Origin of the sequence: Virgibacillus profundi (assembly GCF_002287375.1) — a bacterium.
Taxonomy (GTDB): Bacteria; Bacillota; Bacilli; order Bacillales; family Amphibacillaceae; genus Virgibacillus_K; species Virgibacillus_K profundi.
The window spans coordinates 1-57,671 of record NZ_NPOA01000009.1; the positions used below are offsets into that span (position 1 = coordinate 1).

Consider the following 57,671-nt stretch of genomic DNA (forward strand, 5'->3'; position numbering starts at 1 on the left):
TTAAACTGTAACTGGGTCATTATTAATTCCTCCTACATTGTTTATCGTCGTTGAAAAACATTGTATCATAAGGAATTAATGTGACCCTTTTTGTTTATCCTTTTTACACAATTATATGGACTTAATCCATAGAACGCTTCTATATGCCCAAACGAAGTCGAAACAGGTAGAAACGGTCACATAGAACGCTTTCTCTATACACGAATATCGTCTTTTACATCTTTTATGTATCGTTAGTTAACTAAACTGCCTTAAAAATAAGTGCAACTTTATTAAAGCTGTCAATCTCAAAATGGAGAGAAGACGGTTTTTTTATTTTTCATGGGTCAACTTTTATCAATTTCCTGCATATGTTGATATAGAGTAATTAGCCCAGTTTTAAGAAATGAAAGGAGTTTGGTTCGTTTTGAAAATACACATCGTAAAAAAAGGAGATACTTTGTGGGAAATATCTAAAAGCTATGGAGTAGATTTTGAACAGGTTAAGCAGCTTAACTCACATTTAGCAACTCCTGATATGATTATGCCAGGTATGAAAATAAAAATACCCAGTTCTTCAAAAACTGTCAAAAAAGAAAGTATGGCGGTAAAGGAAACAAAGAAAGAAGCAGTAAAACAGCCTTATAAAGACACTTCTCCAAAGCCCTTACCTGTAATTAAGGAAGATGATAAAGAGAAACCTAAACCAGTAAAGCCGGAAATGCCACAAATGCCAGAAATCCATTCACAAGTCCAAATGCCAATAATGGAGCAGGACTTTTATACAACTATAAACTTTCCGGAAATGCCGCAATATTCTCCTGAACCAAAAAAGGAGCAACCAAAAAAAGAGGCAGTGAAACCAATGCCATTACCGCAACCAATGCCGATGCCTGAGGTAAAGCCACAACCAATGCCAATGCCTGAGGCTCAGCCGCAACAGATGCCAATGCAAATGATGGTACCAATGTGCTGCCATATTGTACATCCTTGTTATCCACCAATGGAATTTCCTGTTATGGCACACATGGCAGAGGGCTTCGGGCCACATCATCACATGCCACATCCGCAGTTTATCAGTCCAGGGGAATTTCATGGGCCACCAAATATGCCAATGCCTGGAAACCCTGGACAATTGACTGGCAAAAGTGATTGCGGATGTGGGGGGCAGGCGACAAATATGGAATATCCAACACCACCATTTTTATCTGGTAATCAGGAATTCTCTAGCCAGCAGCCAGCTTTTAATCCACAGCAAACACAGGCAAATAATTTATATCCACCGCAATTTGGGAATACTTCCATGAATAATTATTCATATCCGTCCCCTCCTGCATATCCAGATTTTTCAGGGTATGATAAGCGTGAAAAAGAGGATGATTCAAAAAATGAATAAGCAAGATCAAAGAGACGAAATTTAAAAATCGTCTCTCTTTTTTTGAAAAAATTAAAATCAATGATAATATAATTATAGGAAGTTTTACTTCTTGCAGAAGGAGAGAGAATAATGGACAAACAAATTGATGAAATAGTAAAATGGTTGACCCAACAAGTGAAAAATGCAGGAGTAAAAGGTTTAATGGTCGGTGTAAGTGGTGGACTTGATTCTGCAGTTGTTGCATATCTAATTAAGCGTGCATTTCCGAAAGAATCCTTGGGTGTACTGCTGCCGATTCAAACAAGTTCCTCAAACATGGAGCATGCAAATAATGTAATCCAAAATTCGGGAATAAATGGTATAACAGTTGATTTATCAGAAACCCATAACGAGATGTATTCCCGGATAAAAGCTGAATTGAATAGAAAAAATGAATTCAATGTAGATCATGATCAGATTGCCGGTGCAAATCTAAGAGCAAGGCTTCGTATGAGTACACTTTATGCATTAGCAACAAATTATAATTATTTAGTTGTTGGAACAGATAATGCATCAGAGTGGTATACAGGCTATTTTACGAAATACGGTGATGGTGGAGCAGATATTCTTCCTCTTGTAGATTTTACTAAACAAGAAGTACGGGAAATGGCAACTTATTTAGGTGTCTCTGAAGAAATTGTAAGTAAAAAGCCAAGTGCCGATCTTTGGGAAGATCAAACAGATGAAGATGAAATGGGAACAACCTATGACAAAATAGATGCGTTTATACAAGGGAAAGAAATTCCCGAAAAGGATAAAGAAATTATTGAGAGTATGCATAAACGTACAGCACATAAACGGAATCCACTTCCTCAATTTAAAAGAAGCAAGTAATTACCTAAAATTGACTGTGTAAAATAACCCCTCTTAAACAAACTAAGTGTAAGGGAGGTTATTTTTATGTTTAAAATTATTTCATTCACATTGCTTATTATTTTTACTGTTGGCTGTGCCAATACGGATGAGGATACACAAACAACTCAGGAGAAAATTAATACTTCTCCGATTAATTATGAAACTGAGCAGGAGCGTAAGGAAAGATTAAACATTCGGGATCAAACAATTGGTGAAAAGGGAGGATATCCACAAAGTGATCAAGACGGAGTTAACGCAGGTGATAACAGTGGTGAAAACTCTGATGCGTTTACCAATGAAGAATCAATGAAGATCTCCAAACAATTAAAAGAGAAAAAAGAAATTGTCCAGGCTCAGGTAGCTTCAACAGATGATCGTATCATTGTTGCAGTTATATTAAGTGAACAGACAGACCCTGATATTAAGCAAATGATTGAATCTGAAGTAAGTAAAACAGTGTCGGATAAACAAATTATTGTTTATACTGATGAAGTACACTGGGATCATATGAAAAATCTGGATGCGAGGTTAGGCTCTGAAAAAAGAGAATTTGACATTGAAGACTATATCGATGATTTTATAAAACGGAATGATTAACCTTTGTCTATACAAGGGTTTTTCTTTTCGTTATGCTGTTTTTTTGATACACTCTAATAAAGTATAAATTTTAAATGAGACAGTATAATTGCATAAGGAATGCTTCCTATGTATGAGACGAAAAGTACTTTTCGTTGAACTAAGGCTTTCACCACTTAGGACTTTTAAGATAAGCCTTGGTATTTTAATAGTAATAAGGATATTTCTGGAGAGGAGAATGTCCAGTGGCTGGTCATTCCAAGTGGAAAAATATACAGAGAAGAAAAAATGCGCAAGATGCTAAAAAAGGAAAAATCTTTATGAGACATGCAAAAGAAATTTACACTGTTGCAAAAAGTGGTGGTGGGGACCTTTCAACAAACGCATCACTTCGTTTAGCGGTAGATAAAGCAAAAGCAGATAACATGCCCAACGATAATATCGATCGTGCAATAAAAAAAGCAACAGGGACACTTGATGGGGCGAGTTTCGAAGAGATTACATATGAAGGGTATGGCCCTGGTGGAGTTGCGGTTATTGTACATATTTTAACAGATAATAAAAATCGAACTGCTGCGGAGGTTAGACATGCATTTAAGAAGCATGGTGGCAATCTTGGTGAAAATGGCAGTGTATCTTTTATGTTTGACAGAAAAGGTTATATTGTTATAGCAAATGAAGATGGATCGATTGATGAGGATGAAATAACCCTGGAGGCACTTGAAGCAGGAGCAGAGGATATCACTGCAGAAGATGGTGCATATGAAATTTTTACAACACCTGAAAGCTATCAAAGTGTCACTGATCATTTTACAACGAACGGCTATACCATTGCAGATGGAGAAATAACACTGATCCCGCAAAATTACAGTAAGTTATCAGAAGATGATGAGCATAAAATGTTAAACCTGATTGAAATACTGGAAGAAGACGAAGATGTACAAGACATACATCATAATTTAGAAGTCCCTGAATAGCCAAAATAAACTTCTGTTTCTTGACTAAAGGAATGGAAGTTTATTAATTAATGTATGGATATGGTAAAGTGGGTTAAGGAATACAGGAGGAGAAAGTTGAATGATTGCATATATAAAGGGGATTCTTACATATATTCAGGATGATTCGGTTGTTGTAGATGTCGGCGGTGTTGGATATGAACTAATCTGTGCCAATCCTTTTGGGTTTCAATCCTCATTAAATACAGAGGTAAAGATTAATACATATCATCATGTCAGAGAGGATTTACAGGTATTGTATGGATTTAAAAATCAGGATGAAAAATATCTGTTTACCAAACTGATATCAGTATCCGGTATTGGTCCAAAAGGCGCTTTAGGAATACTTGGATCCGTCGATATCCCCGCTTTTGTAGCTGCTATTGAAAAAGAAGATGATAAATTTTTAACAGGTTTTCCTGGGGTAGGCAAAAAAACAGCAAGACAAATCATTCTTGATTTAAAAGGCAAGCTGACCACGATGCTGCAGGTGTCAGGGACTGAGGATACTGCTACTACGGAAGGTTCACCTGTTTCTACTAAAGGGCTACAGGAAGCTCAGGAGGCATTAAAAGCATTAGGCTATACGGACAGGGAAATAAAAATGGTAGTTCCTAAGCTGCAATTAGAAGACAGTGCGAATACAGATGAAGTTATTCGAAAAGCATTAGCGCTATTAATGAAAAATTGATAAGGGGGGATAATGATGGAAGAACGAATGGTTACAGGTGAGCTTCAAAATGATGAAAATACATTTGAGCTTAGTCTCAGACCTACTACGTTAAATCAGTACATTGGTCAGCAAAAGGTAAAAGAAAATTTAAGTATTTTCATTCAAGCGGCAAAAATGCGGGAAGAACCACTTGATCATGTATTATTATACGGGCCGCCAGGGCTTGGTAAAACAACGTTAGCAGCAATTATAGCTAATGAAATGGGGGTTCAATTTCGTTCGACATCAGGTCCCGCAATTGAAAGAGCTGGTGACTTAGCTGCAATTCTTTCCTCACTTGAACCTGGCGATGTACTTTTTATCGATGAAGTTCATAGGCTGCCACGCTCTGTTGAAGAGATCCTATACCCTGCTATGGAGGATTTTTTTCTTGATATTGTCATTGGTACCGGCCCAAGTGCAAGATCTGTCCGAATTGACTTACCACCATTTACATTAGTTGGTGCTACAACGAGAGCAGGGCTTTTAACTGCCCCGCTCAGGGATCGATTTGGTGTACTAAGCAGGCTGGAGTTTTATGAAACAAAAGATTTATGCTCGATAGTGGAACGAACTGCAGAAATTTTTCAAACATCGATTACAAAAGATGCTGCTTCTGAAGTGGCACGCAGATCCAGAGGTACCCCCCGTATTGCGAATAGGCTGCTAAAGAGAATACGTGATATTTCCCAAGTTAAAGGGGAAAAGGAAATTACGATAGAAACAACAGATATAGCATTAGAAATGCTGCAGGTTGATGATGTTGGCCTGGATCATATTGACCACAAGCTTTTAAAAGGGATTATTGAAGGCTTTCAGGGTGGTCCTGTTGGGCTGGATACAATCGCTGCCACCATTGGGGAAGAATCACAAACGATTGAAGATGTATATGAGCCCTATTTATTACAGATTGGATTTATTCAAAGAACACCAAGGGGAAGAGTGGTTACAGCAAAAGCATACAACCATTTTGGTTTGAAGGCGAATGATGAAGCGTGAATATCGGGAAGCTTTTTATAATACTTGGTATTGCTTTTCTAATCATTGGCATAATCTGGACATTTATCGGGAAATTGCCTGGAGATATTACTTTTAAAAAAGGTAATGTTTCCCTCCACTTTTAAGGTTATGACGTCGATTGTAGTAAGTATCATTTTGACGCTGATCTTTTTCATTTGGAAGATTTCGTTAAGCTATATAGTAAGGAGATTCATCATGAATATAGAAGATTTTGATTTTGATTTACCTGAGGAATTAATTGCACAAACCCCTCTGAAGGATCGAACTGCATCCCGCCTGCTTGTTTTAAAGCGGGATACTAAAGAGGTGCAGCATAAACATTTTACCGATATTAAAGGATACTTTAAAAAAGGTGACTGTCTTGTTTTAAATGATACCCGTGTACTACCAGCAAGGCTGTACGGTGTAAAAAAAGATACGGGCGCAAAAATAGAAGTCTTGTTATTGCATCAACAGGAGAAAGATACCTGGGAAGTGCTGACGAAACCTGCAAAGAAAGTCAAAATAGGTACGGAACTTATTTTTGGTGAAGGTAAGCTAAAAGCAACATGCACAGGGTATAAAGACCATGGTGGACGAATATTGGAATTTTCCTATGTAGGGATTTTTTATGAAGTATTGGATGCGCTTGGAGAAATGCCATTACCACCATATATAAAAGAACAATTGCCTGAGAAGGAACGATATCAAACTGTTTTTGCCAGGGAAGAAGGCTCAGCAGCTGCACCAACAGCCGGTCTGCATTTTACCAATGAATTGCTGGATGAAATAAAAGCTATGGGTGTAACCATTACATTCATCACATTGCATGTTGGTTTAGGAACATTCCGGCCGGTTAGTGTAGATAATATTGATGAGCATAAAATGCATGCAGAGTTTTACCAAATGACAAGAGAAACTGCTGAAACACTTATCGAAGCAAAAAAGTCAGGCGGCAGAATTATCTCTGTTGGAACAACATCTACAAGAACACTCGAAACAATAGCCAGAGATAATAATGGGACATTTGTAGAATCAAGTGGATGGACAGACATCTTTATATATCCACCATATAATTTCAGGGCAATTGATGGATTAATTACTAACTTTCATTTACCAAAGTCGACATTAATTATGCTTGTCAGTGCTTTAGTCAACAAAGAAGCAATACTTGGAGTATACAAAGAAGCTGTAGATGAGCGTTATCGTTTTTTCAGCTTTGGAGATGCCATGCTAATACTTTAAAAAGGAACGAATAATATATGACACCAATAACATATGAATTTATTAAGACATGTAAGCAAACGGGTGCCAGACTTGGACGAGTCCATACACCACACGGTTCGTTTGATACACCAACGTTTATGCCTGTTGGAACATTGGCAACCGTTAAAACAATGAGTCCTGAAGATTTAAAGGAAATGAATGCTAATATTATTCTTTCCAATACGTATCATTTATGGTTGAGACCAGGTGAAGATATTATTAAAGAAGCTGGCGGACTTCATAAATTTATGAATTGGGACAGAACAATTTTAACCGATTCAGGGGGATTTCAAGTATTCAGCTTAAGTGATATGCGTGAAATTAAGGAAGAAGGTGTTCATTTTCGTAATCATCTTAATGGAGCGAAACTATTCCTCTCCCCGGAGAAAGCAATGCAAATTCAAAACGATTTAGGATCGGATATTATGATGGCATTTGATGAATGCCCGCCATATCCAGCAACATATGATTATATGAAATCATCTGTGGAAAGAACGTCACGCTGGGCTGAGCGATGTTTGGAAGCACATGAGCGTAAAGATATTCAAGGGTTATTCGGAATTATTCAAGGTGGGGAATATGAAGCTTTGAGAAAGCAAAGTGCTGAAGATTTAGTTTCTATGAATTTTCCTGGATATGCAATTGGGGGTCTGTCAGTAGGTGAACCTAAGGATATCATGAACCGGGTGCTTGAATTTACAACACCATTGTTGCCATCGGATAAACCTCGCTATTTAATGGGTGTCGGTTCACCAGATTCATTGATAGATGGTGCAATCAGAGGAATTGATATGTTTGATTGTGTATTGCCGACAAGGATTGCCAGAAATGGAACCTGTATGACGTCAAATGGACGATTAGTAGTCAGAAATGCAAAATACGCCCGTGATTTTGGCCCAATTGATGAAAATTGTGATTGCCATGTATGCAAAAATTACTCGCGTGCATATGTCCGTCATTTAATAAAATGTAATGAAACATTCGGATTCAGACTTACTACTTATCATAACTTGCATTTTCTGTTAAAATTAATGGAGCAAGTGCGAACTGCGATAAGCGAAGATCGTCTTGGTGACTTTAAAGAGGCATTCTTTGAACAATATGGATTGAATCAACCGAATGCAAAAAACTTTTAGAGTAATATGAACGAATGAAAGGGGGGAAACGAAATGGAAATGTTAATATCATTATCACCAATTATTTTAATGTTTGTGATTTTTTACTTCTTACTTATTCGTCCGCAACAAAAACGTCAGAAGCAAGTAAAACAAATGCAATCAGATTTACAAAAAGGTGATGCAGTAGTAACAATTGGCGGATTACATGGAGCAATCCACGCAATTGATGAAAATACTATTATTATTCAATCAGGTGACGGTACTAAACTTACATATGACCGTTCTGCAATCAGGGAAAGAGTACAAAATTAATTTGTTATCATAGGTATAAGCAATAGGCTCTAAGGAGTCTGTTGCTTATAGACCTGAGTAAAGATTGTGTAAGTATTAAAAATACATAGGAACATGAAAAAAGAAGTTAATTGTACATACAATTTAACTTCTTTTTTTATGCCTATTCGTTTGTAACTTCCCCGGTAATGTTTACCCCAATTACGCCACCAAACAATGCTGCCAGGATAAATCCAATGTGGTGGATTGATTGCTCCAGAGAAAAAGCCTGCTGATATCCTAAATATTGCACTAAAAATGTAAATAATGTAAATCCTATTCCTGTAATTCCCCCAATAATCCATCCTTTCACTTTACCTTTGACACCTGCAACGACGCCACCAATAAATAAAGATATTAATCCGATAACTAATGCTACCCATGTGAGTGCAGGGTCGCTAAATGTTGTGAAACGGAGTAGAAAAGCTAAAATTACACTTGAAATAAGTATTAAGCCAAGCACTACAATCCATCCATAAAGTAATGCAATGAATTGATTTCCTTTCATGAAAATCTCCCCTTCCATGTTTGTCCATTTACATAATTCTATTCTTACAAAAATAAAATAGAAGAAAAATATTTTATTTATTTTAACATATATTTCTGTAAGGATATTTTTAGGTGGAAGTGGGTGTGAAGTGGATATTATACTTGCAACAACAATTTTTATTATAAGCTATATTTTTATCATGACAGATAAAATAAACCGTGCAGTAGTTGCACTTTCGGGTGGAGTTTTATTATTGCTCACAGGGATTTATTCCACACGGGATGTTTTTATGAACTATATTGATTGGAATACAATTGCACTATTGTTTTCCATGATGATACTTATATCAATAACAGAGAAGACAGGGCTTTTTACTTTTATAGCTATTCGATTTGCTCAGAGTGTTCGTGGTGCACCAATTCCTTTGCTAATAGGAACGAGCATCTTGACTGCAATTGGTTCAGCTTTGCTTGATAATGTCACGACAGTACTTATATTTGTTCCAATCATTTTAAATATAACAAAGCTTTTAAAGCTGCCTGCTTTTCCATATTTATTAGCTATTATATTTAGTTCCAATATTGGAGGGGCAGCTACCTTAATTGGAGATCCCCCAAATATAATGATTGGTCAAGCAGTTGAGCATTTAACATTTCTATCTTTTATTATTCATCTCGCACCTTTGGCATTAATCATATTTTTTGTAATGTTAGCGGTCATCCTGTTAATTTTTCGTCGCCAATTGACAGGTATTAAAACAGATAAAGAAGAATTGCTTAAGATTGATGCAGCCTCCCATTTGAAAAAAACGCCAATGCTTTATAAATCCATAACGGTATTATTAATGACAATAACAGGATTTCTCATGCATGCATTTGTACATATGGAATTAACAGTGATCGCATTATCCGGTGCTATCCTGCTTTTATTGTTAACCGATAAGGAGTTAGCAACAGAGCGGGTTTTCGAAAAAGTGGAGTGGGTAACCTTATTTTTCTTTATTGGACTGTTTACATTAGTAGGGGGACTTCAGGAAGTTGGAATTATTGATGAAATGGCAAGAGCAATTGTTGTGACTACGGATGGTGATTACTTACAAACTACGCTATTAATTTTGTGGGTATCCGGAATTTTTTCAGGGATTGTTGATAACATTCCTTTTGTTGCTGCGATGATTCCGGTGGTTCAGGAATTTGAAAGCTATGGCATGGTATATTTAGATCCAATTTGGTGGTCATTGGCCTTAGGTGCATGTTTAGGAGGTAATGCAACGCTGATAGGCTCATCAGCTAATGTTGTCGTAGCGGGTCTTGCAGAAGGAGCTAAGGAGAAAATTTCGTTTATTCGTTTTATGCTTTATGGTATTCCAATTGTATTATTATCCCTTATAATTTCTACGATCTATATATATTTCCGTTATTTATTGCCATATACCGGACAAGTATAAAAAAAGTGCTTTAGAAGTGATTGATTCTGCAAGGCTGTTTTCGCACAGATTGGGACTGCACACTGCTCTTCCCACTGAAGTAATTTGGAACTGCGATTACTCGCCCCACCAAAAGACTTGTTGCTATCTGCTCCGTACTAGATGTAAAGTGCGACATAACTTTAGTGTGATTTCCTCTCACCCTTTAGAAGATGAGTGTTAATTCAGCGCTACGGAAATACACTACGCTTTCCGTGGGCGGCTGGTGAGCCTCCTCGTGCTACGCACTCGGGGGTCTCACCTATGCCTTTCCTCCCACAGGAGTCTCCGTGTATTTCCTTCGCTGGTGTGTGCATTGTATCTCTTATGCTTTATTCGAGCATAGCCATATACTTTTAAGATGGTTGATTGGAGTGTAGGGCAGTCGACTCCTGCGGGAAAAGCACGAGTCTGAAGACCCCGCAGCGGAGGTCTTCCGCGAGGAGGCTGAAGCCGTGCCCGCGGAAAGCGACTGCCCGGAGCGGAAATCAACTTAGCGGTTACTTCGCAGTATATGGAAACTGCGAAGGTTTAAAAGCAACAAATGGTTTCGATGGGGCGAGCAGTGCGTAGCCCCAGTATTTTGGTGGGGAGAACGAAATGCAGTCGCATAGTTTAGAAAAGATCCTTCTGCGATTAAATTATACACAAATCCTAAATTTTATAGTAAGCTAAACAATGAAAAAGGCTATCAATACTGATAGCCTTTTTTTAAAGCCATTTTTGAATAACTGGAATTTGTTTTAATTCCTCTTTGGTTATAAACTTTAGTAAGAAAAGCAATAGACCATAGATAATTGTTAAAATAACTAATAGAAATAGAAAAAGGAAAATATTTTGATTCATCGTTTCATAAATGTTTTTCAGAAAACTCCCGGCACCCCAGGTAAGGATAAGGAGAGCAATCATTTTACTTAAATCCTTGATGGGAATCCAAAATCGAATTGCTTTTCTAAGTGTTGCCAGATGTAGTAAAGTAACCAAGACAACGCCAACGGACATAGCAATTGCTACACCCATAATTCCAAAATTGGGATTTGAAGCCAATAGGATAAGGACGGTAAATTTAAATGCTGCACCAATTAAACTATTCCACATGGCAGGCTTGGCCAAATCAAGTGCTTGTAAAGTTGCTTGTAATGGAGCCTGAATATACAGTAGAATAAAAAAGGGTGCCATTAGAATTAAAAATTTGCTCGCACCTGCTGTACCATACATATAAGATAAAATCGGTACTGAAAAGAGAGTCAATACAATTGTTGCGATTGCTCCCGATGCAAAGGAAATACGAATGGACTGATGAATGCGATAATGAATTAATTTTTTATTTAGATTAGCCTCTGCCTCTGATATGGAAGGAACTAATGCGATGGACAGTGACTGGGTAATGAATGTAGGTAAAAATAATAGTGGCATTACAAATCCGGTTAATTCTCCGTACTGCTTTGTTGCCAGCTGACTTGAGATACCGGCAATTGCCAGGCTGTTTGCTACCAATATCGGTTCGAGGAAATATGAAAAGGAACCAATCATCTTACTTCCTGTACTGGGAATGGCAATCGAAAATAATTCTTTTAGTGTATCTTTACTGGATTTTAAATAGGTGAAAAATCTGGTGCGTATTTTTACCTTTTTCTTTCGCTTAAACATGTGAATCATATATAATAATGATACAAATTCACCGAGAATAACACTAAACATCGCACCGGCTGCTGCAAATTCAACACCATATGGAAGCAGTAGTTTAACAAACAGTGCCACACAGGTAATCCGAACGATTTGTTCAATTACCTGAGAATAGCTTTGCGGCTTCATATTTTGTTTTCCTTGAAAATAGCCCCTAAGGACAGATGAAATTGCAACAATGGGAACAATAGGGCTTATTGCGAGTAATGGGTAGATCGTACGGTCATCTGTCAGTAATGTAGTAGCTATAAAAGGAGCTGCACTAATCATCCCAATTGTAAAAACAATGCTGGAGATAGCAGTAACAATTAATGACACGATAAGAATTTGCTTGATTTTTTGCTGATCATTCCTTGCTTCAGCCTCAGCAACTCGTTTGGATATGGCAACAGGCAGGCCAAGCTGGGTCATTGTAATAACAAGGAAAAGGGTAGGAAGGGCCATCATGTAAAGCCCAATACCATCTTCACCCATCATTCTTGCTACAACCAAGCGATTGATAAAGCCAAGAAATCTTGTAATCATCCCTGCCAGAATTAAAATTAACGTCCCTTGTAAAAATGTTTGTTTGGACATTATCGTAAACCTACCTTCTCAAAAAATAAAATTTCATATACAATGATATATATGCTTAAGAGTGGTCCAAGCATGACAAACGATATTTTATACTCCGGAATAGGAGGAGGAACCGTGGAAACAGTACATACAGTAAGTGAATGGAAAGAAATGATTAAACCAGCTTTGGATAGTAAAGTAGAAGAATTTCAACTCATGGGATATTCGCAGGCGACAGTGGATGATATTTGGAATTGTCTCACGCAAAAAGTATGGAAAGGTGATCCGGATAAACGTTTATATGAAGTGGTACAAGATGTCTTCCATCTTGGATCAACTATTTATATGAGCTATTTAACTGTAAAAGCATATCAAAGTGATGACTTAATGGCTTCGATTGCTGCATTAACAGGTGGTAATAGAGAAGAAGCTTAGGTGTAGTACATAATGTAGTACCCCGGATAGTTAAAAGGGAGGACGTTTGAAAATGAAAAACAGGGGCAAGATTGTTGCCTTTTTTCTGATCGTAATCTTATTTGCTACAACGATTGGAACAACGGTTACAGGAATTACAAAAGATATAAAATTAGGGTTGGATCTGCAGGGTGGATTTGAAGTCCTATATGAAGTTGAACCTGTTGATGAAAATCAGGAAGTTACCAGGAGCCTGTTGGAAGGTACGGTACAGACACTTAATGATCGTGTGAATCGACTTGGTATTAGCGAGGCGGTTATCAATATTGAAGGAGAAGACAGAATACGTGTCCAGCTGGCAGGAGTTGATAACCAGGCAGAAGCACGTGAAATGCTTGCGACTTCAGCAAGATTGTCTTTCCGTGATGTAAATGATAATGAATTATTAGATGGTTCAGACGTAAAAGAAGGTAGTGCAAAACAGGACTTTGATCCAAATACGAATGCCCCGATTGTTACCTTGCAATTAAAGGATGCTTCTAGATTTAATGAGGTAACAACACAGATAAGTCAAATGGGTTCACCTGATAATCTTTTAGTTATTTGGATGGATTATCAAGAAGGGGATTCATTTGAAGCAGAATCAGTGAAAGAAGATCCAAAATATATCTCTGCACCAAGAGTTAAGGATCCGTTAAATACTTCAGATGTAATGATTAGCGGTAATTTTACAGTAGAATCGGCACAGCAATTAGCAGATATTATCAATTCCGGTTCATTACCGGTAAATATGGAAGAAATATATTCCACCTCGGTTGGAGCTCAATTTGGGGAGCAGGCACTAAATAAAACGGTCTTTGCAGCTTTTGTTGGAATTGGCTTAATCTTTTTATTCATGCTTGCATTTTACCGTTTTCCTGGAATGATAGCAGCTGTTAATTTAAGTATTTATATTTATTTAATTTTGCTGGTATTTGAACTATTAAATGGTGTTTTAACATTACCAGGTATAGCAGCATTAATTCTTGGTGTTGGTATGGCTGTGGATGCAAACATAATTACTTTTGAGAGAATAAAAGAGGAACTGCGAGCCGGTAAATCAGTAATAGCTGCTTTCAAGGCAGGGTCGAAAAACTCGCTTACGACTATCATAGATGCTAATATCACAACATTACTAGCTGCGTCTGTTCTCTTTATATTTGGGACAAGCTCAGTAAAAGGGTTTGCGACAATGCTGATAATCAGTATCCTGGTGAGTTTTCTAACAGCAGTTTTTGGTACCAGGTTACTTCTGGGACTATGGGTGAAAAGCCGGGTTCTAAACAATCGAAAAAGCTGGTTCGGGGTTAAGAAAGACGAGATTAAAGATATTGCTGCAAAAGAAGAAGAACCGAAATTATTTAATCGTCATATTAGCTTTGTTCAACATCGCAAAAAGTATTTTATCTTTACGATTTTAATGATATTAGTAGGTACAGCTTCCCTATTGATATTTAAATTAAATCCAGGAATTGATTTTACGAATGGTTCACGAATTGAAATTGTCAGTGAAAGCAGTCTGACTGAAGAAGAAATTAATGAGGGACTGGATGAACTTGGATTGGAAGCTAAATCAATTGTTCTATCAGGTACAGATAATGAAATAGCCGTTACAAGATATGACACGGAATTATCTGAAGATAGAGTAGCGGAAGTACAAGCATTCTTCAATGAAAAATATGGGATTCAGCCAAGCGTCAGTGTTGTTTCGCCAATTGTTGGTCAGGAACTGGTAAAAAATGCAATCTATGCAGTTTCTATTGCTGCCATTGGAATGATTATTTATGTAACATTGCGATTTGAGTTTTTCTTTGGTGTAACAGCAATAATTGCATTACTGCATGATGCATTCATCTTGTTAGCTGTATTTAGTATTACCAGGATGGAATTTGATATAAATATAGTTGCTGCTATATTAACAATAATCGGTTATTCGATAAATAATACGATTGTAGTGTTTGATCGAATCAGGGAAGATATAGGTAAGCGAAAGAAACGGGTGAAATCATTTACAGAGCTTGCAAAAATTGTTAACGGCTCCTTAGTAAGAACGTTCACTCGAAGTATGAATACAACCATATCAACTATGATTGCAGTACTGGCATTTCTGTTTTTAGGTGCTCAGTCTATTGGTGGGTTCGCTATTGCATTAGCAATTGGGTTAATTGCTGGTACGTATTCTTCATTGTTACTTGCCAGTCAGTTGTGGATGGTATGGCGCGGGAGAATGATCAAGAAAAAACCTGTGGACTTTACAAAGAAAAAACGAGTGGAAGGCCCACAAGTATAATAATTAATTATTTTATGAACCCTTGTTGCTTATTGGTAACAAGGGTTTGTGCTTAAATAAATTGAAAAAAGGGTAGTTTAATTATTAGAAGCATACACATACTGCCAGGAAATTTTAATCTGAGGAGGAACTTTAATGAAAGGTCAAACATATGTAATTTCGGCCATAATATTTATTATTATTGTTGCAGTATTTGCCGTAACAAATGTGGAAACGGTAGAAGTGAATTATTTATTCTGGAGCGGGGAGTCACCACTAATATTAATTATTCTGTTTTCTGTATTAATGGGAGGAATTATTACAGCTGCTGTTGGTGCGGTCAAAATGTTCCGTCTCCAAAAGGAAATGAAAAAACTTAAAGCTGACAATAATGAAATGAGTAAAACACTCAAAAAAAATGGGCTTATTTTAAATAAACATTCAGATGAGACTAAAAAGAAATCAGATAAAAATAATCATACAAATAAATAAAATAATATTATTCTAATTGCTACCCTTGACTCTCTTTAGTATAATTGATTAGTCAGGGGTGAAATTATGTTAGAGAGTAAGGCAAATTGGAAATATACGAAGCAACAGGATAATACAGTACAATGGATGGATGATTCAATTGATTTGTCCCCTGTTATAAAAGAGCTTTTGCTTCAAAGAGGAATTACAACAGAAGGTGCGGTTTCTGAATTTCTGGCACCTGATATAAATAAACTTCATAACCCTAAAGAACTTGACTCTATTGATATAGCTACAGAACGTGTACATAAGGCAATTGAGAAACAGGAGAAAATTCTTATCTATGGGGACTATGATGCGGATGGTGTCAGTTCTACAACAGTTATGCTCAAGACAATATTAGAGCTTGGCGCCGATTGTGATTTTTATATACCAAACCGATTTACAGAAGGCTATGGTCCTAATGAAGAAGCATTCAGACAAGCCTTTGAAAATGGATTTCGGTTAATTATAACAGTAGATACCGGGATTGCTTCAGTTCATGAGGCTGAAGTGGCAAAACAACTTGGCATTGATTTAATTATTACTGACCATCATGAACCACAGGAAAGCTTACCTGATGCATATGCAATCCTTCATCCAAAGTGTTCTGTGAATTATCCATTCCGGGAGCTTGCAGGAGTGGGTGTTGCATTCAAGTTTGCAGAGAGTCTATTAGGTTATTTTCCGAAGCATCTGCTGGAGTTTGCAGCTATTGGTACAATTGCTGACTTGGTGCCACTGGTAAATGAGAATAGAATATTAGCATTCTATGGATTGCATGCACTTAGTATTTCAAATAACCAAGGAATTAAAGCATTAAAACGTATATGTAAAATTGAAGGAAATGTAACAGAAGAAGATGTTGGATTTTTAATTGGACCCAGAATTAATGCAGTTGGCAGACTGCAGAATGCGGAGTTAGCTGTTGAGCTTTTAATGACTGATGATGAGATGGAGGCAGCTGAAATAGCTGATGAAATCAACCGTTTAAATGAGGAAAGAAAACAAATCGTTAGTGGCATTGTTAAAGAAGCAGAGAAGATGGTTCAGACCGGGGAAAAAAGCGGTGTAATTATCGTTGCAAAAGAAGGCTGGAACGAAGGTGTACTGGGAATTGTAGCGTCCAGGCTTGTCCGTAAGTTTGATCGACCGGCAATTGTTTTAGCAGTTAAAAAGGAAACGTCTGAAGTTAAAGGATCTGCCAGAAGTATACCGGCTTTTGACCTGTTTAATAATTGTATGAAGATCAGAAATCTGTTTACCCATTTTGGAGGACATTCTCAGGCTGCAGGTATGACTTTTCCATTGGAGAATGTGAATGTAATACAGGAAAAACTTAATGAAATTATTAACGAACAGTTAACGGAAGATGACTTTAAACAAGTGATCGAAATAAATGATTCTATTTCAGTTACCGATATTAATGAAAAGTTGGTAAATGACATTAATAAGCTGGCTCCATTTGGTATGAAAAATCCGAAGCCAATATTCCAAATAAAAGATATTCCGGCTAGTGCACGACAAATTGGCAGTAATCAAAATCATCTCAAGCTTCAATTCAGACAAGACAATGTCAGCCTGGAAGGAATAGGTTTTGGTATGGGGGAGTTGTATACATATATATCTCCTGAAACACCTATTTCTGTGGCGGGTGAGCTTGGAATTAATGAATGGAACGGCAATAGAAAAGCACAAATTATTATGCAGGATATGAAGATAGATGAATGGCAGTTATTTGACCACAGGGGTAAAAAAAATCTGGATATTTCACCATTTATTAATCCTGAAAAAAGAAATGTTGTATTAAGTAATGACGGGATTGAAATGACAGCAATAGCAGAACAAATTGTTTATAATACAGATAGAAGCACTTTAAGCGAAATTGACGTATTATACATTTTTGATTTACCAGCTGATCTTACCCATTTAAAAGAAATTATTCAGGTGACAAAGCCGGTAAATATTTATGCATGCTACTATGTTGAAAACAGCCTTTATTTAACAGCCTTTCCTTCAAGAGAGGAATTTAAATGGTTTTATTCATTACTGCTGAAACAGCGGGTATTGGATTTGAAAACGGAAATGACCAATATCATGCAGGCCAGAGGATGGGATAAAGATAGAATTATCTTTATATCAAAGGTGTTTTTCGAATTAGGATTTGTTAAAATAGAAAATGGAGTAATTCATTTAGTTCCTAAACCCCTTAAAAAGGATTTACAGGAATCAAGTCTATATCAGGAGAGAATAATGAAAGCAGAAAATGAAAAAATACTATATTATTCGACCTATGCTGAATTAAAGAAATGGTTTACAAATCAGATGAATTATTTGGCAGTTAAGCAAGTATAAAATACTTTCTTACTGCATAAGTGCAACTAAGGCTGTCACCTAAGGTCTTGGTGACAACCAAGTTTTCTAAGAAAGACCCAAGGAGGAGCTTACCTATGGACTATAAACAATATGTCAAAATAGTGGAAGATTGGCCGAAAAAAGGAATTAAATTTAAAGATATTACCCCACTAATGGAAAATGGAGCAGCATACAAATCCGCAGTGGATGAAATTGTAGCATATGCCCTTAAAAAGCAAGTCGATATTGTTGTAGGTCCTGAAGCAAGAGGATTTATTATCGGATGCCCGGTTTCTTATGCATTGGAAGTTGGCTTTGCGCCGGTAAGAAAAGAAGGGAAGCTGCCAAGAGAGGTTATTAAAGTAGATTACGGCCTGGAGTATGGGACAAATGTTTTAACGGTCCATAAGGATGCAATAAAACCGGGGCAGCGGGTATTAATAACAGATGACTTACTTGCAACTGGCGGTACTATTGAAGCAACCATTAAATTAGTGGAAGATCTTGGCGGAGTTGTAGTTGGTTGTGCATTTATAATTGAGCTTAGCTACCTTGATGGAATGGATAAGCTTGACGGTTATGATGTATTAACATTAATGTCCTATTAGAGTGTTCACTGGCAGGGCTGTATAAATAAGGTCTGATCGAGCTGTATTAAGCTCATCAGACCTATTCTTATATTGGAATAAGCTTCGAAGTGTAAAAACAATCAATGGACACTTGAAGCGTAAAAGCATATAATTATAATTATTTAATACTTTAAGCGCATCATTTAATCAGGAATTTTCGAAACAGTGAGTAAAGGTGATTATATATGGCAAAAGATGATATTGTTACAATTGAAGACATTATAGATAAATCCAGTAAGTATCTGACAGATGAAGATACTGCTTTTATTCGTCGTGCATACGAATTCGCAGAGCGTGCTCATGCAGAACAATTTCGGAAATCCGGAGAGCCTTATATTATTCATCCTGTTCAGGTTGCCGGTATCCTGGTGGATTTAGAAATGGATCCTGAGACAATTGCAGGCGGTTTTTTACATGATGTTATTGAGGATACGGATATTACGCTGGAAGGCCTGGAACAAGCATTTAATCATGAAGTAGCAATGCTGGTAGATGGGGTCACAAAGCTTGGTAAAATCAAATATAAATCAAAAGAAGCATTACAAGCTGAAAACCACCGGAAAATGTTTGTTGCAATGGCAAAAGACATCCGTGTTATTTTAATAAAGTTAGCGGATCGACTGCATAATATGCGTACATTAAAGCATTTGCGACCTGACAAGCAACGGAGAATATCGAATGAAACATTGGAAATTTTTGCGCCATTGGCTCACCGTTTAGGTATTTCAACGATTAAATGGGAGTTGGAAGATACAGCCTTACGATATTTAAATCCACAGCAATATTATCGTATCGTTCAATTAATGAAACAAAAAAGAAATCAGCGAGAGTCGTACATTGACGAAGTAATCGATGAGGTTGCTGATCAGCTTAAAGATGTGAACATTGAAGCTGAAATGTCCGGACGTCCAAAACATTTATATAGTATTTACCGAAAAATGGTAAAACAAAATAAGCAGTTTAATGAAATTTATGACCTTTTAGCAGTTCGAATCCTTGTAGGAAGTATAAAAGATTGCTATGCCGTATTAGGGATTATTCATACATGCTGGAAACCAATGCCGGGCCGTTTTAAGGATTATATTGCCATGCCGAAGCCGAATCTGTATCAATCATTGCATACTACAGTGATTGGTCCCAAAGGCGATCCGCTGGAGGTTCAAATTAGAACAAAGGAAATGCATGAAATTGCTGAATATGGTATTGCTGCACATTGGGCTTACAAAGAAGGTAAGCAGGTAAATAATAAGAAATCATTTGAAGAAAAACTGACATGGTTCAGGGAAATTCTGGAGTGGCAGAACGATACACATGATGCAGAAGAGTTTATGGAATCGCTGAAGGTTGATTTGTTTTCTGACATGGTTTATGTATTTACACCAAAAGGAGATGTTATCGAGCTGCCATCAGGATCCATACCACTCGATTTCGCCTTTAAAATTCATACTGAAATTGGCAATAAAACAATTGGTGCAAAAATAAATGGAAAGATGGAGCCACTGGATTATAAATTAAAGAACGGGGATATTATTGAAGTAATGACATCCAAGCACTCCTATGGCCCATCACAGGATTGGTTGAAAATCACCCAGACATCACAGGCGAAAAATAAAATCAGACAGTTTTTTAAAAAACAGCGAAGAGATGAAAATATATCTAAAGGTAAGGAAGCAGTTGACAAGGAAATACGTGCATTATTATTCGAGCCAAAAGAAGTATTAACAAATGAAAATCTGGATCGGGTAAACGAAAAATTTAACTTTTCCGGTGAGGATGATATGTATGCAGCGGTTGGTTATCAAGGTATTACGGCCGCATTAGTTGCAACCCGGCTTACAGATAAACTTCGGGCTACAAGACAAAAAGAACAGGATCTTGTACAAACGCTTGAAGAAGTAAAAACAGAAGTCAAAAATAAAAAGTCTCCCAGGGGTGATTCCGGCGTACATGTAGAGGGTATCGATAATTTATTAGTTCGACTATCCAAATGCTGTAACCCGGTACCTGGGGATAAAATAATGGGGTATATAACAAAAGGTCGAGGAGTATCAGTTCATCGAGCCGATTGTCCAAATGTCCAAACAGAAGAGGCGAAGGAACGTTATCTCCATGTGGAGTGGGAAGAGAATCAGATAGACCAAAAGCAATATCATGTTGATTTGGAAATATCCGGTTATGACCGAAGAGGCTTCCTGAATGGAGTACTGCAAGCAGTAAATGAGACAAAGACAAATATTACACATGTTAATGGAAGATCAGATAGAAATAAAATAGCTATTATTCAAATAACTATCTTGATTCACAATACAAGTCATTTGCGAAAAATAGTTGAGCGAATAAAGCAAATTAAAGATGTCTATACTGTAACTCGTACATTACAGTAGATAGGTATAACTTAGCTCAAGGTGTAATGTAAAGGAGTATTCTATAGATGAAAGCAGTTATTCAGCGGGCAAAGCATGCCAGTGTGGCAGTAAATGAAGAAATTGTGGGTGAAATTGAGTATGGGTTTGTAGTTCTTCTTGGTGTAACACATGAAGATACGATTGAAGATGCAAAATATCTCGTAAATAAAATTATAAATCTACGGGTTTTTGAAGATGAAAATGATAAAATGAATTTATCTTTAATAGATACAGGTGGAAGTATTTTATCTATTTCACAATTTACATTGTATGGAGACACCCGTAAAGGAAGAAGGCCAAATTTCCTCCATGCAGCAAAACCTGATCAGGCAAATGAATTATATGAGCAATTCAATCAGCTGACTGTAGAACAGGGTGTTGCAGTTGAAACTGGAAAGTTCGGTGAAATGATGGATGTGAAATTCACCAATGAAGGTCCGGTAACCATCACACTGGATAGCAAGGAAAAATAACTAAAGGGATGGCACTGGCCATCCCTTTAGTTATTTGCAAAATATTTTCCAAGTCCATTCACAATCCCTGTTACTAATTTCTTCTGATAAGGAGTTGTATGAAGCAGTGCTTCCTTCTCTTCATTAGACATAAATCCGAGCTCCAGTAACACAGATGGCTTTAAAGTCTGTCTAATAACAAAAAAGTCTCCATGGGTTGTCCCCCGGTTTTCTGCATCTGTTTCTTTAATAATTTCTTTTTGAACATAATTTGCCAAGCCCTGGTTTTGCTCATGATAGTAATAGGTTTCAATTCCACTTACATTAGGAAGATTGGGAACACTATTGTAATGAATACTAACAAAAGCATCTGTGTCCATTATGTTTGCAAAGCTAACCCTGCTGCCAAGTGAGATGAACTCATCTTCGGGTCTGGTTAAAAGCACTTCGGCTCCCAGTGTTGAAAGCTCCTGTGCTAATTCGTTTGCTGTTAGAAATGCAATGTTTTTTTCATAGGATCCTGTTGCACCAATAGCTCCAACATCCCGACCACCATGGCCTGCGTCAATAACGATGGTTTTGTTAGTAAATCCGGTAGTAGAAGAGGTTTCATCTTTCTCTACAAGTTGTTTTAAAATAAACCCGGTGAAGTCATCTTTTGTAATCTCATACCATTCGCCTTTTTCGGAAATTACATCATAGGTTGTACCCTGATCAGCAAAATGGATAATATCATTATCAGTAGAAGGACCGCTGCGGATTTGGGTATTGTCATGTTGTATAGTGATGGTTTTTTCAGTGAAGTCTTCATTAGATTCAGCTTTGATCGATAGGTATTCTGTTGTAACCCAGCCTGTCTGATCACCAAATTGTATTTCCACCCATTCGTCCGCTTGCTGAATAATTTGGTATACATCATCTGTATTTGCCTTTCCAATACTGTCATAATCTGTACCTGGACCGCTTCTAATATTTAAACCATCCACATTAATAACTGCCTGATCAGCATATACTTGATTAGCATACAATAAAACACTAAAGTGCAGTGCAATTATTATTAAGAAATTACTTTTAAATTTCAAATTTGTCTCCTCCTCATACAATCTCATGATTCTATTTGTTAAGTATAATAAAAACTTCCCTTTAAGGCAAAACTAGTTACACTAAGGGAGGAAGTTTTAATGCGATTTAATGAAAAACAATGGAATTCAGCAAACAATAAAGATATTCTTGGTGTTAATATCCATCATTTCATGGAAATGGAGGGACATTCAAATCATATGGAAATAGCCCAGGAATTTGGGATATCCATCGGAGAGGTTAAAATGTTAAAGAAAAAAATTAATCGTGCTTGACAATAATTCATCTACAGATTAATATAATAATCATTCAAATGATTAAATAGAAGTATAAATAAATTATAATAAAAAACCAATGAAGGAAAAAGTAATTAGATACCAAATGAAAAGAGAGAAAATGCCATTGGCTGAGAGCATTTTCACATGTTGGTCTAATGAAAGACATTCCCAAGGATTTGTATCGAAATTTCAAGTAGGTATAAACGTCCCCACAGGCGTTAACTGTGAAGAGCGGATGCAGGAAAAATGCATCAACTAGGGTGGCAACGCGGGTTAACTCTCGTCCCTTATTTTTTAATAGGGGATGGGGGTTTTTTTCTATTTTCATACATTATTAGGAGGTATTTCGGATGAATATGAAAGCACCACGAGGTACGGTTGATATTTTACCAAAGGATGCAAGGAAATGGCAATTTGTTGAAAGTAAAATAAAGAATATTTGTGACAAATTTAATTTTGAAGAAATTCGTACACCATTATTTGAGCATACAGAGGTTTTTCAACGAGGAGTCGGAGATTCAACTGATATCGTTCAAAAGGAGATGTACACATTTGAAGATCGGGGTGGCAGGAGTTTAACACTTAGGCCGGAAGGAACCGCTTCTGTGGCACGGGCTTTTGTAGAAAACAAATTATTTGGTGATCCTAATCAGCCTGTTAAACTGTATTACTTTGCTCAGATGTTCCGCTATGAACGTCCACAAAAAGGGAGAATGCGTCAATTAAATCAATTTGGTGTGGAAGTTTTAGGTAGTGCAAGTCCAGCTGTTGATGCTGAGGTTATTGATTTAGCAATGAGCTGCTACAGGGAATTAGGTTTAAAATCTTTAAAATTAGTCATTAATTCATTAGGTGATAATGAAAGTAGAACAAATCACCGCAGGGCATTGGTAGAACACTTTACCCCACATAAGGATGAGCTTTGTAAAGATTGTCAAACACGACTTAGCCAAAATCCTTTACGTATATTGGATTGTAAAACAGACAGTGATCATCCCGCGATGAAAACTGCACCTTCCATTTTGGAATTTTTGAATGAGGAGTCAAAGAATTATTTTGATCAGGTGAAGGACTATTTAACAGCGATGGGGATCGACTATATTGTTGATAAGAACCTGGTACGGGGTCTTGATTATTATAATCATACAGCCTTTGAGATTATGAGTGAAGCAGAAGGATTCGGTGCTATCACCACATTGGCTGGTGGTGGCAGGTATAATGGCCTTGTTGAAGAATTGGGAGGACCAGCGACACCTGGAATTGGCTTTGGTATGGGACTAGAACGATTACTTATGGCACTGGAAGCAGAAAAAAAGGAAATTCCAATCGATGAAGCATTGGATTGCTTTTTGGTTGCGGTCGGTGATGAAGCTGAAAAAGAAGCAGTCCGGCTTGTTCATGAATTACGAAAGAATGGTATTCAGGTAGATAAAGATTATCAGGGTCGTAAAATGAAAGCACAATTTAAATCAGCTGATCGGAACAAGGCTAAATATGTTCTGATATTAGGAGAAGACGAACTCCAAAAACAAATAATAAATGTCAAGGAAATGCAAACAGGTGAACAAGTTGAAATCCCATTGTCACAGCTTGCCATGACCATGCAGGAAAAGCTTCAAGGAGGAATAGAAAATGAGTAAACGGATCTTAGCCGGAACATTACGGGAAAACAATATAGAACAAACAGTATTATTAAAAGGATGGGTACAAAAGCGGAGAGATTTGGGTGGCTTAATTTTTATTGATTTGCGGGACAAATCCGGAATTGTCCAAGTTGTTTTTAACCCTGATCAATCAAAAGAAGCATTGGAAGTTGCGGAATCAGTGCGAAGTGAATATGTTGTTGAAATAAGTGGTGTTGTTGTAAAAAGAAATGAAGCAACAATTAATACCTTAATGGACACTGGAAAGATCGAACTAATGGCAACTGACCTTAAGATCTTGAATAAATCCAAAACACCTCCATTTGCTATCCAGGATAAAACTGATGTTTCTGAGGATTTGCGCCTTAAATATCGCTATATAGATTTACGAAGAAGTTCACTGCAGGAAACATTTAAACTGCGTCATCAAACAACACAGGCTGTTAGAAATTATTTAAATGATAATGGATTCCTGGAAATGGAAACACCTATTTTAACTAAGAGTACTCCTGAGGGAGCACGTGACTATTTGGTGCCAAGCCGCGTACATTCAGGAGAATTCTATGCATTGCCACAATCGCCGCAGTTATTTAAACAGTTAATTATGATGAGTGGCTTTGAAAAGTATTACCAGATTGCACGATGCTTCCGTGATGAAGACCTGCGTGCAGACCGCCAGCCGGAATTTACACAAATTGATATTGAAACATCATTTATGACAAGTGATGAAATCATGGAAATGACGGAACAAATGATGCAAAAAATCATGAAGGAAATAAAAAATGTCGATCTTGCATTACCACTGAAGAGAATGCCATATGATGAGGCAATGGAACGTTTTGGGTCAGATAAACCTGATACAAGATTTGGTATGGAACTGATCCACGTATCTGATATTCTGGCTGAATCCACTTTTAAAGTATTTCAAGGGGCAATTTCAACTGGTGGAAAAGTTTGTTTACTTAACGTGAAGGAACAAGCTGCAAACTATTCACGCAAAGATCTGGATAAACTGACTGATTATGTGAAGGTTTATGGTGCTAAAGGGTTAGCATGGCTTAAAGTAGAAGGTGATGATTTAAAAGGACCTATCACCAAGTTTCTATCAGAGACGGAAAAAGCGGAACTTGTATCCCGTGCGGATGCAAATGATGGAGATTTATTATTATTTGGTTCGGATAAAGCATCCGTGGTGTATGACAGTTTAGGTGCTCTAAGGTTAAAACTTGGTAAGGAATTAAAATTAATTGATGAATCAAAATTCAATTTCCTATGGGTAACTGATTGGCCATTGCTTGAATATGATGAAAATCTTGAGCGGTATTTTGCTGCACATCATCCATTTACATCACCTGTCGAAGAAGATATTGATAAATTAGCAACAGATCCAGGTAGTGTCCGTGCAAATGCGTATGACCTTGTGTTAAATGGTTATGAACTCGGCGGAGGTTCTATTAGAATATATAAAAAAGAACAACAGGATCAAATGTTTAATGTGTTAGGATTTACAAAGGAAGAAGCAAATGAACAATTTGGCTTCTTGCTGGAAGCATTGGAATATGGTGCACCACCACATGGCGGTGTAGCACTTGGTCTTGATCGAATTATTATGCTTTTAGCTGGCCGAACGAATTTACGTGACACCATACTGTTTCCGAAAACTGCTTCAGCATCTGACTTATTAACAGATGCACCGAATGAAGTAAGTGAAGCGCAATTGGATGAACTTGCTATTCAGCTGACTGAAAAAAAGGACTAGATTGGTAAACTGCTGATAATATATAATAAATTTTATATATGTAAATATTGAAAAAATAAAGCTTCTGTGTTAAAATAAATTTACAATCAAATGAAGAACTACCAATCCTGATGTGTTCGTCTATTAAAAGTGTTTTGACCGAACAACTTTATACTTGGGAGCTCGAAGTTGTTTTTATGTTGCGTGCATGCCCCGTTTTTATATCCGGGGAAGCATAACATACATAAAACAGAGCACCCACCTGCCTGGAGCGGGATCAAAACTTAAAGTTAGACGGCACAATTGGGATTGATAGATACATAAAAAAAGCTGACCTGATTATAAAAATAATTGGGTCAGTTTTTTATTTTGAAATATTAATTTGATCCTTGGGCAAGCTGCTGGAGATTACCGTTTTTATCCATACGAAAGGCTGGTGGAGCCATCGTTCCCTGGTCATCAAGCACTGTCATTTTCCTTGCTCTATCCATTATTTGAATAAATACCTGATAATCTTCCTGAATAGTAGATAGCTGCTGCTTTGTTTGTGTTAATTGTTTTTCTAAACTTTCCACCTGTTCCTCTAATTCAAGATTCACTTTTTGTGTTTGTTCTAAAGATGCTTTTGATTGATTCGAAGCATGATAGTCTTTTTTAACATGCTTTAAAAATTGGATAACCATGTCCATCGTAATAGATGGTTCTTCAACCTTTTGAGGTATTAACTGCTGCTCTTTACTGTCCTCCTCATAAGGTTCGTAATTTTGAGGTATGGTAATAACTGGTTGTCTGGTTTGTTGTAAACTTCCTGATATTGCCCGTTTTTTCTCTTTCCGTTGTCTTTTTGCAAGATCAATAGCATTGTCATACTTTGTACGGACCTCAGCATTCCAGCGAAATCCACATGCTGCGGATGTACGGTTTAATTTGTCACCAACTTCATCAAATGCATTTAATTGTGTGCTTCCTTCTCTAATATGGCGCAGAACTGTTTCTGCTAATAATAGATCATCTTCATGTGACCAAGCATCCTGTCTGACTTTCACCATTTTGTTCAACTCCTTTTTCGGATAACAATATATACTTGATTTAATAGTTTATTTTTATTGTTACCTTATCGAAAAGGAATTATACCTACTTGTTTTTATCATTATGGATTTTTTCATAAACTTGTTTAATAGCTTGTTCGAATTTCCCGGAATTTTTAGGGTTATAATAGTGTTTGTTTTTTATAGAATCAGGTAAATACTGCTGACTCACCCAAGCTCCATCATAGTTATGTGGATATTTATACTCGTTTCCTCTGCCTAGTGCTTTTGCACCCTGGTAATGGGAATCTTGCAAGTGTTTTGGAATTTCACCGCTTTTACCACTGCGAATATCAGTCAAGGCACTATCAAGTGCTTTGTATGCTGTATTGGATTTTGGTGATAAAGAAAGTTCTACAATAGCTACAGCTAACGGAATACGCGCTTCCGGAAACCCTAGACGCTCTGCAGCCTGTACTGCTGCAATAGCACGGGGACCTGCCTGAGGATTGGCAAGGCCAATATCCTCATACGCTATTACGATCATTCTGCGTGCAATACTATCCAAATCTCCAGCTTCAATCAATCTACCTAAATAGTGCAAGGCGGCATCAACATCACTGCCGCGGATTGATTTTTGAAAGGCTGATAGAACATCATAATGTGCATCTCCATTTTTATCATGTGAAAAACTTTTCTTTTGCATACATTCTTCAGCTGTTTCGAGATTAATAATAACTTGATTATCTTTGTTTTTTGGTGTGGAAGAAACAGCTAATTCCAATCCATTTAATGCAGAACGCATATCACCATTGCTGCTTCCTGCAAAGTGCTCCAAAGCATCTTCTGTTATTGTAATTTCTTCAGTTCCGTAGCCATTTTCTTTATCTTCCAATGCACGTTTTATCGCAGTTTTTACATGAGTTACAGTTAATGGATGCAGCTCAAACAGGTGACATCTGCTTCTAATTGCAGGATTGATGGAATGATAGGGGTTACTGGTTGTAGATCCTATAAGTGTAACGAGATTACTTTCCAGATGTGGAAGCAGAAAATCCTGTTTTGCTTTATCCAGTCGATGAACCTCGTCCAATATGAGTACAACCTGTCCCATCATTTTTGCTTCTTCAATAACAATTTCCATATCTTTTTTCTTATCCGTTACGGCATTAAGCATTTTTACTGGGATACCCAGGGTTTTAGCTAATGCTACTGCCATGGACGTTTTACCAGTTCCAGGTGGTCCAAATAGGATCATGGAAGCTAAGCGTTTAGCCTGAACCATTCTATTTATTATTTTTCCTTCAGTAACAAGATGTTCCTGTCCGATAATTTCATTAATATTTTCCGGTCTCATTCGAAAAGCAAGTGGTTTTTGTTTCATTTTAATCGTCCTTTTGATAAAATAGTTGATTGTTTACTTCAGCGTAATTGTGATACGGATATAATGCAAGTTACTTGCCGTTCATGCTATAATATCATGTATTAAAGACAGAATGGTATTTAACTGCATATAAACTGATAGTAAGCTTGACTGATTAAAAGATTTATAAGGAATGTATTTAAAATAGAGGTGTATTGAATGAAGATTTCAACCAAAGGACGATATGGGTTAACAATAATGATTGAATTAGCAAAAAAATATGGGAATGGTCCAACATCGCTTAAATCCATTGCTCGTGACAATGATTTATCTGAACATTATCTGGAGCAGCTAGCTTCACCACTCAGGAATTCCGGTCTGATCAAAAGTATTCGCGGAGCATATGGTGGCTATGTACTGGCAAGAGAGCCAAAGGATATTACTGCGGGCGATATTATTAGAGTACTCGAAGGACCGATTACGCCAGTTGAAGGAATTGAAGATGAAGAACCGGCCAAACAGGCATTATGGATGCGAGTTCGTGACGCTGTAAAAGATGTGCTTGATACAACAACACTTGATGATTTATCACATCATAATGACGATGAACCACAAGAAGCATACATGTTTTACATCTAGGCCCTTTGCGAAAGTTATGTTGTTTTTTAATGTTCGTATTGGATCTAAAGTTTGACGCAATTCCTATTTGATATAAAGTATTTGCTATAATCGCCGTTCGGGATCGCTCTGGGCGGATGCTTTCCGCGGGCACGGCCACAGCCTCCTCGAGAAAACCACTCTGCGGGGTCTTCGGACTCGTGCTATTCCCGCAGGAGTCACCGCCCTTCGCTCACCGAACTGGTTAGGTGGTTTGATGTTTCGTTTATTGATTACTAATTCAGCTCATCGGCAGTAATCGGAATACCAGCGGAGGAAATACACGTAGACTCCTGTGGGAGGAAAGGCATAGGTGAGACCCCCGAGTGCGTAGCACGAGGAGGCTCACCAGCCGCCCACGGAAAGCGTAGTGTATTTCCGTAGCGCTGAATTAGCACTCATCTTCTAAAGGGTGGGGGAAGTCATACTAAAGTTACGTCGTCTTCTATATTTTTTTGTGTCAAAACACAATCTCTTAAAAAAACAGCCTATATTTAAGGTTTAAATCATAGGAAGGAAAATATATTATGGAACAAATCTATTTGGATCATGCAGCAACTACACCAATGGACAGACAAGTAATTGATGCAATGCTTCCGGTATATAATGAAGTATTTGGTAATCCGTCCAGTGTTCACTCATTTGGCAGAAAAGCAAGACAGCTACTGGATGAAGCTAGACGCACAATGGCGAAAAGCATTCATGCAAATGAAAAAGAGATTACTTTTACAAGTGGTGGAACAGAAGCTGATAATTTGGCACTGATCGGTACTGCTTTGGCTAATCAGCATAAAGGTAAACATATTATTACAACAACACAGGAGCATCATGCCACACTTCACACAGTAGAACATCTGGAAAAGCAGGGATTTGATGTTACTTATTTGCCTGTTTATGAGAATGGTAAAATAGCTGTAAATGATTTAAAAGAAGCATTAACAGATGAAACGATTATTGTCTCGATCATGTATGTTAATAACGAGACTGGAATCATTCAGCCGATTGAAGAAATTGGTCAGCTGTTAAAAGAACATCAGGCATACTTTCATTCTGACGCAGTTCAGGCATATGGTTTATTGGATATTGATGTGAAAGACATGGGCATTGATATGTTAACAGTGTCATCACATAAAATTAATGGACCAAAAGGGATCGGATTTCTATATGCTGCAGAAGATATTACAATAAATGCGCAGCAATTTGGCGGAGAACAAGAGCGTAAACGCCGTCCGGGTACTGAAAATGTGGTTGGGGCAGTCGGCTTTCAAAAAGCAGTGGAATTAGCTATGGAGAATAAGGAAGAAAGAAGAAACTTATATCTTAATTATAAGAATCTTTTTTTAACGGAGCTTGAGGAAAATGATATTTCCTTTGAAATTAATGGGGATCACGAATCAGCTTTGGCTTCTATTGTAAATATCAGTTTTCCTGGTGCAAATGTAGAATCGCTCCTTACTAATTTTGACCTGAGTGGAGTCGCAGCATCAAGTGGGAGTGCTTGTACTGCAGGGTCGGTAGAACCATCTCACGTATTAACAGCCATGTTTGGAGAAAATAATGAATGTACGACTAACTCGATTCGGTTTAGTTTTGGATTATTTAATACTACAGAAAATGTAGAAGCGGCAGCTAGAAGAGTTGCAAAAATTGTAAAACGATTAACTTCGTAAAGGAAAGTGACTAAAATGAAAAGCAATAAAGATATACGAGTAGTTGTAGGCATGAGTGGCGGTGTTGATTCATCAGTTGCAGCCTTATTATTGAAAGAGCAAGGTTATGATGTAGTCGGAATTTTTATGAAAAACTGGGATGATACGGATGAATTTGGTGTATGTACGGCAACAGAGGACTTTGACGATGTTGTTCGGGTTTGTAATCAACTGGATATTCCCTACTATGCAGTGAATTTTGAAAAACAGTATTGGGATAAAGTATTTACGTACTTTTTGGATGAATATAAAGCTGGCAGAACACCAAATCCTGATGTGATGTGTAATAAAGAAATTAAATTTAAAGCATTTCTTGATCATGCCGTGTCTCTGGGAGCTGATTATCTGGCAACAGGTCACTATGCACAGGTCAGAAATAACGATGGCCATTATGAAATGCTGCGTGGGGTAGACGATAATAAGGATCAAACCTATTTTCTCAATCAATTAACAGAAGATGTACTGGCGAAAGTAATGTTTCCATTAGGTCATTTGCCAAAATCCGAGGTTAGAGAAATTGCTAAAGAACATGGACTTGTTACTGCAACTAAAAAAGACAGTACAGGAATCTGTTTTATTGGTGAGCGTAATTTCAAAGAATTCCTGGGCGAATATCTGCCCGCACAACCAGGTGAAATGAGTACATTGGATGGCATTGCTAAAGGAAAGCATGACGGATTGATGTATTACACACTCGGTCAACGTCAAGGGCTTGGAATTGGAGGAGCGGGTGATCCCTGGTTTGTTGTAGGGAAAAACCTAAAAGATAATATCCTTTATGTTGAGCAAGGGTACTCGAATGAATCCTTATATTCAGATGGACTTGTAGCAACTGATGTTAACTGGATTAATCCAGACATCATTCAAGATACGTTTACTTGTACAGCTAAATTTCGTTATCGTCAGAAGGATAGTGCTGTAACCGTTACTTTACTTGAGAATGGTAAAGTAAATGTGGTATTTGCCGACAGAGAAAGAGCGATTACGCCGGGACAGGCAGTTGTATTCTATGATGGTGAAGTCTGTTTAGGCGGTGGAACGATTGATGAAATAATTAAAAATGATCAAGCACTTGATTATGTTGGCTAATAGAGCGAACACCCACTAGTTAGGAGCAGTTTTATATAATGGATAAAAATAAGCAGGCAATCAATTTAATGAAAGAAAATAAATTTGAAGAGGCAGCAAATATCTTCGCAGAGGTAATCGAAGAACAGCCTAATGATCCACTTGGGTTTATTAATTTTGGAAACTTACTGCTGCATGTTAAAGATTACCAACGCGCCGAGCGATTTTTTGAGCGAGCAATTGAACTAGATCAGCATGCAGCAACTGCCTTTTACGGGTTGGGAAATCTATATTTTGAACAGTCATCTTATCCAAAAGCAAAGGAGAACTTCCAAAAAGCTATTGAGTTAGGTTTGGAGGAAGCTGATGTTTTTTTCATGCTTGGAATGACTTTACAGAATGAGGAGCAATTTACACTCGCATTACCGTATTTACTCCGTGCAACAGAACTTGATCAGGATGATGAAGATATTCTTTTTCAATATGGACTCACACTAGCACAAAGTGATCATATAACAGACGCCGAGTCGGTTTTTAGCAATGTGCTGAAAAAAAATCCGGATCATAGTGATGCACATTATAATATAGGTGTCATTTCACTGATTCATGAGAAAGCGGAGGCTGCTTTAACCCATTTTAACGAAGCATTGCGTATACAGCCTGATCATCTACTAGCAGCAAATGGAAAGAAAAGTATAGAACAAATTTTAAACGATAACGAATAGTAGGACATTGGGGTTGTTTTTGATGGAGTTGGATCAACAATCTAATACAGAACAGGGATTTATAAAGGGTGAACTCCTTTATACAATTTTTCATAATGAAACAGAGCATTTTTCGATTGCAAAAATTAAAGTTCAGGAGACAAATGAGGATTTTAAAGAGAAGGAAATTGTTGCAAAAGGCTATTTTTCAAACCTTCAGGAACAAACAACCTACTATTTTTATGGTGATTTTGAGAAACATGCCAGATACGGATTGCAGTATAAAGTGAGTTCCTATCAAACTTTTATTCCGGATACGAAGGATGGGCTGATTGCCTATCTATCCAGTGACTTATTTTATGGAGTAGGAAAAAAAACAGCAGGCCGAATTGTTAAGCATTTAGGAGAAAGTGCCATATCCAAAATTTTAAATTCACCTGATATATTAAATGAAATCCCTGCAGTTAAAAAAGAAACAGCTGAATTACTTGCTAGAACGCTTCAGGAAAACCAGGGGTTTGAGCATATCGTAGTTTATTTATCGAAATATAATATTGGATTAAAAATGGCACAAAAAATATATCAAAAATATAAAGATGAGGCGATTGATGTCTTAGAAGAAGATCCCTATCAATATGTATTTGATATAGATGGATTCGGTTTTCGAACAGCTGATGAGATCGCAAGACAAAATGGTCTTTCCTTAACACACCCAAATCGGATTGGTGCAGGCTGTATTTATATATTACAAAAAAGCATCCAGGATGGACATGTATACCTGCCATTGGATACATGTGTGTATCAGGTGCTTCATTTATTATCAAACCAATCCATTTCCCAGACCATAATTACTGACAGATTAGAAGAGTTAAATACAGATAAATCTGTTATTGTTCAAAATGGTAAAGTCTATCTACCTTCACTTTATTATGCAGAGGATGGTTTCGCTTCCCATTTAAATAGAGTTATTTCCAAACAGATTGAGCATGAAACCCCATTGGCAGAATTGATGAAAATAATTGGGGAAATAGAAGAGACAGAGGTTTTAAGCTACGGAAAAGAACAATTTAATGCTATTAATCAAGCATTGCATTCTAAAGTTATGATCGTTACAGGTGGTCCAGGCACAGGGAAAACAACGGTTGTAAATGGTATTCTTAAAGCATATGCAGCTATTCATGAAGTATCTTTGAACCCTCGGGATTATGACAATAAATCTGATTTTCCGTTTATTTTAACTGCGCCTACAGGTAGGGCTGCTAAACGATTGAATGAATCAACAGGACTCCCTGCAGTGACGATTCATCGGCTTTTAGGCTGGAATGGGAAGGATGGATTTGAAAAAGATCAGAACGAACCACTGACAGGTAAATTTTTAATTGTGGATGAGTTTTCGATGGTTGATATTTGGCTTGCCAATAGTCTATTTAAATCAATACCGGACGATATGCAAATTTTAATCGTAGGTGATGAGGATCAATTGCCTTCAGTGGGACCTGGGCAGGTATTATCTGATTTACTAAGCAGTGGGTTAATCCCTTCTATTAGTCTCAGCGAAGTATATCGTCAAAAAGAAGGATCAAAAATCATTCATCTTGCCCATGATATAAAAAACGGCACCTGTACCAGTGAAAAACTGCAAAATGATAAAGATTTTAGTTTTATCTCCTGTAATGAATACCATATGATTGATGTAATCACTAAAGTATTTATGAAAGCGAAAGAAAAAGGTATTGATCTTAAAGATATTCAGGTACTTGCACCGATGTACCGCTCACAGGCGGGTATAACAATTATTAATAAAAAACTGCAGGAATTAATCAACCCTAAAAATTCACGAAAACGGGAAGTAAAGACAAGTGATGCTGTATTTAGAATTGGTGATAAAGTACTTCAGCTTGTTAATCAACCTGAAGATGGTGTTTATAATGGTGATATTGGTGAGGTGGTTGCCATCTTCGAAGAGGATGAAAACACAGAAAACGTGGAGCAGTTAGTCATCCTGTTTGAAGATAAAGAAGTGGTTTATGAACGAAAGGATTATGTGAATTTAATGCATGCCTATTGTATATCAATTCACAAATCGCAAGGCAGTGAATTTCCAATTGTTATACTTCCGGTTGTTTCAACATATAATCGCATGCTAAGAAAGAACCTGCTTTATACAGCAATTACGAGAAGTAAGGAATCCTTAATTATTTGTGGAGAGGAACATTCATTCCTTCGTGGGGTTCAAACCATTGATACAAATAAGCGGTGTACATCTTTAAAAGAACAATTGATGGAACGGCTGCAAAATCTCCCGCAACAATCAATAGAAGAGGAATCAGAAGAAAAAGAAATAACCCCATATGATTTTATGTAATTAAAGAGGTATATTTTAGTGAAATTCGGGTTAGCATAACATAAAAAGAGGTTTTATCCTTTTTTTCAATATAAACTAAAAGAGGAGTACTATTTATGATGCGATGCCCGAATTGTAATGGAAAGGATATTGGCAAAATTGGCACACAGAACTATTATTGCTGGACATGCTTTATTGAGATGAACGTGGACCAGGATAAATTAACTGTTCACCAGGTGGAAGCAGATGGTTCTTTAAGTTCGCTTGATGATTTATTTTCAGAGGATGAAAGAAAAATTGAATGGTAAATCCCAGCTGCAAAAGTAAACTAATTTTTGTGCAGGGGGAAATTGTACATGCTAAAAGATAAAAAAGTACTAATTTTTGTATATTCATTAATTATTGGTATCTTTGTTTTCTTATTTGTATATTTACTTGTTAAACTGTTCCCTCTATATGGAACTGTTTTTTCATTTCTTTGGAGCCTTTTGTCACCTTTTTTAATTGCTTGTTTAATTGCTTATTTGCTATATCCAGTTATTAATAAATTGCATAGCTATAATATTCCCCGTGGATTGGCCATACTTTCCATTTACCTTTTATTTTTTGGCAGTGCTGCTTATTTAATTTATCGTGTTTATCCAATGATGATTCATCAACTGCGTGATTTGAATGAACAATTACCACAATTTATCAGTATGTATGAAAATCTGGTTTATAATCTTTATGATTATACATCATTTTTGCCGGAAGCTGTCCATGATAAGATCGATCAAATGATTGTAGGTGTTGAAAACACATTAAATAATCTTCTGACAAAGTTGATTGGCGGATTCACTAAGATTTTTGATATGATTATAATTCTTACAGTTATTCCTGTTCTAGTATTTTATTTTCTAAAAGATTTTAATACCATTAAAAAATACGCTAAAAAGTTTATCCCTGAAAAATATCAACAACAGGCAAGTAAAATGTGTCATGCAATTGATGATAGTTTGGGGAGTTATATTCGGGGTCAATTATTTGTCTGTTTATTTGTCAGTATTACGACATTAATTATTTTCCATTTATTAGATATCAAATATGCGTTATTATTAGCAATCTTCATGGGTATTACAAATATTATTCCATATTTCGGCCCGATCATTGGTGCGATCCCTGCTGTAGCTATAACGTTCACAATGTCCGGAAAAATGGTTATATTTATATTAATAGCTATATTTGTTATTCAGTTAATTGAAAGTAATTTATTATCCCCATATATTGTTGGAAAAAGTATTAACATTCATCCTGTAGCTATCATATTTGTGCTTTTACTTGGTGGGAAATTATTCGGAGTACTTGGCATGATACTAGCGGTTCCATTGTTAACCATTTTAAGGGTTATTGTTAATCACTTGATTGCTTTTCGGCGATATAATTGACAATTGCACAGAAGTTTTCTATAATATCGCTAAGTTAAAGCTTTATAAAGGTTTGAATATGCTGTTATATACGTTAAAACATTGAAGGTTATAAGTACATGAAATTCGGTTTATCAGAGAGGGATTTCCTAAGGGGCTGAAAGAAATCCTAAATCAGAGTCATGGAAAGCTAAACTGGAGTATGGTTAATACCCATCGGTGTCAGACCGTTAACATGATCAAGTGATGGATAATGTTATTATTCATAATTAGGGTGGTACCGCGATAATATCTCGTCCCTGCGTTTAAGCAGAGATGGGATTTTTTTTATTTTAAAAGGGATAAAAAGGAGGAAGCAAATTGAAACAGTTAACATCAGCAGAAGTAAGACAAATGTTTATCGATTTTTTTAAGGAAAAAGGTCACAGGGTTGAACCGAGTGCATCCCTTGTACCAAAAGATGATCCGACATTATTATGGATAAACAGTGGGGTGGCAACATTAAAAAAATATTTTGATGGTCGTGTGATTCCGGAAAACCCCAGGCTTGTTAATGCTCAAAAATCAATTCGTACAAATGATATTGAAAATGTAGGGTTCACTGCAAGGCATCATACATTCTTTGAGATGCTTGGGAACTTTTCCATTGGAGATTATTTTAAAGAAGAAGCAATTGAATGGGCATGGGAATTTTTAACGAGTGAAAAATGGATTGGTTTTGAACCTGAATTGCTATCTGTTACCGTTCATCCGGAAGATGATGAAGCTTATGATATTTGGTTAAATGAAATGAAATTACCTAAAGAACGAATTATTCGTCTGGAGGAAAATTTCTGGGATATTGGGGAAGGACCAAGTGGACCAAACACAGAAATATTCTATGACCGTGGAGAGAAATATGGAAATGACCCGAATGATTCCGAATTATATCCTGGCGGAGAGAATGACCGTTATTTGGAAATCTGGAATTTAGTGTTTTCACAGTTTAATCATAACTCTGATGATACGTACACACCACTCCCGAAGAAGAATATTGATACAGGTTTGGGACTGGAAAGAATGGTGTCAATTATCCAGGATGTACCTACAAATTTTGAAACAGATCTTTTTATGCCGATTATTCGAAAGACTGAAGAACTAGCTGATACAACATATGGAAAAACAAAAGAAGCGGATACAGCTTTTAAAGTTATTTCAGATCATGTTAGAACGGTTAGTTTTGCCATTGGCGATGGGGCAGTTCCTTCCAATGAAGGCAGAGGATATGTACTAAGAAGGCTATTAAGAAGAGCGGTTAGATTTGCAAAAGAAATCGGTATTGAAAGACCATTTTTGTATGAGCTGGTAGATACTGTGGGAGAAATAATGAAGGATTTCTATCCGGAAGTATTAAAAAAGAAAGAGTTTATTATAAATATCGTAAAAATAGAAGAAGAGCGCTTCCATGAAACTTTAAATGAAGGACTTGAAATTTTATCTACCATCATGAAAAAAGAAAAAGAAAGAGGAAATACAATTTTTCCTGGTGTAGAGGTATTCCGTTTATACGATACGTACGGATTTCCAAAAGAATTAACCCAGGAGTATGTTGAGCAGCAAGGATTTACGATAGATGAAAATGAATTTAATCAAGAAATGAAAAAGCAGCGTGAACGGGCTAGAAATGCACGTCAAAAGGTAAATTCCATGCAAGTACAGGACAGTGTTTTAAGTGTTATTGAAGTAGATAGTGAGTTTATTGGATATGAAACATTGGAGACAAATACTAAGATAGAATCAATCATAAGCGACAATGAAGCTGTTGAAACTGCAGGAGTAGAGAGTGAAGTGTTTATATTATTGAAAGAAACACCATTTTATGCAGAGAGTGGCGGACAGGTTGCTGACAATGGGTGGATCTATACAGATAATGCATCAGCATACGTGGAAGATGTGCAAAAGTCTCCAAAAGGCCAGAATATTCACCGTGTCCGTGTCAAGGAAGGGCAGCTTCAAACAGGTGATAACGTGAAGGCAGTTGTTGATTCACATTTCCGTACATTTACAATTAAAAACCATACGGCTACTCATTTATTGCATCAAGCATTAAAAGATGTCCTTGGAAGTCATGTTAATCAAGCTGGTTCTCTCGTAACACCGGATCGGCTGCGATTTGATTTCTCACACTTCAACTCTGTTACAAAAGAGGAATTACAAAAAATCGAACAAATTGTCAATGAAAAGATTTGGTCATCTATTTCATTAATTATTAACAATAAAACAATAGAAGAAGCAAAGGAAATGGGAGCAATGGCGCTATTTGGTGAAAAATACGGTGATATTGTCCGGGTTGTACAAATCGATGATTACAGTATTGAATTATGTGGTGGCTGTCATGTGGGGAATACTTCGGAAATTGGCTTATTTAAAATTGTATCAGAAGCTGGGATTGGTGCTGGTACCAGGAGAATTGAAGCTGTTACAAGTAAGCATGCATATCAATACTTTAACAATAAATTAACACTGCTTGAGGATTCAGCTCAGTTATTAAAAACCAGTGAAGATAAGCTTCCTGACCGTATCGAAGGCCTATTCCAGGAAATGAAGGATGTACAAAAAGAAAATGAATCATTAAGTGCAAAATTATCAAACGTGGAAGCTTCCTCGATATTGGATCAAGTTGAAACGATCAGTGGTGTTCAGTTATTGGCACAAAAGGTAAATGTAAAAGACATGAATCAATTAAGAAATATGTTAGACGACTTAAAACAAAAGATGGAATCGGGTATAATATTACTTGCGGCTGAAAACAATGGAAAAGTACAACTTGCAGCTGGTGTTACGAAAGATTTGATAGAACGTGGCCTACATGCGGGAAACCTGATCAAACAAGCAGCTAAAGCGTGTGGCGGTGGCGGTGGTGGCCGTCCTGACATGGCACAGGCCGGCGGAAAAGACCCACAGAAAATTAAAGAAGCTCTTGATACAGCAAAACCATATATTATTGAAAATATTAAAAAGTAAACTACTTGAATCCTATTAAAGAGCTTGAAGATCGACTTAAATGTAAAACATATAATATTTTATCTAAACATGTTAAAATAAGTGTTGAAGATAGTATTTGTTTTTAATAACTATCAACTATGTTAAAATTATAAGAGCGTAACATCCAAATATAAGTAAACTATGCAATTAATTAGTTAAAGCATAGTTATTTTAAGAACGAGGTGTCACTATGAGTTCAATTGATAAAACAATGAAATTTAATTTTTCGGAGGAACCATTTGATCAGGATATAAAAGAAATCCTATTCACAGTGCATGAAGCATTGCAGGAAAAAGGATATAATCCGATTAATCAAATTGTGGGTTATTTATTATCTGGTGACCCGGCATACATCCCCAGATATAAAGATGCTCGTAATTTAATTCGTAAAATAGAACGTGATGAAGTGATTGAAGAGCTTGTCAAGTTTTATTTAGAACAACAACAGGCGAATAGATGAAAATTATTGGATTAGATGTGGGATCAAAAACAATCGGAGTTGCTGTAAGCGATGCATTCGGCTGGACAGCGCAAGGATTAACAACAATTAAATGGAATGAAACTGATATCGATTCTGCAGATGCAGAATTAAAACTGATTATAGAGGAACATGAAATAGGAAAGGCTGTTGTTGGCCTTCCTAAAAATATGAATGGCACCATCGGAGAACGTGGTATAGCTTCACAAACCTATGCAAAACATATAGAAGACATTTTAGGGATCCCAGCTGTTTTATGGGATGAACGCCTAACAACTATTGCCGCTGAACGTGTGTTGCTGGAAGCAGACATGAGCAGAAAAAAAAGGAAAAAGGTAATTGATAAAATGGCTGCTGTCATGATTTTGCAAGGATATCTTGATCAAAAGTAAAGGAGTGAAATAATGGCACTTGAAGAAAAAGAGAGAATTATAATCCCGGATGAGAATGGGGAAGAACATTTATTTGAGGTTTTATTTACTTTTGATGTAGATGAAACAAGTCAATCTTATATTGCAGTTGTCCCTGTTGAGCAGGCTGAGGATGAAGAAGTTGAGGTATATGCCTTTCGTTATGAAGTCAAAGACGATGATGACAATGACCTGTCTCTTTTCCCGATCGATTCGGATGAGGAATGGGAATTGGTTGAAGAAATGCTTCATACATTAGCAGATGAAGAAAATGAAGAGTAATTCCATGTTTTAGATTAAAAGCTGATGTCAATCTTAGACATCAGCTTTTCTTATTGCTCTTATCGTAAATTTTATAGCACTTTAAACTTCGCAGTAGGTGTAAAGTGCGTCGTAAATTAAAATTAAATTTCCATGATAAGTGCTATTGCTGCCGTCCGGGATCGCTCCGGGCGGATGCTTTCCGCGGGCACGGCTTCAGTCTCCTCGAGAAAACCACTCTGCGGGGTCTTCAGACACGTGCTGGGACTGCGATTACTCGTCCCACCGAAAACTTTTGTTCCCGCAGGAGTCACCGCCCTTCGCTCACCCAAACTAGTGAGGTGGTTCGATGTTTTGAATGTTGATTACTAATGCAGTTCATCGGCAGTAACCAGAATTTCAGCGGAGGAAACACATGTAGACTCCAGCGGGAGGAAAGGCCTCGGTGAGACCCCACAGTGCGTAGCACGAGGAGGCTCACCAGCCGCCCGCGGAAAGCGAAATGTGTTTCCGGAGCGCTGTACTAGCACTCATCTTTTAAAGGGTGGAAGGAAGTCACATCAAAGATTACGTCGTCTTTTATATCTTTTATGACAAAAACGGCATTTTTATCAGTAGGAAGAGTAACTGTGGTCCCAATCTTTGAGAAAACAGCCTGCGGATTAAACAATTAATTGTTAGAATGGAATATATTGTAGAATTTTAGTATAATATACCGGGTGAGAGGGGGATATGAAATGTCCAAGAAAAATAAAAAGAAAAGCAAATTTAAGGACAATCTCATTACTCGGAGTGAAGAGGCAAGAACTGTACGTAAAATAGTTTTAATCATAATCATTTCACTCATTCTTATTCTGGTAGTAGGCGGTGTTTCTGGTTTTATATATGTTAAGTCCGCATTGGAACCAGTTGATCCCGAGAGTGAAGAGAATATAGAGTTGGAAATTCCCATTGGGTCATCTACTTCCAGTATAGCAACAATATTGGAGGAAAATGGCATTATTAAAGATAGTCGTATTTTTCGTTTTTACATAAAATTTAAAAATGAATCTGACTTTCAGGCTGGCGAATATACATTTTCACCAGCAATGACGATTGATGAAATTATTGAATCACTGAAGAGTGGAAAAATCCTGGCAGAGCCAACATATACGATTACTATTCCTGAAGGTAAGACAATTGAGGAAATGGCGAAAATTTATGCCGGAAAGCTACACTTCAGTGAAGAAGAGTTCCTGGAAAAAGTAAATGATGAAAGTTATGTTCAGCAGTTAATTGAAAGTTATCCAACAATTTTATCCGATGCGATTCTTGATCCGGAAATTAAATATCCACTTGAAGGATATTTATTTGCAGCAACCTATAGTTTTTATGAAAATGAGCCTACTATTGAAACAGTTGTAGAAAAAATGCTTACTAAATCTCAGAACGTGATATATCCTTTAGTTAATGAGATAGCAGCTAAGGATCTTACAGTACACGAGGCAGTTACATTTGCGTCACTTGTTGAAAAAGAATCAGGTTCAGTTGATCAGCGCAAGGAAATTGCGGGCGTGTTTTATAATCGAATGGAAGAGCCTATGAAATTACAAACAGATCCAACCGTTTTATATGCACTGGGCGGTCATAAGGAAAAGACGTTATTGGAGGATTTGGAGGTAGAATCTCCGTACAATACGTACCATGTGGATGGACTGCCAATCGGCCCAATTGCTAATTTTGCTCAAACATCATTGGAAGCGGTAATAAATCCGGAGGAAACAGAAAATATATATTTTCTTCATGATAGTGAAGGAAACATACATTATGCAGAAACATATGAAGTGCATCTACAAAATAAAGAAAAATATATTGACTAATAATTAATGGAAGTGTGGAAGCTATTTCACATTTCCCATTTTTATAATTCTAAAATGAGGTTTTTTAATGGATGAACAACTAACGAATTATTTAAAGCATTCATTACCCCCTCAAAAGGATTGGGTAATGGAGTTAGAGAAGCAAGCCAAGAAAGATCATGTTCCAATAATGGATGCAGTAAGCATGAATTTCATCATACAATTAGTAAAATTAAAAAAACCAAAAAAAATATTAGAAATAGGAACTGCAATAGGTTATTCTGCACTACGGATGCTGGAGGCTTATCCGGATGCAAACCTCATTACAATCGAAAAGGACGAACAACGATACCACGAGGCAATAGAAAATATAAATAAACAAAACAAAGAAGGAAATATAACAGTTATTTTCGGTGATGCATTAGAAAAAATAAGTGATTTGGTAAGTGACAATGAAACCTTTGATTTAATTTTTATTGATGCCGCAAAAGGACAATATAAACGCTTTTTTGAGCTGGTGAGTCCTTTGCTGAATAATAATGGCTTAATTCTCTCAGATAACGTATTATTTAGAGGTCACGTTGCTGCACCGGACAATGCACACCCCAGGCATAAGAAAATGGTTGAGAAAATCCAAAAATACAATGAATGGCTTATAAAACATTCGGATTTCACAACTTCCATCGTTCCGATCGGTGATGGGGTTGCCATTAGTCTTAAGCAGAGTTGAAAGGAGTACTCATTTTGATGAAAGATAAACCAGTTGTTATAGGTGTAGCGGGTGGAAGTGGGAGTGGAAAAACATCCGTAACCCGTTCGATATGTCAGCGTTTTTCAGATAAAACGATTCTTGTTATTGAACAGGATTATTATTACAAAGATCAAAGTCACCTGCCCATTGAGGAAAGATTGAATACGAATTATGATCATCCCCTAGCATTTGATAATGATTTATTAATCGAACACCTCCATCAGTTAATGGATCATAAATCAATTGAAAAACCTGTCTATGATTATAAAATTCATAACCGTTCAGATAAAGTAATTCCAGTTGAACCAAAGGAAGTAATTATTGTTGAGGGTATATTAATATTGGAAGACCCAAGACTGGTTGATTTAATGGATATAAAAGTATTTGTTGATACAGATGCAGATTTACGAATTATTCGCCGTTTGCTTAGAGATATAAAAGAGCGGGGAAGAACGCTGGATTCGGTAATTGATCAATATATAAGCAATGTCAGACCATCCCATCTGCAATTCATTGAACCGACAAAACGATATGCAGATATTATTATCCCAGAAGGTGGCCAAAATCATGTAGCAATTGATATTATGGCTACAAAGATCGAAACAATATTGTCGAAGAACCGGGAGAAATTAATCTAAAAAAGTATTGAAAAATTAAATAAAGTCTGCCATAGTAATGTTTAGTATAATTTTTTAATATATATTTATACGGGCATAGGAAAGCAATTGCTCATTTCATATATGTGAAGATAAAAAAGGAGTGTTTTTTATAATGGCAATAGAGAAAAGTTATTACATGACACAAGAGGGGAAAAAGAAATTAGATGAGGAACTTCAATATTTAAAAACGGAAAGACGACAGGAAGTTGTTGAACGCATAAAAGTCGCTCGTGATTTTGGAGACCTATCTGAGAACTCGGAGTATGATGCAGCAAAAGACGAGCAGGCATTTGTGGAAACACGAATTGTCCAGGTTGAAAAAATGATTCGCAACGCAGTCATCATTGAAAATGATAACGATAATCCTGATATTGTTTCCATGGGTAAAACTGTAACGTTCAAAGAATTACCTGATGGAGAAGAAGAAACCTATATCATTGTTGGAAGTGCTGAAGCAGATCCGTTTGAAGGAAAAATATCCAATGATTCACCAATGGCTAAAAGTCTAATAGGACATGAAATTGGTACTGAAGTTGCTGTTGTAACACCAGGTGGAGATATTCAGGTGAAAATAGTGAAGGTTGATTAATATATTAAAACGGTTTGTCCATTGACAAACCGTTTTTTTACGTTAATCATTCATCTCAAATATTTGCTCATTTCTTTCAGAAAGGTGAAAGAACTCGTTTTCTATATGATGAAGTTTCCAGGATGATTCTGATTCATCATACAATACGGTTAGGCCTTTACTTGCCTGGTACTGTTTTTTATCAAGATCTCTTCCAAGCCAGCTTAAATTCCCATATGCATGCCCTTCTGGCTCATATAGGAAATAATGAGCCCTTAAAGTAATCGTGTATCCTTTTAGCTCTTCATTGTACTCAGGATAGGTTATTTTGGAATTGTCATATTCTGCCCTTACCAATTTTCCTTCGTAGGGAGGACCCCAATCACTAGTGTCCTCCAGATGGTCTGCTAATATTTTCTTCATATTATCCGTAACACCATCTTGATAGAGAGAAACGTCTTTTTTGGTTAATGCTTCATGATAGGAACTCACTGTACCATTTAATTGCTGCATCAGTTCTAATTGTTCATCTTTTGAGAGTACCTGGATACTATCAAATTGAATTGCCCCAGAAGAAATTGTTGCCTCTTCACTTTTTACAACTCCCCATGGAAACTCCTTTTGTATATGTACAGATGTGGATGAATCGGCAGGGAATATCCCGATAGATTGTTCACCTTCATTAATGGTTATGTCTGTTTCCTCATCATTTATGAATAATTTGTATTCATTATATAAAGAAGTTAGAGATACATCAGTTACCGGAAGCTTAAGGGAATGTCTCTTTGTATCTTCTGCCATATCGAACAGACTTACTTCATCCTCCATTTCAGTACTGGTATATTGATTTTCAAAAGCCGCTTTTAGCCTATGTGTACCAGGCATAAATGGGCCGAATGATTCTTCAAAGGTTTCATTGGAAGAAGTAGCGACTTTTTCATCATTAATATATAAATCTATCTCCTTATTATCAGTTGCAAGCATGATATTTGCTGGAATAATATCTAATGTATATTTATCAAATAATAACCATTGCTTTCCATCTTCAGTTAAATTAATGGTTCCAAACATTGCAACTGAATTACTTTCGGTATGATTATTTTTTAATAACTCAGCTTGTTCATTTAATTTATTAATGATGTTTTTAAACTTTTCTGGATTATTTATAAAAAACTTCATTAGAATGGCGGTATTGTCTTTCGTAATTTTAAATGCTTCATCCGAAGTACTTATTAAATCTTGCAGGCTATTCACATCTTCATTCGTAACGGATTCCTCCAGATCCTGAATAATATTGTCCGGTGTAAATTTTTCTTTTCCCACAAAATAGAAAATACTAAGAGCAACTATAGGAATCATTATAAAGACAAATAATAATAGGTGCTTTCTTCTATTCCTCCCTTTCTTTTGTTCTGATAGTTTGGATCCACATTCAGGACAAAATTGATTTTTGTCATTTATTTCGTGTCCGCAATTTCTACATGTCATCGAATCTACCTCTCTATTTTCAAATTCTTTTCTATCGTAACATAGGAACAAAAAATAAATACCCAACTAAAGACTTGCTTATATTTGGGTATTTATGATCCATCTGTAACATGGAGCGAAACTTTATTCCAGGGTAAATAGTAAGGATGGAGATCAAAAAGTCTTTACATGGATACCTTTTTTATTTATTTATGCTGCGTTTTACATATTACGTTTTCATTACAAACACGTAAAATCCCGTTTACTTTTAAAGCTTTTAGGAATAAACACCTATGTACATAGGGTGAGTTAAAATCCTGTTTTTTCCAGATGTGTAATTTTATCATTTTCAATAAATTATTAAAATATATACGTTTTTAAGTGATTATCATCAAACGACAGTATTTATTATCTAAACACGAACTAAAATATAAAAAAACAATTAAATATATGTGAATAGGGAATTTTATCCTTTTATCAACAATATTTATCTTGACTTCAAGATAAAATTCCATACAAGTCTAGGTAAAATTAACTGTTTTTCGATTTACCTCTTATCATTATGTGACAAATTTAGTAATATTTACTGAGGATAAAATTGAAAGTACTTAAAGAAGGTGACAATGATGAATAAGGTTAAAATCGTCCTATTTACATTGGATGATACATATGCAGAATATTTTTCAAATTATATGAGAAATCCAGAAAATGGGATAAAATTTTCAACTAAAATATATACGGATGAAAATGCTTTTAGAAAAAATACAAGAAATCAAAAGCAGCATATTTTGTTAACGGATCTGGAAATAGACACGGAAGAGACAAAAAACTTCGATAAAGTAATTAACCTCACTGGAGATCAAATAAATCAGACAGAAAAAGAACTGGTAATTTTCAAATATCAACCACTTAAAGAATTATTATCACAGGTATTGGCAGCTTACTATGAAGCAAACGGGAAATTAGCAGCAATGGTAAATGGAAAACAAAAGGAAACCGTGATTAGTTTTTATAGTGGGAGCGCCGGTTCAGGCAAAACTTTATTTTCCCTGTGTCTGGCAAAGCACTTAGCAATGCAGGAAAAAAATGTTTTCTATCTAAATCTTGAACAATTACATACGACCTATTTGTTTTTTAAAGAAGAGAAGGAATCTTCTGTTGAGGTATTTTATTACTTGAAAAATAATGTGGAAAGACTTATTTCGAAAATAGAATTATTAAAATCACGCGATTCATTGACAAATATAGAATACTTTTCCTTACCGGTACTTCCCGAGGAAATGGAAATAATAACATCGGAGCAAATAAATATATTAATTCAAGCTTTAAAAGAAACCCAAAACTATGACTACATCATCATAGATTTAGATTCATCCATCCATGAAAGAAATATTGCGGCAATGGAAAACAGTGATGAAGTATTCTGGGTATTAAATTCAGATGAAGCCAGCTTAGCTAAATCACAATATATTCTGGATAATGATGTGCTTGATATAAATATGGATAAGACAAAGATTCATTATGTATTAAATAAAGTGGGTTCCAGTGTTTTTGAAGGCTTTAACTCCTATAACTTCAGTATCGAGACACATGTTCCATTTAATGCCCATTGGCTTGAAATCAGTGAGCAGACAAAGGTGCTGGAAGATACTTTAATAGGAGAACAGCTTTCTAAACTTTTTGAAAAAAATCCTGATATCTTTTCGGAGGTGGCTGCCGTTGAAAGCTAACAATGTAGCTCGTTCAAAAACAGCTGTAGAAGATCAACAGCCAAAGATTAAAAGTGAAGATGAGATTACTAAATTACTAATTGAAAAACTGCGGGAAACATTGGACTTTATGCATTCTACTACCAATGAAGAATTACTCGAGCTTGTTGAGGAAACAGTCATTGAATATGCAAAGGAAAACAAGCTTACTTCTTCGATGATAAAGCAAATTGTTGACCGAATGTATCATGCGTTCAGAGGACTGGGGGTTCTTCAGCCAATCCTTGACGATCCAACAATAACTGAGATTATGATCAATAATCATGAAGAAATATTTATTGAGCGGGATGGTCAGGTAAGTAATGCAAATGTGAAATTTGAAAATCGACAAAAGCTTGAGGATACGATTCAAACAATCGTTTCGAAGGTAAATCGTGTTGTCAATGAATCTAGTCCGATTGTAGATGCCAGACTGGAAGATGGATCACGTGTGAATGTTGTGCTTCCACCTATTGCTCTTAAAGGACCAGCAATGACCATTCGTAAATTTCCGGAAAGACCATTAACAATTGATGATCTAATTAAATTTGGAGCAGTTAGTGAAGATGTGGCCTATTACCTAAAACAGTTGGTTGAGGCGAAATATAATATCTTCATTGGGGGAGGGACCGGATCCGGTAAAACAACTTTTCTTAACGTTTTATCTAATTTCATTCCGGAGGACGAACGTTTAATTTCTATTGAAGATTCAGCGGAACTTCAAATTCAAAGAACTCCTAACCTTGTTAGTTTGGAAACTAGAAATGCAAATACGGAGGGGAAAGGTGAAGTTAGCATTCGGGATTTGATCAAAGCATCATTACGTATGAGACCGAACCGTATTATCGTTGGGGAGGTTCGTGGTGCAGAAGCACTAGATATGCTGCAGGCCATGAACACTGGACATGACGGCTCCCTATCGACAGGTCATGCTAACTCCATAAATGATATGCTAAGCCGTCTGGAGACAATGGTGTTAAGTGGAGCCGAATTACCGATAGATGTTATTCGTAAGCAAATTAGCTCTGCAATTGACATAATGGTCCATTTAACAAGGTTCCGTGATCATTCTAGAAGAGTTGTGGAGATCTCAGAAGTTAGAGGGATGGAAAATGGGGAGATAGTAACTGCGCCACTTTATGTTTTTGAAGAGGAGGGTCAAGATTATCGAGGAAAAATAATTGGAAAGCTTAAAAAGACGGAGAATGTACTCCAATCAACTAACAAACTGAAGATGTCTGGTAAGTTTGAGGTGTTAGAAAGGTTTGTTACCCAGTAACGTGAAAGTTGGTTGAATATGAATACTGAACAAATTATTGGCTCTATTGTAATTGCTATATTAATTGCTATTATCGTGATTCGACGTGTTATTAAATCGAAAAAATCTAAGCAACTAGAAAGTAAAGAAGTTGAATTAAGACAAAGGAATATTCAGGCGATCAGAAAAAGAACCATTGGCGGAGAATCATTAATCGACTATGCCACATATGAAATGAGTCTTAGCGAAAAGGTGAAATATTCGCTTTTGGCTGCAATAATAATTTTTGGAGTCGCTCATCTCTTTTATGATAGTTTTATTATTGCATTTATCGTGTCATGTTTTGGTATTATCTATCCTAAATTTAAAAAGAAAGATTTAAGGGATAAGCGGAAAGATGAATTAACACTACAATTTAAAGAAGCTATTTCATCTTTGGCCTCATCTTTGGCAGCCGGTCAATCGATAGAAAATGCATTTCGTGAGGTTTTGAAAGATTTAAGACTGCTGTATCCTGATGATCAGACATATATCATTAAAGAATTTAAGTTGATTAATCGAAGAATTGAAAATGGAGAAATTATTGAACGAGCTATCGATGATTTTGCCAAACGTTCCGATATCGATGATGTAAGGAATTTTTCCGATGTTTTTATTACTTGTAAACGTACAGGGGGCGACCTTGTAGAAGTTATTAAGCGCACAGCTGACATTATTACCGATAAGATTGAAATCCAACAGGATATTAAGGTCTTAGTTTCTCAAAAAAAATTCGAATCTAAGATCATGGCAGTTGCTCCACTTGGAATTACTTTTTTTCTAAAAATGTCATCACCGGAATTTGTTGCTCCACTTTTTGAGTTTGGAACAGCTGGTCCGGTAGTTATGACGATTGTATTAATCTGTGTTGGCAGCAGTCTGTTAATCAGTCAAAAAATAATGGATATCGAGGTTTAACGGTTCTTACTAAGAAGGAAGGGAGCAAATTTATGGTATTGAAACTTGTTATAGCAATAATGTTACTTGTTGTCATGCTTATTACAATAAAAAATAAAAAAGTATATGAACAATTTATTGCTACATACAAAAATGATATTACTTTGCCCGTAATTGCGCCGTTCGCTTTTACCATTATAGATAAATTAAATTTATACAAACGTATGCCAAAATTAATGAATTCGATTCACCAGAAAATGATTATTCTAAGAGGGAGCAGGCTATCGGGTGATTATACAAAAATATATGCAGCAAAAATTATTACGATCATGTTTCTATTTATTTTCTTCACGCTAGCTGCTGTTGAAGCAAGTGATGAAGGCTATAGTAATCTATTATATGGATTTTTGTTACTTGTAATAATCACATTCTTTCTCGTAAAAGATTTAGATAAGAAAGTAAAACAACGTAAGGACTCTATTATTATTGAACTCCCTGAATTTGTTAATAAAATCATTCTTTTAGTAAATGCAGGTGAAACGGTTCAAGGAGCAATTAAAAAAAGTGTGGAACAAAACAAACATAATATCTATGAATCACCGTTGTATTTTGAATTAAATGAAGCTGTTAATAAGATGTCTGCAAATACATCATTTCAGGAAGTCATGAAAGACCTGAACTATCGTTGTGGAATTCAGGAAGTTTCCATATTCACAACAACAGTAATGATGAATTACCGTAAAGGGGGAACGCTGCTAGTTCAGTCATTGAAGGAACTATCCGTATCTTTATGGGACAAACGAAAAACTGTAACCCGAATAAAAGGAGAGGAAGCATCATCAAAACTGGTATTTCCAATCATCTTTATATTCGCAGCAGTTCTTCTGATTGTTATATATCCAGCAATAGCAATATTTTAATATTAAAAAAAGGGAGAGATTTATAATGAATCAATTAACAACATTTTTTAAAAAGTTTTGGAATGATGAGGAAGGTCTTGAGACAATTGAAATGCTATTAATTTTATCTGTTTTAATTGTTGTCGCTATTATGTTTAAAGGAAAAATTGAAGAGTGGGTAAAAGCATTATTTAAAGATATTGATGAACAAATATTGTAATGATTATTGAAAAAGGGAGAAATTTATATGAAACCCTTTATGAAAGGTGAGCGGGGAAGCTTTACGATAGAATCCACACTCGTATTCCCTGCATTGTTATTATTCACTCTTGCAGGTGTCTTCTTTTGCATCGTGATTTTTCAAATGGGTACAGCAAATTACGTGGCACAGAAAGCATCATCACAGGTTGCCTATACTTGGAATAATTCCTATAAAGACCTGACTACAGGGGAATTTGGAGAAACAAGATATACCGGAGTGGACGGTGACCCATTATATTGGAGAATTACCGATGATGGTGTTCTGGAGATGTTCGGGATTGAGGGGTTATTTCAAACAAGAGCGAATCTTAAACAAAATAAATTGCGCACAGGCGCGACATCTTACAGTGGTGCCATAGATGTTGAGCTGGAATATAAAAATTATATTGTGTATAGCGAGGTTCAAGCAACTGCAACAACGAATCTTTTTATGCCATCATTTCTTAAGAGTATTCTTGGAAGGGATCAATTGGATGCAACATCTACTCGTGTGGTTTCAGATACACCAGAGTTAATACGTACATTTAATTTTTCCAAATATATATGGATGGAATCCGGTTTGGGAAATGTAGTTGGTGGTATAAAAGATTCAATCAATAAGTTTTTTGGAGGAGGCTAAGGAATATATGAATAAAAAAATTGTAATTTCCATGTTATTACTAATAATAACCTGCTTATTTGTTACAGCTTGTTCCGAAGATGAATCAGTAGAACAAAAAGAACCGTCCAATACGGAGAATAGTGATACTGAAACCTCTGAAGACAAGAGTACAACTATGGAAACAGAAGAGGATACAAATACTGAAGAAGAAGATAGTAGCGATGAATTTATTGAAAACCAGTCTGGTCTTAAAATTGGTGAAACTGGAACAATAGTAAATGCAGATGATGAGAGCAGGTATGAGGTCACATTAAATGAAGTGCGATATGAAGAAATAGAAAATGTAAAGTTATTTGGAGAAGTATTTGCAGTTGTAGATGTAACAATAAAAAACATTGATGATAAAACAATTAATTCAGAAGATATATTTTATCCAAGTATTGGTGAGCTGGATACCAATGAATATACAGGTCCTGTTGGTTTTGAATTCGTTCAGGATATCCCGGGAATTGATGTAATAGAAGGCGAGATAGAACCGGGGGAATCAGTAACAGTGAACTATGTGTTTGATATTAATAAGGCTGATAATTATCATTTTGCATTCGGTACTACTTGGGACAATATTATTACTAGAGCTGAGTGGGAGTTAAGTGAAGATGAAGTAAAATAAATTCTATTAATCTTGAAATACTTTATCAATTTCAATGATCGGGGATGAACTGATGAAAAAGTTTTTTAAGGCAGATCGTGGCTCAGTTTCAGTTTTTGCCATTCTTCTCATCCTCCCAATCTTTCTAATGAATGCTTTATTCATTGATACACTAAGAATAATATCAGCTGAACGTCAAGTTGAAAATGCAATGGATAGTGCATTGAGATCGACTATGGCTCAATTTAATGAAAAGTTGGCGAATGTGGGTCTATTTGGATATGCAGGTGATCAGGCGGAAGCAAGTGATGATTTTGAAAAATATGTAGAGGCTCAATTTTATACAGGGGATGACCTGAGTGGCACACAAAATTTGGTAAGTCCATCCATTGACAGTGCAACTGCCTCCTTTGATTCATCAAGAAACCTGGTCGATTTAGATATTATGGAACATCAGGTATTGGAAAGTATGAAATATCAGGCGCCAGCCCAGATTGGAAAAGAGTTATACAATTTGGTCACTTCAGGTGTCAGGGACGTGTCCAATGAAGATGCTGAAGGGGTAGAGGATTTATCGGAAACCTATGAAGAAATCTTTGAACTTGTTAAGAAAAGGAATGCAAAAATAGATGCAGCAATCGAGGACATTAATAAATATATTACCATGATGGAAACAGAATTGGGGACAATTGTTGGACCTGCAGCTTCAGGGGAGGAGATTCCTGCAACCATTAAAGGGATGAATGGATTAGTTCATTTTCATGACCGCTATAAGGAATTGATAGAGCAGGAAGAAACGGATGAGGATGAAGATGAGGAAATTGAGAATTATGAGGATCAAATTGATGAATTAAGATCCAAGCATAAACAGTTTTTCAATAAGTTCAGGCGCTCCAAATCTAATATCTTTGGACCTTTGTTTGGCAGTTATGGCTCACCAGATGATTATTTTCCGTTAACTGCAAAGGATTATAATGAACAAATTCAGGAACTCTTAGATTCTATAAATTTCGATGATTATGATTTGGATCCACAGGAAAGCGAAGAAGTGGATAAATTAAAAAAGATAGCACTCGAAGATGAGTTTTTCGAACAAATCTTTAGTAACATTGAATATTTATATGCCCAATTTGAACCTGGCCAGACGATGTCACAAGATCAGGCAATTAACAGCAGTAGTTATTCTTCCTTCACAGTTGTTCAAGTGATAGATGGTTTCTATAAAGTCATTGAGGAACATAAGACGCCAGCTACACAAATAAAAAATGATTTGAAAAACAGAGAAGAAAACTATAAAGATACACATTTGAAATATTTAAAAGAACAATTGGCTGATTATACTGACTCAAATGCTCTAATAGACGATGAAGAGTTTCAAAGACAGGAGGAAGAATCAGATACATCATTTAATGAACTATGGGATTTGATTACAGGTGCTGGAAATCTTGCAGATGACCAGGGGACGTATGATGAGTTGAGTAGTATCATCGCTGAATATGATGCCATATCAGGTGATGGAGACGAGGAAGATCCAGATAAAGGTCAGTTTATCAAAGACGCATTCGAGCGATTTACACAATTTGCCGAATTTGTCCAGGGTTTTCCAGATTCATTTAGAGATGAACTTTATATTAATGAATACATTATGGCTAATTATGGCACCAGTGAACCATATGAATTAACTGACCCTAATTCATATCTTTATGAAAACAAGCAGGCTGAGTTTATTACTTATGGAAGTGATATTGCTGGAGTAAACTATCTTTTATTTATTAAAGATATTGCCATGGTTTTATTTGTTATAAATCTCTTAGAAAAAGTGCTAATGGAAGGTGGATTTGCAGGCCCAATAGGATTTTTGAGAGCTCTAGTCAGGGCATTTACAGAAACCGTTGTACAAATAACAGATCTTACCACAAGTGCTAGAGGCGGATATAAACTTGATTGGCGGCCATTTAAAGTAACAAAAATAGAAATGACCATGCCTTTATTTTTAAGACTTTTCATGATGATGAAATCCACTGGAGAGGATTACAACAATGATAAATTGAGGCGTTTGCAAGCCTCTATTACACTGGACACAGATGTTCATCTTGATAATTCACCTTCATATATTGAGGGGCATGTCGAAGGAAAAGTCAAACTCTGGTTTATACCAGCCTTAACTGAGTTTTTACCAGGGGATTTAGGAAATGTCAGTGGCAATGTATATAACATTGATAAGAAAAAGGTTTATTCATACTAACGTGGGAGGGAATTATTAAATGAAAAAATTACTGCTTATCTTGCTTGCAGCAATTTTTGTTGCTGGGTGCAGTGACAATGGAGAAGATACAAATTCGGAGCCTTCTGAAAATGAGGGAACATCTGAAACGGAAACTGAAGATGAGAATACCGAGACAGAAAATGAAAAAAAAGCTATTTATCAAATCGGTGAAACTGCTGATATTACAAGTGATGTATATGGCTTTCCATATCAAGTTACAGTAAACAGTTTTGAATTAACAACTGAAAGTGTGGACGGTCTTTCACTAGAAGATTTAAATTACTCGGCTGAGGAAGGCGCAAGATTTGCAGTTGCCAATGTGACTATAAAGAATACTGGTGACAGTTCTTTTGTGCCACAAGATAAAATCTCAGCTCAGCTTTTTTTGGAAAATGAATATGATCTTCCATCTGAAGACGACACTTTTAAAGAAAGATACGAAGAACTGGCACCTGGTGATGAAATTACAGGTAATTTGGTTTATACAGACAGTTATTTTTATGAAAATGAAGTTGTGTATTTAACGTATGAAGCCGAAGCAATTGATGATGAAACCAAATTTGAACTGCCAATACAAGAAGAATAATATTTAATCACCCAAGGGAATTGTTTCCTTTGGGTTGAGTGATTAGTGAAACCTAATAATTCAACCCAAGGGTAAGCAGTACGGGGTGGGAGGAATCATTTTTGGGAGGTGATTGCGATTTTTCTCAAATTAAGAAAAGAAAATGGAAGTATTACTTTGGAGGCAGCACTTATTATTCCGATACTCTTAACCTTTATATTATTTTTAACATCCCTTGTTAAAATTTCCATAGCTGAAATGGCCCTGAAAGAGGCAGTAAGCGATACCGCTCAAACAGTTGCCCATTATTCTTATCTTTCCCTAGTTGCTGAGAAGAAAATCCAGGAAACCACTGATGGTTTTGTTGATGACTTAAAAAATAAGGCTGGTGATGCACTTGGAAATAATGATATTGCCAATCAGTTACTCAATCAAATTGCTGTGGAGGGAAAAGAATTAATCCCAACTTCAGGAGAATTAATTAATGATTATGCAGCCCAGGGACTTTATGAAAAAGTAGTTAAAAATAAATATGAAGAAAAGGTGGGTAGCTCTGAATTCTTTAGTCCGAATACAATAACCATTGTGGATCATCAATATCCAACTTCCAGAGGTAACTCTGATGTGGTTGTTGGAGCAGAAAACACATTGAACATTGTGCTTCCTTTCTTTGAAAAACAAGTAAAAATTAAGAAAGTAGCAGTGGAGCGTGCATGGTCCGGAGGGGAGTAATGAAAATTGGAACCACATTTTATAATTTTAATTATATTGCTTTTAGCAGTTGCTTATTATGACATCGCTCATCAGCGTATTCCTAACTGGCTATCAATGTCAGGAGTTTTAACAGGAATAATCTATCATCTTGCATTTAATCAGCTGGATGGTTTTATACATGCTGTATCAGGGGCTTTAGTTGGTGGCGTAATTCTATTAATATTATATATTTTTAAAGCAATAGGTGCAGGTGATGTTAAGCTGTTTGCAGCAATTGGTGCAATAACAGGGGTGTTGTTTACATTGTACGCTATTATGTATTCCATTATCTTTGCAGGAATTATAGGTATTATAGTTTTATTATTTACTAAAACATTTTTCATAAATATGACTCTAGCAGTTTTGCATATTAAAGAAACCGTGCAGAAAAGATCATTAACTCCATTGGATGAGTTTAAAAATAATATTTCAAATCGATTTCCATTTATTTATGCTGTAATACCGGGAGTAATTACTGCTTTTTATTATATACATATAGCTTAGGAACGAGGTACATATGAAAAAGATATTAATTATAACACTAACGGGCTTGTTATTGGCAGCTTGCAGTGATGAAAATAATAATAGTGATGTAGAAGAAAATAATCAAACCACTACTGATACTTCCACTGATAATGAAGAAGCTTCAGAAGAAAAGAAAATTTATCAAATTGGTGAAACAGCTGTTATTACAAGCGATATGTATGATTTTGATTATGAAGTAACAGTTGATAATTTTGAGTTAACCAAAGAAGTAGACGGTATTAAGATTGAAGAATTTCTAACTGGTGCACGGGAAGAACATAGATTTGCTGTGGTTGATGTTACTATTAAAAATATTAGTGATGAATCTTATGTACCTCATGAAATGTTCTCCGCAAATTTTGCAACGGAGGATCAGCTGGGGGGAGAAGTTTCAAATGATGAATTTTTTACTGAAGGTGATAAAGAACTTCAACCAGATCAAGAAGTTAAGGGTCGTTTAGTTTATACAACTAGGGTAGATGAAGCAGATACCTTTATTTTAAAGTATGAATTTACATCAGACGAAGAAACACATTTCGAGCTACCAAATCCTGAAAGTTAATGGGATAAAATATTTATACCAAGAGTAGCTGCTGATTATTATTTTTTAGCATAAGGAGGAATTATTAGTGTCTAATCCACTGGATGAATACTATATAGACTATTTAGAATCAAACGGAGCCTATATGAAGCTGCGTAAAACAAGTGATACAGGATTTAGGTCTGATGATTTTCAGGAACTTCAACTGAAAATGATCCAATCCAATAATATTCCTCGACTTTTACCAATGAGTTTTGAGGAAGTAAATGATCAAACAACAGTATTTTATAAAATAGAGGGTTTGCGCAGATTACGTCCTTTTTCTAAAGAACGTCCGCTGACAATGCAGGAATATTACTCATTATTTATTAATATTATTCAGGCACTGCAGGATTCTAATAATAATATGCTTAGTGATCACCGATTCGTCCTTCATGAGGATTTTATCTTTATTGGGAATGGCTACCATCAGGTCTACCTAACATACTTGCCTCTCAAAGAAGCAGAGAATAATAAGTCTGTATATGAAAGCCTTAAAGAATTATTACTGAATATGGCGAGTGAGGTTCAAGGATTGAATGGTGTCCAATTCAAAATGATCCTGAGCTATATTAAGGATTCGGGATTCAGTCTTCAAGGAATAAAAGAGCTGCTTAGCCGGCTGCAGAAAAGCAGTCAACAG

The 57,671-nt window shown here is 36.2% G+C and carries 55 protein-coding genes, 1 other RNA gene, 1 pseudogene and 2 other annotated features (1 of these 59 running past the window's edge); of the genes and pseudogenes, 51 read left to right on the top strand and 6 right to left on the bottom strand.

What is annotated here, in order from left to right:
* Positions 1-406 precede the first annotated feature (406 nt).
* The 10 genes and pseudogenes from safA (at position 407) to yajC (ending at position 8,229) form a co-directional block, all read left to right on the top strand.
* A complete protein-coding gene (gene safA, locus CIL05_RS13175) occupies positions 407-1,375 on the top strand; it encodes a SafA/ExsA family spore coat assembly protein (protein ID WP_165769125.1) in 969 nt (322 codons plus the stop codon).
* Between the two features lie 111 nt (positions 1,376-1,486).
* Positions 1,487-2,230, top strand: coding sequence for an NAD(+) synthase (gene nadE, locus CIL05_RS13180; protein ID WP_095656017.1), 744 nt, complete (start codon positions 1,487-1,489; stop codon positions 2,228-2,230).
* Between the two features lie 66 nt (positions 2,231-2,296).
* Positions 2,297-2,848 carry a YhcN/YlaJ family sporulation lipoprotein gene (locus CIL05_RS13185; protein ID WP_095656018.1) on the top strand — a complete coding sequence of 184 codons (552 nt, stop codon included), beginning with the start codon at positions 2,297-2,299 and terminating at the stop codon, positions 2,846-2,848.
* 224 nt (positions 2,849-3,072) lie between these two features.
* Complete coding sequence (locus tag CIL05_RS13190) at positions 3,073-3,804, top strand: YebC/PmpR family DNA-binding transcriptional regulator (protein ID WP_095656019.1); 732 nt, start codon at positions 3,073-3,075, stop codon at positions 3,802-3,804.
* A 100-nt stretch (positions 3,805-3,904) separates the two neighbouring features.
* Entirely contained in the window at positions 3,905-4,513 is a 609-nt protein-coding gene (gene ruvA, locus CIL05_RS13195) for a Holliday junction branch migration protein RuvA (protein WP_095656020.1), read from the top strand.
* Positions 4,514-4,528: 15 nt separating this feature from the next.
* Positions 4,529-5,533 carry a Holliday junction branch migration DNA helicase RuvB gene (gene ruvB / locus CIL05_RS13200; protein ID WP_095656021.1) on the top strand — a complete coding sequence of 335 codons (1,005 nt, stop codon included), beginning with the start codon at positions 4,529-4,531 and terminating at the stop codon, positions 5,531-5,533.
* Between the two features lie 2 nt (positions 5,534-5,535).
* Positions 5,536-5,726: pseudogene (locus CIL05_RS13205) on the top strand (DUF2905 domain-containing protein).
* Between the two features lie 23 nt (positions 5,727-5,749).
* Positions 5,750-6,778, top strand: a complete 1,029-nt coding sequence (queA, locus tag CIL05_RS13210) for a tRNA preQ1(34) S-adenosylmethionine ribosyltransferase-isomerase QueA (protein WP_095656211.1) — start codon at positions 5,750-5,752, stop codon at positions 6,776-6,778.
* A gap of 17 nt (positions 6,779-6,795) precedes the next feature.
* Positions 6,796-7,935: a tRNA guanosine(34) transglycosylase Tgt gene (gene tgt, locus CIL05_RS13215; RefSeq protein ID WP_095656022.1), complete on the top strand. Its 1,140-nt coding sequence runs from the start codon at positions 6,796-6,798 to the stop codon at positions 7,933-7,935.
* Between the two features lie 33 nt (positions 7,936-7,968).
* The gene (gene yajC, locus CIL05_RS13220; protein ID WP_095656023.1) at positions 7,969-8,229 is read left to right on the top strand and encodes a preprotein translocase subunit YajC; all 261 of its coding nucleotides are present in this window, start codon (positions 7,969-7,971) and stop codon (positions 8,227-8,229) included.
* Between the two features lie 142 nt (positions 8,230-8,371).
* Here yajC and CIL05_RS13225 read toward each other — a convergent pair whose 3' ends face one another.
* On the bottom strand, positions 8,372-8,755 hold the full coding sequence (locus CIL05_RS13225) for a TIGR04086 family membrane protein (RefSeq protein WP_095656024.1): 384 nt from the start codon (positions 8,753-8,755) through the stop codon (positions 8,372-8,374).
* Between the two features lie 130 nt (positions 8,756-8,885).
* On the opposite strand from CIL05_RS13225, the gene CIL05_RS13230 reads away from it, so the two are divergent.
* The gene (locus CIL05_RS13230) at positions 8,886-10,184 is read left to right on the top strand and encodes an ArsB/NhaD family transporter (protein ID WP_095656025.1); all 1,299 of its coding nucleotides are present in this window, start codon (positions 8,886-8,888) and stop codon (positions 10,182-10,184) included.
* Between the two features lie 729 nt (positions 10,185-10,913).
* Here CIL05_RS13230 and spoVB read toward each other — a convergent pair.
* Positions 10,914-12,464, bottom strand: coding sequence for a stage V sporulation protein B (gene spoVB, locus CIL05_RS13235; protein WP_095656026.1), 1,551 nt, complete (start codon positions 12,462-12,464; stop codon positions 10,914-10,916).
* A 114-nt stretch (positions 12,465-12,578) separates the two neighbouring features.
* Here spoVB and CIL05_RS13240 point away from each other — a divergent pair, with 114 nt between their 5' ends.
* The 7 genes from CIL05_RS13240 (at position 12,579) to dtd (ending at position 21,537) form a co-directional block, all read left to right on the top strand.
* On the top strand, positions 12,579-12,878 hold the full coding sequence (locus tag CIL05_RS13240; RefSeq protein ID WP_240510194.1) for a post-transcriptional regulator: 300 nt from the start codon (positions 12,579-12,581) through the stop codon (positions 12,876-12,878).
* A 52-nt stretch (positions 12,879-12,930) separates the two neighbouring features.
* A complete protein-coding gene (secDF, locus tag CIL05_RS13245; RefSeq protein ID WP_095656028.1) occupies positions 12,931-15,186 on the top strand; it encodes a protein translocase subunit SecDF in 2,256 nt (751 codons plus the stop codon).
* A gap of 135 nt (positions 15,187-15,321) precedes the next feature.
* On the top strand, positions 15,322-15,657 hold the full coding sequence (locus CIL05_RS13250; protein ID WP_095656029.1) for a LapA family protein: 336 nt from the start codon (positions 15,322-15,324) through the stop codon (positions 15,655-15,657).
* Positions 15,658-15,723: 66 nt separating this feature from the next.
* Complete coding sequence (gene recJ / locus CIL05_RS13255) at positions 15,724-18,030, top strand: single-stranded-DNA-specific exonuclease RecJ (RefSeq protein WP_095656030.1); 2,307 nt, start codon at positions 15,724-15,726, stop codon at positions 18,028-18,030.
* A gap of 95 nt (positions 18,031-18,125) precedes the next feature.
* The gene (locus tag CIL05_RS13260; protein ID WP_095656031.1) at positions 18,126-18,638 is read left to right on the top strand and encodes an adenine phosphoribosyltransferase; all 513 of its coding nucleotides are present in this window, start codon (positions 18,126-18,128) and stop codon (positions 18,636-18,638) included.
* Between the two features lie 206 nt (positions 18,639-18,844).
* Positions 18,845-21,043, top strand: a complete 2,199-nt coding sequence (locus CIL05_RS13265; RefSeq protein ID WP_095656032.1) for a RelA/SpoT family protein — start codon at positions 18,845-18,847, stop codon at positions 21,041-21,043.
* 47 nt (positions 21,044-21,090) lie between these two features.
* A complete protein-coding gene (gene dtd / locus CIL05_RS13270; protein WP_095656033.1) occupies positions 21,091-21,537 on the top strand; it encodes a D-aminoacyl-tRNA deacylase in 447 nt (148 codons plus the stop codon).
* A 26-nt stretch (positions 21,538-21,563) separates the two neighbouring features.
* Here the strand turns inward: dtd and CIL05_RS13275 are convergent, their stop codons facing one another.
* Complete coding sequence (locus CIL05_RS13275) at positions 21,564-22,598, bottom strand: N-acetylmuramoyl-L-alanine amidase family protein (protein ID WP_240510195.1); 1,035 nt, start codon at positions 22,596-22,598, stop codon at positions 21,564-21,566.
* Positions 22,599-22,697: 99 nt separating this feature from the next.
* Here CIL05_RS13275 and CIL05_RS22275 point away from each other — a divergent pair, with 99 nt between their 5' ends.
* The 4 genes from CIL05_RS22275 (at position 22,698) to ssrS (ending at position 26,569) form a co-directional block, all read left to right on the top strand.
* Positions 22,698-22,871 (top strand): hypothetical protein, encoded by a 174-nt coding sequence (locus tag CIL05_RS22275; RefSeq protein ID WP_165769126.1) that lies wholly within the window; start codon positions 22,698-22,700, stop codon positions 22,869-22,871.
* Between the two features lie 70 nt (positions 22,872-22,941).
* Positions 22,942-23,165 (top strand) — a binding site (T-box leader).
* 59 nt (positions 23,166-23,224) lie between these two features.
* Positions 23,225-24,514: a histidine--tRNA ligase gene (gene hisS, locus CIL05_RS13280; protein WP_095656035.1), complete on the top strand. Its 1,290-nt coding sequence runs from the start codon at positions 23,225-23,227 to the stop codon at positions 24,512-24,514.
* A complete protein-coding gene (gene aspS, locus CIL05_RS13285; protein WP_095656036.1) occupies positions 24,507-26,276 on the top strand; it encodes an aspartate--tRNA ligase in 1,770 nt (589 codons plus the stop codon). Before hisS ends, aspS begins: the two co-directional genes overlap by 8 nt.
* Positions 26,277-26,377: 101 nt before the next feature.
* Positions 26,378-26,569, top strand: a non-coding RNA gene (ssrS, locus tag CIL05_RS13290) — 6S RNA.
* A 63-nt stretch (positions 26,570-26,632) separates the two neighbouring features.
* Here ssrS and CIL05_RS13295 read toward each other — a convergent pair.
* Both CIL05_RS13295 and CIL05_RS13300 read right to left on the bottom strand, forming a co-directional pair.
* A complete protein-coding gene (locus CIL05_RS13295) occupies positions 26,633-27,304 on the bottom strand; it encodes an RsfA family transcriptional regulator (RefSeq protein ID WP_095656037.1) in 672 nt (223 codons plus the stop codon).
* A gap of 85 nt (positions 27,305-27,389) precedes the next feature.
* Complete coding sequence (locus CIL05_RS13300; protein WP_095656038.1) at positions 27,390-28,667, bottom strand: replication-associated recombination protein A; 1,278 nt, start codon at positions 28,665-28,667, stop codon at positions 27,390-27,392.
* Positions 28,668-28,865: 198 nt separating this feature from the next.
* On the opposite strand from CIL05_RS13300, the gene cymR reads away from it, so the two are divergent.
* From cymR to greA, 16 genes are all read left to right on the top strand, one after another.
* Positions 28,866-29,285 carry a cysteine metabolism transcriptional regulator CymR gene (gene cymR / locus CIL05_RS13305; RefSeq protein WP_095656039.1) on the top strand — a complete coding sequence of 140 codons (420 nt, stop codon included), beginning with the start codon at positions 28,866-28,868 and terminating at the stop codon, positions 29,283-29,285.
* Positions 29,286-29,830: 545 nt separating this feature from the next.
* Positions 29,831-30,973 (top strand): cysteine desulfurase family protein, encoded by a 1,143-nt coding sequence (locus CIL05_RS13310; protein ID WP_095656040.1) that lies wholly within the window; start codon positions 29,831-29,833, stop codon positions 30,971-30,973.
* A gap of 15 nt (positions 30,974-30,988) precedes the next feature.
* Positions 30,989-32,101 carry a tRNA 2-thiouridine(34) synthase MnmA gene (gene mnmA, locus CIL05_RS13315; RefSeq protein WP_095656041.1) on the top strand — a complete coding sequence of 371 codons (1,113 nt, stop codon included), beginning with the start codon at positions 30,989-30,991 and terminating at the stop codon, positions 32,099-32,101.
* Between the two features lie 38 nt (positions 32,102-32,139).
* The gene (locus tag CIL05_RS13320; RefSeq protein ID WP_095656042.1) at positions 32,140-32,805 is read left to right on the top strand and encodes a tetratricopeptide repeat protein; all 666 of its coding nucleotides are present in this window, start codon (positions 32,140-32,142) and stop codon (positions 32,803-32,805) included.
* A gap of 22 nt (positions 32,806-32,827) precedes the next feature.
* Positions 32,828-35,149 carry an SF1B family DNA helicase RecD2 gene (gene recD2, locus CIL05_RS13325; protein ID WP_095656043.1) on the top strand — a complete coding sequence of 774 codons (2,322 nt, stop codon included), beginning with the start codon at positions 32,828-32,830 and terminating at the stop codon, positions 35,147-35,149.
* A 95-nt stretch (positions 35,150-35,244) separates the two neighbouring features.
* Positions 35,245-35,436 carry a YrzR-like zinc ribbon domain gene (locus CIL05_RS13330; protein WP_095656044.1) on the top strand — a complete coding sequence of 64 codons (192 nt, stop codon included), beginning with the start codon at positions 35,245-35,247 and terminating at the stop codon, positions 35,434-35,436.
* 48 nt (positions 35,437-35,484) lie between these two features.
* Complete coding sequence (locus CIL05_RS13335) at positions 35,485-36,552, top strand: AI-2E family transporter (RefSeq protein WP_095656045.1); 1,068 nt, start codon at positions 35,485-35,487, stop codon at positions 36,550-36,552.
* A gap of 72 nt (positions 36,553-36,624) precedes the next feature.
* Positions 36,625-36,835 (top strand) — a binding site (T-box leader).
* Positions 36,836-36,891: 56 nt separating this feature from the next.
* The gene (gene alaS, locus CIL05_RS13340; RefSeq protein WP_095656046.1) at positions 36,892-39,534 is read left to right on the top strand and encodes an alanine--tRNA ligase; all 2,643 of its coding nucleotides are present in this window, start codon (positions 36,892-36,894) and stop codon (positions 39,532-39,534) included.
* A gap of 211 nt (positions 39,535-39,745) precedes the next feature.
* Positions 39,746-40,015: an IreB family regulatory phosphoprotein gene (locus CIL05_RS13345; protein ID WP_095656047.1), complete on the top strand. Its 270-nt coding sequence runs from the start codon at positions 39,746-39,748 to the stop codon at positions 40,013-40,015.
* Positions 40,012-40,425 carry a Holliday junction resolvase RuvX gene (gene ruvX, locus CIL05_RS13350; RefSeq protein WP_095656048.1) on the top strand — a complete coding sequence of 138 codons (414 nt, stop codon included), beginning with the start codon at positions 40,012-40,014 and terminating at the stop codon, positions 40,423-40,425. Before CIL05_RS13345 ends, ruvX begins: the two co-directional genes overlap by 4 nt.
* Positions 40,426-40,437: 12 nt before the next feature.
* Entirely contained in the window at positions 40,438-40,725 is a 288-nt protein-coding gene (locus CIL05_RS13355; RefSeq protein WP_095656049.1) for a DUF1292 domain-containing protein, read from the top strand.
* 375 nt (positions 40,726-41,100) lie between these two features.
* Positions 41,101-41,298, top strand: a complete 198-nt coding sequence (locus CIL05_RS22865) for a hypothetical protein (RefSeq protein WP_338066945.1) — start codon at positions 41,101-41,103, stop codon at positions 41,296-41,298.
* Between the two features lie 143 nt (positions 41,299-41,441).
* The gene (gene mltG / locus CIL05_RS13360) at positions 41,442-42,563 is read left to right on the top strand and encodes an endolytic transglycosylase MltG (RefSeq protein ID WP_095656050.1); all 1,122 of its coding nucleotides are present in this window, start codon (positions 41,442-41,444) and stop codon (positions 42,561-42,563) included.
* Positions 42,564-42,630: 67 nt separating this feature from the next.
* Entirely contained in the window at positions 42,631-43,272 is a 642-nt protein-coding gene (locus CIL05_RS13365; RefSeq protein ID WP_095656051.1) for an O-methyltransferase, read from the top strand.
* Between the two features lie 17 nt (positions 43,273-43,289).
* Positions 43,290-43,931, top strand: coding sequence for a uridine kinase (gene udk, locus CIL05_RS13370; protein ID WP_206207784.1), 642 nt, complete (start codon positions 43,290-43,292; stop codon positions 43,929-43,931).
* 133 nt (positions 43,932-44,064) lie between these two features.
* Entirely contained in the window at positions 44,065-44,541 is a 477-nt protein-coding gene (gene greA / locus CIL05_RS13375) for a transcription elongation factor GreA (protein ID WP_095656053.1), read from the top strand.
* A 42-nt stretch (positions 44,542-44,583) separates the two neighbouring features.
* On the opposite strand, the gene CIL05_RS13380 is transcribed toward greA, so the two are convergent.
* Complete coding sequence (locus tag CIL05_RS13380) at positions 44,584-46,008, bottom strand: zinc ribbon domain-containing protein (RefSeq protein ID WP_095656054.1); 1,425 nt, start codon at positions 46,006-46,008, stop codon at positions 44,584-44,586.
* Positions 46,009-46,613: 605 nt separating this feature from the next.
* On the opposite strand from CIL05_RS13380, the gene CIL05_RS13385 reads away from it, so the two are divergent.
* The 13 genes from CIL05_RS13385 to CIL05_RS13445 form a co-directional block, all read left to right on the top strand.
* Complete coding sequence (locus CIL05_RS13385; protein WP_165769127.1) at positions 46,614-47,717, top strand: AAA family ATPase; 1,104 nt, start codon at positions 46,614-46,616, stop codon at positions 47,715-47,717.
* Positions 47,718-47,826: 109 nt separating this feature from the next.
* Positions 47,827-49,014 carry a TadA family conjugal transfer-associated ATPase gene (locus CIL05_RS13390; RefSeq protein ID WP_095656212.1) on the top strand — a complete coding sequence of 396 codons (1,188 nt, stop codon included), beginning with the start codon at positions 47,827-47,829 and terminating at the stop codon, positions 49,012-49,014.
* An 18-nt stretch (positions 49,015-49,032) separates the two neighbouring features.
* The gene (locus tag CIL05_RS13395) at positions 49,033-49,950 is read left to right on the top strand and encodes a type II secretion system F family protein (RefSeq protein ID WP_095656056.1); all 918 of its coding nucleotides are present in this window, start codon (positions 49,033-49,035) and stop codon (positions 49,948-49,950) included.
* Positions 49,951-49,982: 32 nt separating this feature from the next.
* Positions 49,983-50,849: a type II secretion system F family protein gene (locus tag CIL05_RS13400; protein WP_095656057.1), complete on the top strand. Its 867-nt coding sequence runs from the start codon at positions 49,983-49,985 to the stop codon at positions 50,847-50,849.
* Positions 50,850-50,874: 25 nt separating this feature from the next.
* On the top strand, positions 50,875-51,048 hold the full coding sequence (locus CIL05_RS13405) for a Flp1 family type IVb pilin (protein ID WP_095656058.1): 174 nt from the start codon (positions 50,875-50,877) through the stop codon (positions 51,046-51,048).
* A gap of 27 nt (positions 51,049-51,075) precedes the next feature.
* Positions 51,076-51,708, top strand: coding sequence for a TadE family protein (locus CIL05_RS13410; protein WP_095656059.1), 633 nt, complete (start codon positions 51,076-51,078; stop codon positions 51,706-51,708).
* Between the two features lie 7 nt (positions 51,709-51,715).
* On the top strand, positions 51,716-52,360 hold the full coding sequence (locus CIL05_RS13415) for a DUF4352 domain-containing protein (protein WP_095656060.1): 645 nt from the start codon (positions 51,716-51,718) through the stop codon (positions 52,358-52,360).
* 52 nt (positions 52,361-52,412) lie between these two features.
* Positions 52,413-54,584, top strand: a complete 2,172-nt coding sequence (locus tag CIL05_RS13420; protein WP_095656061.1) for a TadE/TadG family type IV pilus assembly protein — start codon at positions 52,413-52,415, stop codon at positions 54,582-54,584.
* A gap of 19 nt (positions 54,585-54,603) precedes the next feature.
* On the top strand, positions 54,604-55,191 hold the full coding sequence (locus CIL05_RS13425) for a DUF4352 domain-containing protein (protein WP_095656062.1): 588 nt from the start codon (positions 54,604-54,606) through the stop codon (positions 55,189-55,191).
* 156 nt (positions 55,192-55,347) lie between these two features.
* Positions 55,348-55,902 carry a hypothetical protein gene (locus tag CIL05_RS13430; RefSeq protein WP_165769128.1) on the top strand — a complete coding sequence of 185 codons (555 nt, stop codon included), beginning with the start codon at positions 55,348-55,350 and terminating at the stop codon, positions 55,900-55,902.
* A 6-nt stretch (positions 55,903-55,908) separates the two neighbouring features.
* Positions 55,909-56,427 carry an A24 family peptidase gene (locus CIL05_RS13435; RefSeq protein WP_095656064.1) on the top strand — a complete coding sequence of 173 codons (519 nt, stop codon included), beginning with the start codon at positions 55,909-55,911 and terminating at the stop codon, positions 56,425-56,427.
* 13 nt (positions 56,428-56,440) lie between these two features.
* Positions 56,441-57,010: a DUF4352 domain-containing protein gene (locus CIL05_RS13440; protein ID WP_095656065.1), complete on the top strand. Its 570-nt coding sequence runs from the start codon at positions 56,441-56,443 to the stop codon at positions 57,008-57,010.
* 67 nt (positions 57,011-57,077) lie between these two features.
* Positions 57,078-57,671 carry the start of a DUF6382 domain-containing protein gene (locus tag CIL05_RS13445; protein WP_095656066.1) on the top strand. 885 nt of this gene lie beyond the right edge of the window, so the window shows 594 of its 1,479 coding nt (coding positions 1-594); its start codon is at positions 57,078-57,080; its stop codon lies beyond the right edge, outside the window.

Excerpts from the sequence above, each read along its gene's own strand:
- nadE (WP_095656017.1), top strand. The coding sequence starts at position 1,487 with ATGGACAAACAAATTGATGAAATAGTAAAATGGTTGACCCAACAAGTG.
- CIL05_RS13185 (WP_095656018.1), top strand. The coding sequence starts at position 2,297 with ATGTTTAAAATTATTTCATTCACATTGCTTATTATTTTTACTGTTGGC.
- ruvA (WP_095656020.1), top strand. The coding sequence starts at position 3,905 with ATGATTGCATATATAAAGGGGATTCTTACATATATTCAGGATGATTCG.
- ruvB (WP_095656021.1), top strand. The coding sequence starts at position 4,529 with ATGGAAGAACGAATGGTTACAGGTGAGCTTCAAAATGATGAAAATACA.
- queA (WP_095656211.1), top strand. The coding sequence starts at position 5,750 with ATGAATATAGAAGATTTTGATTTTGATTTACCTGAGGAATTAATTGCA.
- tgt (WP_095656022.1), top strand. The coding sequence starts at position 6,796 with ATGACACCAATAACATATGAATTTATTAAGACATGTAAGCAAACGGGT.
- yajC (WP_095656023.1), top strand. The coding sequence starts at position 7,969 with ATGGAAATGTTAATATCATTATCACCAATTATTTTAATGTTTGTGATT.
- CIL05_RS13225 (WP_095656024.1), bottom strand. The coding sequence starts at position 8,755 with ATGAAAGGAAATCAATTCATTGCATTACTTTATGGATGGATTGTAGTG.
- spoVB (WP_095656026.1), bottom strand. The coding sequence starts at position 12,464 with ATGTCCAAACAAACATTTTTACAAGGGACGTTAATTTTAATTCTGGCA.
- secDF (WP_095656028.1), top strand. The coding sequence starts at position 12,931 with ATGAAAAACAGGGGCAAGATTGTTGCCTTTTTTCTGATCGTAATCTTA.
- CIL05_RS13250 (WP_095656029.1), top strand. The coding sequence starts at position 15,322 with ATGAAAGGTCAAACATATGTAATTTCGGCCATAATATTTATTATTATT.
- recJ (WP_095656030.1), top strand. The coding sequence starts at position 15,724 with ATGTTAGAGAGTAAGGCAAATTGGAAATATACGAAGCAACAGGATAAT.
- CIL05_RS13260 (WP_095656031.1), top strand. The coding sequence starts at position 18,126 with ATGGACTATAAACAATATGTCAAAATAGTGGAAGATTGGCCGAAAAAA.
- CIL05_RS13265 (WP_095656032.1), top strand. The coding sequence starts at position 18,845 with ATGGCAAAAGATGATATTGTTACAATTGAAGACATTATAGATAAATCC.
- dtd (WP_095656033.1), top strand. The coding sequence starts at position 21,091 with ATGAAAGCAGTTATTCAGCGGGCAAAGCATGCCAGTGTGGCAGTAAAT.
- CIL05_RS22275 (WP_165769126.1), top strand. The coding sequence starts at position 22,698 with ATGCGATTTAATGAAAAACAATGGAATTCAGCAAACAATAAAGATATT.
- hisS (WP_095656035.1), top strand. The coding sequence starts at position 23,225 with ATGAATATGAAAGCACCACGAGGTACGGTTGATATTTTACCAAAGGAT.
- aspS (WP_095656036.1), top strand. The coding sequence starts at position 24,507 with ATGAGTAAACGGATCTTAGCCGGAACATTACGGGAAAACAATATAGAA.
- CIL05_RS13295 (WP_095656037.1), bottom strand. The coding sequence starts at position 27,304 with ATGGTGAAAGTCAGACAGGATGCTTGGTCACATGAAGATGATCTATTA.
- CIL05_RS13300 (WP_095656038.1), bottom strand. The coding sequence starts at position 28,667 with ATGAAACAAAAACCACTTGCTTTTCGAATGAGACCGGAAAATATTAAT.
- cymR (WP_095656039.1), top strand. The coding sequence starts at position 28,866 with ATGAAGATTTCAACCAAAGGACGATATGGGTTAACAATAATGATTGAA.
- CIL05_RS13310 (WP_095656040.1), top strand. The coding sequence starts at position 29,831 with ATGGAACAAATCTATTTGGATCATGCAGCAACTACACCAATGGACAGA.
- mnmA (WP_095656041.1), top strand. The coding sequence starts at position 30,989 with ATGAAAAGCAATAAAGATATACGAGTAGTTGTAGGCATGAGTGGCGGT.
- CIL05_RS13320 (WP_095656042.1), top strand. The coding sequence starts at position 32,140 with ATGGATAAAAATAAGCAGGCAATCAATTTAATGAAAGAAAATAAATTT.
- recD2 (WP_095656043.1), top strand. The coding sequence starts at position 32,828 with ATGGAGTTGGATCAACAATCTAATACAGAACAGGGATTTATAAAGGGT.
- CIL05_RS13330 (WP_095656044.1), top strand. The coding sequence starts at position 35,245 with ATGATGCGATGCCCGAATTGTAATGGAAAGGATATTGGCAAAATTGGC.
- CIL05_RS13335 (WP_095656045.1), top strand. The coding sequence starts at position 35,485 with ATGCTAAAAGATAAAAAAGTACTAATTTTTGTATATTCATTAATTATT.
- CIL05_RS13345 (WP_095656047.1), top strand. The coding sequence starts at position 39,746 with ATGAGTTCAATTGATAAAACAATGAAATTTAATTTTTCGGAGGAACCA.
- ruvX (WP_095656048.1), top strand. The coding sequence starts at position 40,012 with ATGAAAATTATTGGATTAGATGTGGGATCAAAAACAATCGGAGTTGCT.
- CIL05_RS13355 (WP_095656049.1), top strand. The coding sequence starts at position 40,438 with ATGGCACTTGAAGAAAAAGAGAGAATTATAATCCCGGATGAGAATGGG.
- mltG (WP_095656050.1), top strand. The coding sequence starts at position 41,442 with ATGTCCAAGAAAAATAAAAAGAAAAGCAAATTTAAGGACAATCTCATT.
- CIL05_RS13365 (WP_095656051.1), top strand. The coding sequence starts at position 42,631 with ATGGATGAACAACTAACGAATTATTTAAAGCATTCATTACCCCCTCAA.
- udk (WP_206207784.1), top strand. The coding sequence starts at position 43,290 with ATGAAAGATAAACCAGTTGTTATAGGTGTAGCGGGTGGAAGTGGGAGT.
- greA (WP_095656053.1), top strand. The coding sequence starts at position 44,065 with ATGGCAATAGAGAAAAGTTATTACATGACACAAGAGGGGAAAAAGAAA.
- CIL05_RS13380 (WP_095656054.1), bottom strand. The coding sequence starts at position 46,008 with ATGACATGTAGAAATTGCGGACACGAAATAAATGACAAAAATCAATTT.
- CIL05_RS13385 (WP_165769127.1), top strand. The coding sequence starts at position 46,614 with ATGAATAAGGTTAAAATCGTCCTATTTACATTGGATGATACATATGCA.
- CIL05_RS13390 (WP_095656212.1), top strand. The coding sequence starts at position 47,827 with ATGCATTCTACTACCAATGAAGAATTACTCGAGCTTGTTGAGGAAACA.
- CIL05_RS13395 (WP_095656056.1), top strand. The coding sequence starts at position 49,033 with ATGAATACTGAACAAATTATTGGCTCTATTGTAATTGCTATATTAATT.
- CIL05_RS13400 (WP_095656057.1), top strand. The coding sequence starts at position 49,983 with ATGGTATTGAAACTTGTTATAGCAATAATGTTACTTGTTGTCATGCTT.
- CIL05_RS13405 (WP_095656058.1), top strand. The coding sequence starts at position 50,875 with ATGAATCAATTAACAACATTTTTTAAAAAGTTTTGGAATGATGAGGAA.
- CIL05_RS13410 (WP_095656059.1), top strand. The coding sequence starts at position 51,076 with ATGAAACCCTTTATGAAAGGTGAGCGGGGAAGCTTTACGATAGAATCC.
- CIL05_RS13415 (WP_095656060.1), top strand. The coding sequence starts at position 51,716 with ATGAATAAAAAAATTGTAATTTCCATGTTATTACTAATAATAACCTGC.
- CIL05_RS13420 (WP_095656061.1), top strand. The coding sequence starts at position 52,413 with ATGAAAAAGTTTTTTAAGGCAGATCGTGGCTCAGTTTCAGTTTTTGCC.
- CIL05_RS13425 (WP_095656062.1), top strand. The coding sequence starts at position 54,604 with ATGAAAAAATTACTGCTTATCTTGCTTGCAGCAATTTTTGTTGCTGGG.
- CIL05_RS13440 (WP_095656065.1), top strand. The coding sequence starts at position 56,441 with ATGAAAAAGATATTAATTATAACACTAACGGGCTTGTTATTGGCAGCT.